Source organism: Promicromonospora citrea, assembly GCF_013004695.1.
Classification (GTDB): domain Bacteria; phylum Actinomycetota; class Actinomycetes; order Actinomycetales; family Cellulomonadaceae; genus Promicromonospora; species Promicromonospora citrea.
On the sequence record NZ_JABEMG010000016.1, the window covers coordinates 1 to 52,235 of the forward strand.

Consider the following 52,235-nt stretch of genomic DNA (forward strand, 5'->3'; position numbering starts at 1 on the left):
CCGCCACGGCGGCCCCGGCCCCGTGACGCTCGCCGTGCGGCACGACGCCGACGCCGTGCACGTCGAGGCGGCCAACCCCGTCGCCGGGCGGCGCGGGCGCCGCGCGTCGGGCGGGCGGGGGCTGGCCGGGATCCGCGAGCGCGCGGCCCTCTTCGGCGGCACCGTGAGCGCAGGACCTGACGACGGCCGCTGGGCGCTGCGGGTGACCCTGCCTGCCGTGCTCCCGAAGGAGGAACCCCGTGCCTGACGCCCCGGTCCGCGTGCTCGTCGCGGACGACGAGCCCCTGGTGCGCAGCGGTCTGCGCCTCGTCCTCGACGCCGAGCCGGACCTGGAGGTGGTCGGCGAGGCCGGCGACGGGGCCGAGGCGGTCGAGCTCGCGCGGGCGCTGCGGCCCGACGTCGTCTGCATGGACGTGCGGATGCCGGGCGTGGACGGGCTGCGGGCGACCGAGCTCGTGCTGCGGCTCCCGGACCCGCCGCGGGTGCTCGTGGTGACGACGTTCGAGCACGACGGCTACGTGCTCGACGCGCTCACGGCGGGCGCCTCCGGGTTCCTGCTCAAGCGGGCGCGCGCCGACGAGATGGTGCAGGCGGTCCGCACCGTCGCCGTCGGGCAGAGCCTCCTGTACCCGCAGGCGCTGCGGGACCTGGTGCGTACGCGACCGCGGGCCGCCCGAGGGGCGCCGTCGCTCACGCCGCGCGAGCGCGAGGTGCTGGGACTGGTGGCCGACGGGCTGACCAACGCCGAGATCGCCGCGGCGCTCGTGGTGGGCGTGGAGACGGTGCGCACGCACGTGGCGTCGGTGCTCGCGAAGCTGGGCGCCCGCGACCGGACGCAGGCCGTGGTGCTCGGGTACCGGGCGGGCCTGGTCGAGCTGTAGGGGTCGCTCAGCCCCGGGGCAGGACCATCTCGACCTCGTCGGGGAACGGCGGGTACTCGGCCTGCTGCGTGCGGCCCGTGCGGCGCCAGCCGAGGTGCTCGTAGAAGCCGATGGCCTGGTCGTTGTCCGCCAGGCACCACAGGCGGGGGTCGGTCATCTCCGCGACGGCCGCGTCCATGGCGGCGCGGGCGAGCCCGGTGCCCCAGCGGGAGGGGTGCACGGCCAGGTGCCGCAGCAGCCTGCGGTCGTGGGCCACGAAGCACGCGAGGCGGCCCTCGTGGGCCTCGTCGTCGAGCACGAGCACGCGGACGTCGGGCTCGGTCAGCGCCGACTCCCACTTCGCCAGCACCTCGTCGGACGGGAAGGGGTAGAGACCGGGCGGGAAGATGTGGCCGAGGGCCGCGATCCCGGCGGCACGCTCGATGTCGAGGAGCGCACGGGCGTCCTCCGCGGTGGCCTGCCGGAACCGGTCGGTCTCCATGCCCTCAGCGTACGGGCCGGCCGACGCCGGGGCACGGCCTCGTCGTGGTACGGCCCGACGTGTCCGCGGGCCCGCGGAAAAGTCGTCTGCAACATTCTCGCGAAGTGCTGTGACCTCCGGACGGTTCGCGCGTCTGGGGTGCATGACAAGTACAGCATTCAGCGCGGTGATGTCCCGCCTGTCGGCACTCGACACGCTCTCCCTCCGGGTGGGTCAGGACTGGCTCGCGTTCGGCCTCGACCGGGTCGACGTGCTGGTCATCGACGTCCTGACCCTCAGCGAGCACACGGCACGGTCGCTGGTGCACCGGCACCGGCTGGTCGAGCAGGATCCCGAGCCGGGTCGTGAGCTCGGCCTCACCCGGGTGTGGGTCGGCTGGGTGGGCGACGTCGCGGACGTGGCCCCGGTGTCGATCCGGCTCACGCTCGCGCCCATGGACGACGGGTGACGGGGCCCGGGTGCCGCCGCCCGGTCGGCGACGGCCAGGACCTCAGCGCGGCAGGTGCGCCTCGATCTCGCGGACGATCGCCGGGTCGTCCGGCAGGGTCTTGGGTGCGTACCGGCGCACGTCGCCGCCGGGCAGCACGAGGAACTTCTCGAAGTTCCAGCGGATCTTGCCCGAGTGGCCCGTGTCGTCGGCCGTCTTCTTCAGCTCGGCGTACAGCGGGTGGGTGTGCCGCCCGTTCAGCCGCACCCGGTCGAGCACCGGGAAGGTGACGCCGTAGGTCATGGAGCAGAACTCGGCGATCTTCTCGTTCGAGCCGTACTCCTGCAGGAACTGGTTGCTGGGGAAGCCGAGCACCGTGAAGCCGCGGTCCTGGTAGCGCTTCTGCAGCTCCTCGAGCGTCGCGTACTGCGGGGCGAGCCCGCAGCGCGAGGCCACGTTGACCACGAGCACGACGTCGCGCTCGTGCTCGGCCAGCGTCATCTCGGCGCCGTCCATGGTCGTGAAGGGGATGTCGTAGAGGGTCACCCGCTCATCCTGCACCCGGACACGCGGCCGGGGGAACGCGCCGCGTTACCGTGGCGGGGTGACCACCCGCCGCCGCACCGGCCCCGCGCCGCACCGCCCGCCGCTGCCGGTGCGCGAGGGCCTCAACCCCACCCGGCTGGTGCTCCCGCACGACCCTGCCACCGTCGCCCGCTTCCCGTTCGCGCTCGACTACCTGCTGCACCGCTTCGCCGCCGACGAGGAGCGCCTGCGCGAGAAGGTCGCGCTCGGTGAGGTCGTCACCGGGCACGGCGAGCCGGTGGGCCCCACCACGCCGTACGAGCCCCGCGGTTTCCTCTACCTCTACCGCGACCCGCCCGAGCACGAGGAGCACGTCCCCTTCGAGCCCGAGGTGCTGCACCGCGACGACGACCTGCTCGTGGTCGACAAGCCCCACTTCCTCGCCACCATGCCGCGCGGGCGCTGGGTCCGCGAGACCGTGCTGGTCCGCCTGCGCACGGCCCTCGACCTGCCCGAGCTGTCGCCCGCCCACCGGCTCGACCGCGGCACGGCGGGCGTCCTCGTGCTCACCGTGCGCCGCGAGGTCCGCGGCGCCTACCAGGAGGCGTTCGCCCGCCGCGAGGTCCGCAAGGTCTACGAGGCCGTCGCGCCCCTCGCGCCCCGGGGCGGCACGCTGCCCGACGGCGTCCCGCTCGCCCCGGGCGAGCCGCGCACCGTCCGCAGCCGCATCGTCAAGCGCCGCGGCGTGACCCGCGCCGAGGAGGTGCCCGGCGAGCCGAACGCCGAGTCCGTCGTCACGCTCGTGGCCGCCGACGACGCCTCCGGCCTCGGTCTCTACCGGCTCGAGCCGCACACCGGCAAGACCCACCAGCTCCGCCTGCACATGGCCTCGCTCGGCCTGCCGCTGCTGCACGACCCCTTCTGGCCCGAGCTGCGCGCCACCGACCCCGACGACCACGCCAGGCCCCTGCAGCTCCTCGCCCGGTCGCTCGAGCTCACCGACCCGTTGTCGGGCCGGCCGCGCCGTTTCGAGTCCCGCCGCACACTCTCCGCGTGGCCCGCGCAGGTGCGAGAATCGAACCGATGAGCACCACCCCCGTCTACCCCGCCCGCGCGATCGTCGACCTCGACGCGATCCGCGACAACGTGCGCGCCCTGCGGTCCACCGCCGGGTCCGCGCAGGTCATGGGTGTGGTCAAGGCCGACGCGTACGGGCACGGGCTCGCCCCCGCCGCCCGCGCCGCGCTCGCGGGCGGGGCGACCTGGCTCGGCGCGGCCCAGACCAGGGAGGCGCTCGCCGTGCGCGCGGCCGTCGGACCCGGGCCACGCGTGCTCACCTGGCTCTACTCGCCCGGCGCCCCGTTCGCCGACCTCGTGCGCGAGGACGTCGACGTGGCCGTCGCCGGCGCCTGGGCCCTCGACGAGCTCGCCGACGCCGCCCGCGCCGTCGGCCGGGCCGCCCGCGTGCACCTCAAGGTCGACACCGGGCTCGGGCGCAACGGGATCATGCCCGGCGACCTGCCCGCCGTCCTCGACCGCGCCACCGCGCTGCAGTCCGAGGGCGCGCTGACGGTGGTCGGGGTCATGTCGCACTACGCGCTCGCCGACGAGCCGGACGACCCGTCGGTCAAGATGCAGACGCATGCGTTCGACGAGGCGGTCCGCGCCGTCGAGGCGGCGGGTCTGCCGATCGAGGTGCGGCACATCGCCAACTCCGCCGCGACGCTGACGAACCCCGCCGCGCACTACGACCTCGTGCGCCCCGGCATCGCCGTCTACGGGCTCTCGCCGGTGCCGCAGCTCGCCGTGCCCGGCGACCACGGGCTCCGGCCCGCCATGACCCTCGAGGCCCGGCTCGCGACCGTGAAGCGCGTGCCGGCGGGGCACGGCGTCTCGTACGGCCACGCCTACACGACGACGCAGGACACGGTGCTCGGCGTGATCCCCCTCGGCTACGGCGACGGCATCCCGCGCCACGCCTCGGGCGGCTCGCTCGGCCCGGGCGGCCCCGTCCTCGTCGGCGGCGGCGTGGACGACGTCGCGGCCCCCGACGCCGGGCTCGGCACCGCCCGCGTGCTGCGCATCGCCGGGCGGGTCTGCATGGACCAGGTCGTCATCGACCTCGGCCCGTACGCCCCCGAGCAGGCGGGCGACGTCGTCACCCTGTTCGGCGCGTCGGACGGCCTCACCCGTGCCGGGGCGCCCAACGCCGAGGACTGGGCGCAGGCCGCAGGAACCATCAGCTACGAGATCGTGACCCGTCTCGGGGCCCGTGTGCCCCGTGTCTACGTGGGCACGGCAGGAAGGGAGACCGCCGGTGAGTGAACCGGGCACCACGACGTCGGAGGCCGTCACGCTCGAGCTGCCCGACGCCGACGCGACCCGCGCCCTCGGCACAGCGCTCGCCGGGCTGCTGCGTGCCGGGGACCTCGTGATCCTCACGGGCGACCTCGGCGCGGGCAAGACGACCCTGACCCAGGGGCTCGGGGCAGCGCTGAACGTGCGCGGCCAGGTGGCGTCCCCCACGTTCATCGTGGCGCGCGAGCACCCGCCCCTGCCCCGCGAGGACGGCACGCGCGGTCCGGGGCTCGTGCACGTCGACGCCTACCGTCTCGGCGGCCTGGGCGAGCTCGACGCGCTGGACCTCGACTCCTCGCTCGAGGACTCCGTGACGGTCGTGGAGTGGGGGCGCGGCCTCGCCGAGGCGCTCGCCGACGACCGCCTGGAGATCGACCTGGAGCGCCCGCGGGGCGCCGTCCCCGGGTCCGGTGCAGGGTCCGGTGCAGGGTCCGGCGCGGTGGACGGTCTCGAGGACGACCCCGAGGCAGGGACGCGGACGGCGACGGTACGCGCCGTCGGGCCGCGCTGGGCCGGCGTGGACCTCGGGGTGCTGCGGGGCTGAGCGCCTCCTCGGCGCCGTCGCGCCGCCGTAATACCCTGGTCGCGTGGCCGTTCTCGCTCTCGACACCTCCGCAGCCGTCGCCGTCTCCCTCGTCGGCGAGGACGGCACGCGCCTCGCGTCCCGCTCCTCCGACGAGCGCCGCAGGCACGCCGAGTCGCTCGCACCCCTGATCACCGAGGTCCTCGACGAGGCGGGGGTCGCGCGGACCGACCTGACGGCCGTCGTCGCGGGTACCGGCCCGGCCCCGTACACGGGCCTGCGCGTCGGGCTCGTCACGGCGCGCACGCTCGCGCTGTCGCTGGGTGTCCCGGTGCTGGGCGTGCCGAGCCTCGACGCCCTCGCGGTGCAGGCGGTCAGCGACCTCGGGCTGCGGCCGGACACCGAGATCCTCGCGACCTCGGACGCGCGCCGCAAGGAGGTCTACTGGGCGCGCTACCGCGTGGTCGCGCACGAGGGGTCGCACGGGCTGCCGGTCGTCGAGCGCCTCGACGGCCCCGGCGTCGACCGGGCGGGGTTCGTCGCGCAGGCGCAGCTCACCGGCGAGCCGGACGAGCAGCCCGTCGTGATCGGCGAGGGCGCCATGCTCTACCCCGAGTTCCTCCCCGTGGTCGACGACGCCCCCGCGGTCCCCGACGCCACCGTGCTCGGCCGGATCGCGCTCGTGCGCCGGGACGCCGGGGAGGACCAGCCGTCCGAGCCGCTCTACCTGCGCCGTCCGGACGTGCACGAGCCGAGCCGCACGGCTCCGGCCCTCGGGGGCAGCGTCCAGGGAGGTGCCGCGTGATCACGGAGGTGCGGCTGCGCCCGCTGCGCAGCGCCGACTTCGACCGCGTGCTCGAGCTCGAGCGCCAGCTCTTCGGTCGCGGCGCCTGGACCTACGGCATGCTCGCCGACGAGCTCGCCGCGCTCGGCCGGTGGTACGTCGTGGCCGAGCCGGAGCGGCTGGACCGGGCGGGCGACCAGCCCGTCGTCGGTTACGCGGGGCTGTGGTTCGACGGCGACGTCACCCAGGTCATGACCATCGGCGTCGACCCCGCGGCCCAGCGGCACGGCGTGGGCCGCCAGCTCATGACCGCGCTCATCGAGCGCTCGCGCAAGCTCAAGGCCGGCGCGGTGCTGCTCGAGGTGCGGGTCGACAACCAGCCCGCCATCGAGATGTACCGCTCCTTCGGGTTCGAGGTGCTGGGCGTCCGCAAGCGCTACTACCAGCCCGAGGACAAGGACGCGTACACGATGCGCCTCGACCTGTCGGCCGCCCCGGACGCGACGGCGGACGCCCCGGTGGACGGTCCGACAGGCGGTCCGGACGACCGGACGGGGGACGCCGCGTGAGGGAACGAGTGCTGGTCGACGTCGCCACGCTGGCGGCCGACCTCCAGGTCGGTGCGGGCGCCGGCCCGGCCATCGACCCGGCCGAGGGGAGGCCCGTCGTCCTCGACGTGCGCTGGGCCCTCGGCATGACCGACGGGCACGAGCAGTACCGGGCGGGCCATCTGCCGGGCGCCGTCTACGTGGACCTCGAGACCGAGCTCGCCGCGCACGCCTCACCCGCCCACGGGCGCCACCCGCTGCCGTCCGCGGCCGCGTTCCAGGAGGCCGCGCGCCGCTGGGGCGTCTCGGCCGGCTCGCGCGTGGTCGTCTACGACTCCGTCGGGGGCACCTCCGCGGCCCGCGCCTGGTGGCTGCTGCGCTACTTCGGCGTCGCCGACGTGCGCCTGCTCGACGGCGGGATCGCGGCGTGGACCGCGCAGGGGCTCGCCCTCGAGCCGGGCGAGGTCACGCCCGAGCCGGGCGACGTCGTCGTGCGGGCGGGCGGGATGCCCGTGCTGGACGCCGACGAGGCGGCCGCCCTGGCCGACGGCGCGGGCGTGCTGCTCGACGCGCGTGCGGGCGAGCGGTACCGCGGCGAGGTCGAGCCCGTCGACCCGCAGGCCGGGCACGTCCCGGGTGCGGTCAGCGCGCCGACCACCGAGAACCTGCGGCCCGACGGGCGGTTCCTGTCCACGGCCGACCTGCGGCGGCGGTTCGCCGACCTCGGCGTGCCCGCGGGCGGCGACCCCGCCGTCGGCGTGTACTGCGGCTCGGGGGTGACGGCGTCGCACGAGGTGGCGGCGCTCGCCGTGGCGGGGGTGCCCGCCGCGCTCTACCCGGGGTCGTGGTCGCAGTGGTCCAACGACCCGTCGCGCGAGGTGGCGACGGGCGCCTGACCTCAGGGGTCGACGCGCTCGTCGTTGAGCACGGAGATCTTCTGCCACACCTTGCGGGACATGCCCATGGTGAGCGTCTCGATGGTGGACACGGTGTTCAGCACGATGTCGTCCTGCGACTCCTCCGCGCACAGGGCCGCCGCCTTGCCGACGATGGACAGCAGCTCGGTGCAGTACTCCAGGTAGTACTCGACCTGCTCGGGCGTGAGGTCGACGTCGTGGTCGTCGAGGCTGCCCGCGAACGCGTCGCGGAGGCTCTCCGGCTCCTTGGTGAGCTGGTGCATGTCGATGATGTGCGCCAGCGAGCGCAGCCGGTGGAGCTTGGTCAGCAGGTCGGACCGCTGGACGCGCTGCGGCAGGGAGTGCAGCACCACGACGGCGACGGCGACGAACACGAGGTCGTTGACCGCGCTCTCGATGAGCGGGAGCCAGTCGAGCCCGTTGTCGGGTGCCTCGGTGAAGGCCGAGTCGACGGCGAACCCGAACGCGACCACCGCCACCAGCACGACGAGGGTGATGAGGCCGTGCGACCCGCCGCGGACCAGGCGGCTGCGCCGGCGGGAGTCCGCGGACGTGTCGGCCACCTGCTCGGTGAGGGCGGCGAGCTCCTGGGCCACCCGGTGGATGCCGCGGTCGGGGAAGCGCGCACCGATGCGGTCGCGCAGGCGGTGAGCCGTCTCGATGACGGGGACCGGCTCCAGCTTCTCGAGCGTTCTGTCGGGCACGGGTGGCAGCGTAGAGCGCGGAGCGCGCCGGGCGGGGGCCGCGCTCGCGGACGGTCGGGTGAAACCGGGTGCGGACGGGTCACCAGGTACATGCACATTGATAATGTTGGCGCCCGCCGGCGCACGGGCGCCGCGGACAGGAGCGAGAGATGGCACGTCGGGCGGACGCTGCGTCGGGGCTCCTCGCCGTCGTCGGGCTGGCACCCGAGCAGGAGCTCGCCTACCGCCACGTCCTCTCGGTGGGGGCGGCCTCGGCGACCGAGCTCGCGGCCGCGATGGAGGTCGGCGAGCCGGTCGCGGACGCGTGGCTCGACCACCTCGGGCACCTGGGGCTGGTGCTGCCTGTCGACGGCACGGCGCGGTTCGCGGCGGTGGACCCGCGCAGCGCGCTGCGCGCCCTCACGGACGACCAGGGCACCCGGCTCAACCTGCTGCGCGAGCACATCCCCGAGCTCGCGTCCGTGTTCGAGGACTCCCGCCGGGACGCGCACGCGCCGACCCTGACGCGGCTCCTCTCGGGGCACGCCGACATCGCGGACTGGTACGGCCGCCTCGGGCACGAGGTGGAGGAGGAGTTCCTCGGCTTCGACCGGCCGCCCTACGTGGTGACGCCGACGGACTCGCTCGAGGGGCTGGCCATCCGCCGGGGCGTCGTGTGGCGGTCGGTCTACGGCGCGGCGTCGTTCGACCTGCCGGGCCGGCTGGAGCGGGTGCGCCAGGACGTCGCGATGGGGGAGCGGGCCCGCGTGACCTCGACCGTGCCGGTGAAGCTCGCGATCATCGACCGGCGCCTGGCCCTGGTGTCGCTCAACCTGTCGGAGGAGACCCCCGAGGCGCTCGTCACGGCGTCGCCGCCGCTGGTGGAGGCGCTGTGCCTCATGTTCGAGAGCTACTGGGAGCGGGCGCAACCGCTGCGGCAGTGGCGTGCCGACGGTGCGCGGGAGGCCCGGCCCGCGCCCGGCCGGGCGGGCAGCGGCCGGGCCCCCACGCCCGAGGAGCGGGAGCTGCTGGCCCTGCTGGTGGCCGAGGTCAAGGACGACGTGATCGCCCGCGAGCTCGGCATCTCGGTGCGGACGCTCGGGCGCAGGCTGCGCGAGCTGATGGACACGCTCGGCGCGACGAGCCGGTTCCGGGCGGGCGCCGAGGCGGCCCGGCGCGGCTGGATCTGACGCGCGGCCGCGGTTACTCCCGCGTGACAGCGCTGTTTCGTGGCTGACCGATCTCTGCCAGCGTCGGGTTCCGGACAGCCGGCGGCATTGCGTCCCGGATGCGGTGGTCTGTACCAACGGAGGCGAGCGGCACCGAGTGCGGGGCCGCGCCCCCAGCTCTCCGAAGGACGTCCCGCGTGCGCGTACGACCACTGCCGACCCGGTCCGCCGGGCCCGGCGCCTCCCGACCGACCAGCCGCCTGACCGCGGCCCTGCTCCCCGCCGTCCTGGTCCTGTCCTCCGCCGTGCCCGGCGCCGCGGCACCGTCGGCCGGCCTCGACCCGGCCGACCTGCCTCCCGGTGCCGTCGCCCTCGCCGACGAGAAGGCGCCGGGCGCCGGCCGCCCCGGCGCCGGGCTCGAGGACGGCCGGTACGTCGTGGTGCTGCGCGACTCCGCCGTCGCCACCTACGACGGCGGGATCGGCGGCCTGCGCGCGACGGCCGTGCCCGACGGCGCCCGGCTGCGGGCGTCCGGCCCCGACGCCCGCGCCTACCGGAGCTACCTCGCCGGAAGGCAGCAGGACGTCGCGCAGGACGTCGACGTCGAACCCCTCGCCTCCTACACCGTGACGACCAACGGCTTCGCCGCCGACCTCACGGCCGAGCAGGCCTCGGCGCTGCTCACCGACCCGCGCGTGTCCGCCGTCGTGCCGAACGAGATCGTGCACGTCGCCGACGAGTCCGGAGCGGCGGGCACGCCCGGCATGGCCACCTCGACCGACTACCTCGGGCTGTCCGGGGACGACGGCGTCTGGGCGTCGGTCGGCGGCGTCGAGGAGGCCGGGGCCGGCGTGGTCGTCGGCGTGGTCGACACCGGCATCGCGCCCGAGAACCCGTCGTTCGCCGGCGAGCCCCTCGGGACCCCGCCCGGCGACGAGCCGTACCTCGACGGCGACACGATCACCTACGAGCGCTCCGACGGCGGCACGTTCCGGGGCCGGTGCGTCACCGGCGTCCAGTTCGACGCCGGCGACTGCACGACCAAGGTGATCGGCGCCCGCTACTACGTCGACGGGTTCGGCGCGGCGAACATCGGCTCCGAGCAGGTGGGCGAGTACCTCTCGCCCCGTGACGGCGGCGGCCACGGCTCGCACACCGCGAGCACGGCCGCAGGCAACACCGGGGTCGAGGTCACCTCGCCCGTGCCCGCCGTCGTCTCCGGCGTCGCCCCGGCCGCCCGCATCGCCGTCTACAAGGCCTGCTGGTCGGGCGCCGACCCGCAGACCGACCTCGACGACGGCTGCGCGACGGCGGACCTGCTCGCCGCGATCGACGACGCCGTGGCCGACGGTGTCGACGTCATCAACTACTCGATCGGCAGCTCGCCAGGGACCACCTACTCCGTCGTCGACCAGGCGTTCCTCGCGGCGGCCGCCGCGGGCGTGTTCGTCGCGGCGGCCGGCGGGAACTCCGGGCCGGACGAGTCGACCGTCGACAACCTCTCCCCGTGGATCACGACCGTCGCCGCGACGACCTACCCCTCGTCCGACGCCACCGTGCGCACGGGAGCGGGCGACGCGTTCGTCGGCGCCTCCGTCACCGTCCCGGAGGGCGGGCTCACCGGGCCGTTCGTCGACGCCGCCGCCGTCGGCGCCGCGGGGGCCGACGAGCCCGAGCTGTGCGGACCCTCCACCCTCGATCCCGAGCAGGTGGCCGGGACGATCGTGCTGTGCCGGCGCGGCACCGTCGACCGCGTGGCCAAGTCTGCCGAGGTCGCGCGGGCCGGCGGCATCGGCATGGTGCTGGTCAACCCCGAGACGAGCTCGCTCGACCTGGACGCGCACAGCGTGCCCACCGTGCACGTCGACAGCACCGCGCTCGCGGCGCTCACCGAGTATGCGGCGTCGGTCGACGCGACCGTGACGCTCGAGGACGGCAACACCACCGGCGAGGCGACGCGCCCGGTGCCGCAGGTGGCGGGCTTCTCGTCGCGCGGACCGGTCACCGTCGACGGTGGCGACCTCATCAAGCCCGACGTCGCCGCCCCCGGCGTCAACGTCCTCGCTGCGGGCGCCAACCCGGCCCCTGCCGCGGGCGTGCACGTGTTCATGTCCGGCACCTCGATGGCGTCCCCGCACGTCGCCGGCCTCGCGGCGCTCTACCTCGGCGAGCGGCCGTCCGCGTCCGTCGCCGAGGTGAAGTCGGCGCTGATGACCTCGGCGGCGGACACCGTGGACGGCGACGGCGCACCGGCGCCCGACCCCGCGGCGCAGGGCAACGGGCAGGTCGTCCCTGCGGCGTACCTGCGCCCCGGCCTGCTCTACCTCGCGGGGCTCGACGACTGGAAGGCCTACGTCGCGGGCGTGGGCGCGGACGACCTCGGCGTGCCGCCGGTGGACCCGTCCGACCTCAACCTGCCCTCGGTCGGCATCGGCGGTCTCGCGGGTTCCCAGACCGTCACGCGCACCGTCACGGCGGCGCAGGCGGGCACATGGACGGCCGCGGTGACCGGGATGCCCGGCGTCGACGTGACGGTCGAGCCCGCCACGCTGGTGTTCGGCGCGGCCGGCGAGGAGCAGGACGTCGCGATCACGTTCACCCGGCGGGACGCCGCCCTGGGCGACGTCACCTCCGGCTACCTCACGTGGTCCGGCGAGGACGTGCCGTCGGTGCGCAGCGCGCTGGCCGTGCGCTCGGTGGCCCTCGACGTGCCGGCGGCGGTGAGCGGCACCGGCACGACCGGCGACGTCCGGATCGCCGCCGGCGTGGGCGAGACCGCGACCCTGCCCCTGACGGCCGATGGCCTCGCCCGGGGTGAGGTCACCGGCGGGACGGGGACGGTCGGCGGGCCGACCCACCGCTACGCGGTCGACGTGCCCGAGGGCGCCGTGCACGCGCGGTTCGCCCTCGACGCGGGCGACGACACCGCCGACCTGGACCTGTTCCTGTTCCGGGAGAGCGAGTTCGGCGGGCTGGAGCGGGTCGACCAGTCGGCCACGGGGTCGGCCGACGAGCAGGTCGACGTGACCGCCCCGGCGCCGGGCACCTACGTCGTCGAGGTGGACTTCTACGCCGGCGGTACCCGGCAGCCCGAGGCCCTCGACTACACGCTCACGTCGTTCGTGCTCGACCCGGCGGCGGACGAGGGCGGGTTCACGACCGACCCGGCCACGCTCGAGGGGACGCTCGGCGAGCGGCCGGTCGTCACGGCCTCGTGGCGGGACTTGGCCCCCGGCGCCTACCTCGGCGCGGTCTCCTTCGGCGACACGGGCCTGCGCACGCTGGTCACCGTCGACGCCGGGACGGCGGAGCCGCAGGAGCCGGGCGAGCCCCGCCTGACGGTGGGGCCGGAGTGGGCCCGTGCGGGCGGCGACCTCCGCGTGACCGCGACCGGCCTGGCCGGCGACGTCGTGCACGAGGTCGTGGTGGACGGCTCGGCCACGCCGCTGCGTACCGGGGCCGCCGCGGCGTCCGGCCGCCTGGACTGGTACGTGACGCTGCCCGGTGACCTCGCCGAAGGTGACCACACGGTCACCCTGCGCGGGCCCGGCACGGAGGTGTCGGAGCGGTTCCGCGTCTCGCCCGTGACCCTGAGCTCGCTGTGGGGCTACGCGGTCGGGGCCTGGGACGGGCGGCCTCGGGTCGAGCTCGACGCGAGCTACTCCGGCGCGGGCACCGTGCGCGCGACGATCGTCAACGCGCGGACGGGGGAGACCTACCTCGACACGGTGGACGAGCTGCCGTCCAACCCGTGGCTCCCGACGCTGTCCTACCAGAGCGCCCGGGTGCCGGCGGCGGCAGAGCCGCTGGTCGGCACCCTCACGGTGCGGCTCGCGGACGGCTCGGACGGACCGAGCCTCACCACCGAGCTCACCCCCGACCCGATCGAGCCCAGCACGGTCGGGCTGACCCCGCGTGCCGACGACCCCGACCGCCTCGAGGTGACCGTCGACAACCGCTCCGGCACGGCCCTGTACCCGCTCGTGCGCTACACCCTCTGCGACGGCGGCCGGATCGAGGCGACGGGCTACGCGCCCGAGGGGAGCAACGCCGAGACGTACGACCTCACCGGGGTGACGCGCGTCGAGCTGTTCGCGGACGACGCGCTGGTCGGCACGTACGAGAACACCGACGGCCCGGCCCGGTGCGCCGACGCGGTGCCCGAGGTGACGCAGGATCTCTGGGCGCACCTGTCCGCGCCCGAGGACCCGGAGGACCCGGAGCGGCCCGTCGCGTACGAGGTGGGCTTCCGCCACGCGGCGTACTCGCCCGGCTTCTGGCTCGAGGTGGGCGAGGGGCCCGAGCGGTACGCCGAGGACCCGTTCCACAGCGAGGGCGTCCCGACGGAGGTCGTCACCGAGCAGGGCCCCGTGGTCACGCGGTCCTTCACGCTGCCGGAGGCCACGCCGGCCTGGGCGGTCGCCACGTACGAGGCGCAGACGCCGATCATCCACTACCAGGGCATGGCCTGGCTGGAGACCGGGGCGGTGACGGTCGACGAGCTCCGCCCGCAGGAGCCCGGCGGGCCGGACCCGACGCCCGACCCGACGCCGGACCCGACGCCCGAGCCGTCCGACGAGCCGACGCCCGAGCCGTCGACCAGCCCGTCGGCGGAGCCGACCGATCCCGGCGCCGAGCCGACGGCGGACCCGCAGCCGACCGAGATCCCGGGGCCGGGCAAGCCGGGGACGGGCGGCTCATCCGACGACCCGGCCGGCACCGCCGACGGACCCGGTGGTCTCGCGGCGACGGGTGCCGAGGTCGCCCTGCTGATCACCGTGGCGCTAGCGCTGCTGGTCCTGGGTACGGGGGCGATCCTGCTCGCCCGGTACCGGCGGCGGCGTCCGGCCGTCGACTGACGGCGAGGACCGGGGGCGCGCCGCGCGGCGCGCCCCCGGTGGCCGTTCAGACCGTGACGGTCGTCAGGGGCATGGACGAGTCGACGGGGATGTCGAGCGCGCTCGGCGCGACACCGGCGCGCACCACGGCCGAACCGAGGGCCGCGATCATCGCGCCGTTGTCGGTGCAGTAGCGGATGGGCGGGATGCGCAGGTCGATGCCTGCCTCGGCGCAGCGCTTGGCCGCCATCTCGCGGAGCTGGCTGTTGGCGGAGAACCCGCCGCCGATGACGAGGGTGTCGACGCCGTTGCGGTGGCAGGCCGCGATCGTCTTGGCGGTGAGCACGTCGGCGACGGCCTCGGCGAAGGACGCCGCGACGTCGTTGACGGGGATCTCCTCGCCGGCGTCGGTGCGGGCCTCGACCCAGCGGGCCACCGCCGTCTTGAGGCCGGAGAACGAGAAGTCGTAGGCGTGCTTGGCCTGGTCCTTGGCGGCCGTGAGGCCGCGGGGGAAGCGGATGGCGGTCGGGTCGCCCTCGCGAGCGAGGCGGTCGATGTGGGGGCCACCCGGGTAGGGCAGGCCGAGCAGGCGGCCGACCTTGTCGAAGGCCTCGCCCGCCGCGTCGTCGAGGGTCGAGCCGAGCTCGACGACGTCGGTCGCGATGTCCTGGACCAGCAGCAGCGAGCTGTGGCCGCCGCTCACGACGAGCGCCATCGCGCGCTCGGGCAGCGGGCCGTCGACGAGCTGGTCCACGCACGCGTGCCCGATCACATGGTTCACGCCGTACAGCGGCTTGTTCAGCCCGATCGACAGGGCCTTGGCGGCCGAGGCGCCGATGGTCAGCGGTCCCACGAGGCCGGGCCCGGCGGTCACGGCGATCGCGTCCACCTCGGACAGGTCGACGTCGGCCTCGCCGAGCGCCTTCTGGATCGTGGGGATCATGGCCTCGAGGTGGGCCCTGCTGGCGACCTCGGGGATGATGCCGCCGTAGCGGGCGTGCTCCTCCATCGAGCTGGCGACCGCGTCGACCAGCAGCTCGTCGCCGCGCACCAAGGCGACGCCGGTCTCGTCGCAGGAGGTCTCGATACCGAGGACCAGGGGATCTGCCATGGGCTCCAGCCTAGTTGGTCGCCCCCGGAGGGGCGGTCTGGTGCCGCTTTGTGGCGGACGTCATACTTCAAGCGTGAATTATTTGCGGTGCACCCGGTGTTCTCCCCGGCATGACCGAGACTCTGACCGAGGCCCCCGGCCTCGCCATCGACGACGCCACCGCTGACCGCCTGTTCCGCACGGCGCGGACCGTGACGACCTTCGCCGACGCCGAGGTGACGGACGAGCAGCTCGCCGCCGTCTACGACCTCGTCAAGTGGGGTCCGACCATGATGAACACGAGCCCGCTGCGCCTGCTGGTCGTCCGCGACCCCGAGGCACGGCAGCGCCTCGTGGAGCGCGTGCCGGAGAACAACCAGGAGCGCGTCGCCAAGGCGCCGGTGACCGTCGTGCTGGCCTACGACACCGACTTCCACGAGCGGCTCGACGTCCTCGTGCCGCACATGCCCGGCGCGCGCGACATGTTCGCGGGCGACGCCGCCGCGCGGGCGGAGGCCGCGCGCACGAGCGGCGAGATCCAGGCCGGCTACTTCATCGTCGGCCTGCGCGCCGCCGGCCTCGCGGCCGGCCCGATGCACGGCAACTACGACGAGATCGACGCCGAGTTCCTCGCCGGCACCGGCTGGAAGAGCTTCCTCGTCATCAACGTCAGCGTGGCCGAGGGCGCGGACACGACCCGCCCCCGCGCCCCCCGCCTGAGCTTCGAGGACGCGGCCCGGATCGTCTGACCCTCCTCACCCCGGCGGCAGCGGGCAGCCCTCCCGCATCTCCCGGAGCATGGCGCGCACGACGGCGGTCAGGTCGCCGTCGTGCGCCGCCGCGACCGCCTGCTGCCGCTGGTAGGACGCGCCCGTGCGCACGATGTCGCGCACGCCCGCCAGCTCGGCCGCGCAGCCGATGCGGTGCGCCACGGGCTCGAGCTCGACGAGCAGCTTGGCGATCGCGTCGGTGACCGGACCCTGGTTGCCCTCGGCGTCCAGCACGATCGTGGCGTCGAGCCCGTACCGCGCCGAGCGGAACTTGTTCTCCCGGACGAACCAGGGCGGCAGCACGGGCAGGTCCCTGCCCTGGTCGAGCAGCGTGGACAGGTGCTCCACCAGACAGTGCACCAGCGCGGAGAGCTGCAGCGCCTCCGTGAGGTTGGTCGGGCCGTCGCACACCCGGACCTCGAGCGTGCCCAGCGCGGGCGACGGGCGCACGTCCCAGTGCACCTCGTTGAACCCCTCGACCGCTCCGACGTGCTGCAGGTCGCCTGCGTACGCCTCGAGCTCCTGCCACGTCTCGAACGCGACGGGCAGCCCGGAGCTCGGCAGCTGCTGGAACAGCAGCGACCGGTTCGACGCGTACCCGGTGTGCTCGCCCGCCCAGTAGGGCGACCCGGCCGACAGGGCCTGCAGGTGCGGGAAGTACGTGAGCATCGCCTTCATGAGGGGCAGCGCCTTGTCCCGGCTCTCGATGCCGACGTGGACGTGCAGGCCCCAGATGATGAGCTGCGTGCCCCAGATCCCGGTGCGGTCGAGGATCCGCGCGTAGCGCTCCTTGTCGTCGACCTCCTGGTCCGCGCCGCGCGCGAACGGGTGCGTGCCGCCGCCCATGAGCTCGAGCCCCAGCGGGTCCGTGACCGCCCGCACGCGGTCCATGAGGTGGCGCAGGTCCGCACCCGCCTGGCCGACCGTCCGGCAGACCCCGCTGACCAGCTCGACCGTGTTCTTCATGAACTCGCCGGTCACCTGCGGGGCGTGGCCGGGGTCCCCCGCGGGGGCCACGGCGTCGTCCCGGGCGAGCGCCTGCAGCACGCGCGGCGCCGACTGGGCCAGGTCGGCGCTCGCCGGGTCGACGAGGCCGATCTCCCACTCGATCCCCACGGTCGACCGCGGGGACTCGCCGAACCCGAGCTTGACCGGCGAGCTCATGCGGCGCCCAGTGGTTCGACCACCAGCACCTGCTGATTCCCTGCTACGCGTGTGAGCACGATCGTCGCCTCCTCGGTCCCGGTGAGCACGAGCTGCTTGCGAAGTTGTTCAGGCACCACGGCGGTGCCCCGCTTCTTGATCGTGACGCGGCCGACGCCGCGCTCCCGCAGGTACGCCTTGAGCCGCTTCAGGCCGAACGGCATGGTGTCGAGCACGCGGTAGCCGGTGGCGATCGGCGCCTGTGCCCCGGCCGGCTCGGCCGGGCGGGCCGACGGCAGGTCGGCGGGGGAGTCGGTGGTGACGTACGCGATGGTCGGGTCGACCAGCCGCCCGCCGAGCTCCGCGGCCGCCTGGCCGACGAGGCCCGCCCGGATGACCGCGCCGTCGGGCTCGTAGAGGTACTGCCCGACGGCGCCGACCTCCGGCGCGTCGTCGTCGCCCCGGACGGTGCGGCTGAGCGTGTGCTCCTTGCCGTCCTCGTCGGTGAAGGTGCGCAGCACGAGCGCCGAGCGGCCGGGGCCCTCGGGCGCGAGCGGGCCGAACCACAGCCCCGCCTCGACGACGTCGCCGTCGACCGACACCCACTGGGTCTCCGCGTCGTCCGGGAGGCCCTCGTGCGCGATGCCGGGGCCGACCTTGATGCCGACGGCGGGCACGGTCTCGCGCAGCGCCCAGACCGCGTCGAGCGGCGGGGCGTAGGCACGCGGGTCGACGATGCGGCGGCTGCGTCCGCCGGCCCCGCCGCCGGTGCGCCGTGCCGGGTCGGCGTAGAGGCCGTCGATGCGCTCGGCGCGCAGGTCGAGGGCGAGCCCGTCGCCGTGCCGCACCTCCGCCTCGGGGAAGTGGCGCAGGTTCCAGCTCGCGATGGCGGCGGTGGCCTCGTCGAGGTCGGTCGCGACGACGCGCAGGCCCGTGCCGGCGAAGGCCAGGGAGTCGGCGCCGATGCCGCACGTGAGGTCGGCCAGCGCGGTGACGCCGGCGGAGAGGTAGCGTCGGGCGTGCAGGGCGGCCACGAGGAGCCGCGTCGCCTGCTCCAGGCCGTCGGCGGTGAACAGCATGCCGTCCGCGAAGTCGCCGAACTTCGCCCGCGCGCGGGCGCGCAGGCGCGACTGGGTGACGACCGCGGCCGCGAGGTCCGGTGCGACGCCGCGGTCCCGCAGCGACGTCACGGTCTTCATCGCCTGGCGCTCGTCGTAGGGCGGGAGCGAACCGAGCAGGGTCCAGCCTTCAGGCGTGAGGAGTTTGCTCAGAATCGCCGCATCCATGGGAAGATCTTTCCATGTTTGTGCTGGTCATGGCGAGTGACCGGAACCAACCTTTTCGTGAAGATGGCGAGATCGCGAGGTGGCGGCGGCGTCTTCCCAGGCCTCGGGCCGGCGCGCGGGGCGGCCCGGAGTGACCAGGCTCACGCCGTTGGCACTCGCCTTGACCGAGTGCTAGCGCCGACCTAGATTTGGGGTGTCCACCGCTGGTGGGCCCCGCTCGGGGGCCGCCGTGGAGGACGAAGACGTTCGTGCCCGCCGGCACCCGCGACGACGGCGGACCGTCGAACGTTCGAGCCCCTTTAAGTCCATCCCGAAGCAGATCTTTCGATCCGCTCACGAAAGAGGAGGTCCGACGTGTCGGTCCCCATCAAGCCGCTCGAGGACCGGATCGTCGTCAAGGCTCTCGAGGCCGAGACCACGACCGCTTCCGGCCTGGTCATCCCTGACACCGCGAAGGAGAAGCCCCAGGAGGGCGAGGTCCTGGCCGTGGGCCAGGGCCGCATCGACGACAACGGCAACCGTGTGCCGCTGGACGTCGCCGTCGGTGACAAGGTGATCTACTCCAAGTACGGCGGCACCGAGGTCAAGTACGCGGGCGAGGAGTACCTGGTGCTCTCGGCCCGCGACGTCCTCGCCGTGGTCGTGGGCTGAGCTCAGCCCCGCCCTGTGTGACGCAGAGGGCCCCGCACCGGTCGGTGCGGGGCCCTCTGCTCTGCGTCCGGACGGCCATTGGGGATGATTCGTCAGGACACGTTCAGGGCGGAGACCAGCGACGCGTGTCGGTCCGCGTCAGAGCTGGTGCAGGAAGTTGTCCAGATCCTGTGCGTCGGCGTCAGGCCGAGACGGACTTGCCGGCAAGGATCGCCGACCGCTCGTCCTCGCTGAGCCCGCCCCACACGCCGTACGGCTCACGCACGCGCAGCGACTGCTCGCGGCACTGCATCATCACGGGGCAGGAGCGGCAGATGGCCTTCGCCGCCTCGGCGCGCCGTCGGCGGGTCGAGCCCCGCTCACCCTCGGGGTGGAAGAACAGGGTGTCGTCCGCGTCGCGGCATGCGCCCTGGTACTGCCATTCCCACAGCTCCATCACCGGACCGGGAAGCCTCGAGATCTCCGTCATGGCGAACAACCTACAAGTTGTGCAGAAGTTGTTCAAGGGGCAATTCGATCCAGACGTGACGCAGACCGGTGCGCGCTCGAACCGCGCCACGGCTGACCGGTTTTGTTCGGATGTGAACCGAATTCGACGGAGATCGGCGGCACGCCGGATTTCGCAGTGGCGCGGAAGGGGCCGGGTCGGCAGAATCGAGTCCATGACTTCCTCGCGGCCCGCCCAGAACCCGGGCGGGTCTCGTACGTCCAGCCCCGGGTTGGCGGTCGCGGCTGTCGCCCGGCGCCTCGGGGTCGCTCCGGCGACCCTGCGTACCTGGGACCGCCGGTACGGGCTCGGCCCGTCGGGGCGGACCGCCGGCTCGCACCGCCGCTACACGCCGGACGACGTCGCCCGGCTGCTGGTCATGCGCCGTCTCACGCTCGAGGGCGTCGCGCCGGTCGACGCCGCCCGCGCCGCCGTCGAGGCGGACGACACGGAGCTCGCCTCCGCCGCCCGGACCGCCCCGGCGCTGCCCGCCGTGCACGTGGAGGGCGACGAGCACGCGGACGACGCCGACGGCGACCACGACGACGGGTTCACCGAGCAGTTCCTCGGCACGGTCGGGGCCCCGGGCGGGGACGGGGCGGACGACGACCAGGCCCCCGAGCCGGAGCAGGAGCCCCGCGGACGGGCGCGGCTGCGCGCGCTGCCGGGCGGCGCGACGTCGGCCGGGCCGGCCGCCGGGCCTCCCGCCGCGAGCGGACCGCGGTCCGTCAGCGCACCCGCCCCGTCGTCGGGCCGGGTGTCCGCGCTGGTCGACGCGGCCCTGGCCTACAGCCGCACCGCGTGCGACAACCTCCTCGTGCTGGGGCCCGACGGGGACCCGGCCTCGTGGTGGACCGACCTCGTCGAGCCGGCGTGGCTGCGCCTCTCGGAGCGCACGGTCCTCGCGGGCCCCGGCGAGATGCCGGAGGTCGTGCTCGCGACCGCCGCGCTGCGGGCGCTGCGCCACTACACCGAGGAGTTCGAGCGGGCCGTGGTGGAGGCGGGCGGTCCGCCGGCCAACCACCCGAGCCGCATGCGCAAGATCGTGCTGGTCTTCGCGGCCCCCGACGAGGTCGTTCCCCTCTCCGCGCACGCGCTCGCGGCGGCGCTGGCCGCACAGGGATCGATGGCCCGCATCGTCACGGGTCCCGCGAGCACGCACCGCTCGGTCGAGCTCGTCACGATGGTCCGGCCGACGGCGGTCGTGCTCGCCACGACGCAGAACAAGCCCGACCTCGACGTCGTGCACGCCGTGAACGAGAGCTATCCCGACCTGCCGATCTTCGTCGGGCTCCGGGCCGACGCGGCGGCGTCGGACCTCCCGTTCGGCCCGACGGTGCAGCGTGTGCGGTCGTTCACCGGGCTGCTGCACGAGGTGCTCGCCGTCCTCAGGTCGAGGTGACGCACGCCTCGGTGGCGTACCACGGGCCGGCCGGTGACGGGCGCCGGACCCGCCGTAGACTTGCTGCATGACGGACCAGACCTCGCCGGCCGACCCGTTCGGTTTCCTCGGACTCACCTACGACGACGTCCTGCTGCTGCCGGGTTACTCCGACCTGGCGCCGTCGGACATCGACACGACCTCGCGGCTGACGCGCGAGATCTCGCTCAAGATCCCGTTGCTGTCCGCGGCGATGGACACGGTCACCGAGTCGGCCATGGCGATCGCCATGGCGCGTCAGGGCGGCCTGGGCGTGCTGCACCGCAACCTCTCGATCGAGGACCAGGCCTACCAGGTCGACCTGGTCAAGCGGACGCAGACCGGCATCATCACGAACCCCGTCACGATCGGCCCGGACGCCACGCTCGAGGAGCTCGACACCCTCGCGGGCCAGTTCCGGATCTCCGGCTTCCCCGTCGTCGACGCCGACAACAAGCTCATCGGCATGGTCACCAACCGCGACCTGCGCTTCACGCCCGTCGCCGAGTGGGCCACCACGAAGGTCAACGAGGTGATGACCCCGCAGCCGCTGATCACGGGCCCTGCGGGCATCTCCCGCGACGACGCCACGCTGCTGCTGCGCAAGCACAAGCTGGAGCGTCTGCCGCTGGTCGACGGCGAGGGCCGCATCACCGGGCTCATCACCGTCAAGGACTTCGTCAAGTCCGAGCAGTTCCCCGACTCGTCGAAGGACTCCCAGGGCCGCCTCATGGTCGGCGCGGCCATCGGCTACTTCGGTGACGCGTGGCAGCGTGCCACCGCGCTGATCGACGCCGGCGTCGACGTGCTCGTGGCCGACACCGCGCACGGCAACGTGCGCATGCTCATCGACATGGTCAAGCGGCTCAAGACCGACCCAGCCACCCGGGACGTCCAGGTCATCGGCGGCAACGTCGCCACGCGCCAGGGCGCGCAGGCGTTCGTCGACGCGGGAGCCGACGCCGTGAAGGTCGGCGTGGGCCCCGGCTCGATCTGCACGACCCGTGTCGTGACCGGCGTCGGCGTGCCGCAGATCACCGCGGTCTACGAGGCGTCGCTCGCCTGCAAGCCGGCCGGTGTCCCCGTGATCGCCGACGGCGGCCTCAAGTACTCGGGCGAGATCGGCAAGGCCCTCGTCGCCGGTGCCGACACCGTGATGCTCGGCTCGCTGTTCGCGGGCTGCGAGGAGACGCCGGGCGACCTGGTGCTCGTCAACGGCAAGCAGTTCAAGACCTACCGCGGTATGGGTTCGATGGGCGCCATGTCCTCGCGCGGCAAGAAGTCCTACTCCAAGGACCGGTACTTCCAGGCCGAGGTCACGAGCGACGACAAGATCGTCCCCGAGGGCATCGAGGGCCAGGTCGCCTACAAGGGCCCGCTGGCCACCGTCGCGCACCAGCTCATCGGCGGCCTGCACCAGACGATGTTCTACACCGGCGCGCGGACGGTGCCCGAGCTGCAGGCCAACGGCCGGTTCGTGCGCATCACGTCGGCCTCGCTCAAGGAGAGCCACCCGCACGACGTGCAGATGACGGTCGAGGCCCCGAACTACAGCGGCTCCTGACCGTTCGACGGCGGCGCCCGCCCGCTCGTCCGCCTCGCGGCGGGGAGCAGGCGGGCGCCGCCGCGTCCGGGTCGTGGGTCAGCTCGCCATGACGCGCTGGTGCAGCGCCTGCACCGCGTACCGCGCCGACCACAGAGCGCCGTGCTGCCAGGCGGAGACCTCGGACATCCAGTCGCCCGCGAAGTACACGTTGCCCGCGCCCTGCTGCAGCAGCCGGAACCCGGCCGACGACGTGTCCGGGTAGGCCCATGCGCCCTCGATGTAGGGCACCTTGTGCCAGGCCACCGAGAACGAGCTCTCCAGCTCGGTGCGGTACTTCTCGCCGTGGATCTTCACGCCCTGCGCGACGGCCCGCGCCTCGCGCTCGCGCGGTGACAGGTCCGCGTAGGTGCGGGCGTTCGTCCCGGTGTTGTAGTAGCCGACGACCAGACCCTTGCGCTCGCCGTAGCCGGAGGACGGGTACCAGATGTGCGCGAGGTCCATGTCGGTCTCGGTGATGCCGCCGAAGATGCGGTGGTCGTCCTCCCAGAACCGTGACCGGTACTGGAGCCCGATCTTGCCGGCGGGGGAGCCGACGGCGAACTCGCCCAGCGCCGCGTCGACCTGCGGGCCCCACGTGGTGTCCCAGCCCCGCATGAGGCCGGCCGGCGCCGTGACGACGGCGAAGTCGGCCGTGAGCTGCCGCTGCTTCCGGTGCTGCGTGTAGGTGACGGTGACGCCGCGGTCCGTGGTCCGCACGCCGGTCACCGGTGAGTCGAGGTGCACGTTGTGCGCCCCGATGGCCCGCACCATGTACTGGTACGTCGTGTCCATGCCGCCCTTCGGCTGGAACATGAGCATCGACTGCTCCCAGTTGATCTCGAAGGGGAAGTACTGGCCCACGCGCGAGGCGAGCACCTCGGAGACCGACCCGGGGCCGGGCAGCGGGGTGCCGTGCTCGTTCCACGCCGACGGGTAGACCGCGTAGCCGCGGTTGCTGCCGCCCGCGTAGGTGCCGTCGGAGCGCAGCGACCCCCAGCTGCGCAGGAACGAGCGCAGGTTCTCCTTGTCGGCCTCGGTCAGCCGCTGGTCGAGCGCGCCCTGGTCGGTGGCCAGGTGCAGCAGCTCCGAGGTGTAGCCGAACACGTCCGCCTTGGCCGTGCGGTAGCGGACCGGGTTGCCTGGCGTGGCGCCCGTCCGCTCGTTGTAGAGGTAGGCGTCCGCGTTCGCGTTGGTGAACATCTCGTAGGGCACGCCGAGCTCGCGGAGGTAGTCCATGGTGACCATCCACTGCGCGATGCGGCCGGCGCCGGCGTTGAGGTAGACGCCGTCGGCGAAGCGCGCCTTCTGCGTCACGCCGTCGGTGTCCGTCTCGGTGTCCCCGCCGCGGATCGTCAGCGTGCGCCCGCCGACACGGTGGCGGGCCTCGAGCACGGTGACCCGGTAGCCCGCCTTCTGGAGCTCGTACGCGGTGGTGAGACCTGCCGGGCCACCGCCCACGACGACGACCTTCTTGGCGGAGCGGCCGGTGAGCGAGAAGTCGCTGCCGCGCGGCGGCACCCAGGACTCGGGGCGGGGCTGGGCCGCTGCGGTCGGTGCGAGCCCCAGGGCACCCATGGTGGCGAACATGACGCCTGCGCCGGAACCGGCGCCGACGGCCTGCAGGAAGGTACGACGAGTGACGGCGGATGTGCTCTGCTCGGTGGCCACGGCCTTCTCCCTCTCTGGTCGACAGGGCTGACGCGTCGCGGCTCGGCAGCATGCCGTCGGGCCGCCGTCAGCACCGTGCCGGACGCTAGAAGGCGCAGGTCACCGTGGAGATTCTGGACCGTTTCGCCCCAGTTGCTCCTTGATTGCTCCTGGTAACCATGCTGTTTCGCCGCCCGCGGCCGAACCTCACCGCGGCCACCCCGCGTGCCGCACCGGCCAGGTGCCCGACGCCTCGGGGCCGGTCAGCCCCTGGTCGCGGCGCCACGCGTTGACGGACACGGCCCACTGGCGGTGCGCGCCGATCTGCTGCTGGTGCAGGTCGGTGAGCGGCATGCGGGCGAGCTGCGGGAAGCGGCGGGCCATGGCCTCGAGCAGGTCGAGCGTCGCCAGCACGTCGACCTCTGCGGTGTGCAGGTCGCCCTCGGAGACCACGCCGTACCACTGCGCCAGGTCGCCCAGGCGCCGCTTGCCCGGTCGGTACCGGTCGAGCCAGCGGTCGATGACCAGCGGGTCGATCACCGGTTCGACGGGCCGCCCCAGGCGCTGGGGCAGGGTCTTCAGGCCGTGGCGCAGCAGCTCGGCGTCGAGCAGGGAGAGGTCGAAGGCGGCGTTGTAGGCGACGACGGGGACGCCGTCGGCGAGGTGGTACGCGAGCTGCGCGGCGATCTCCTCGAGCGCCTCGCGGGGTGCGACGCCGTGGGCGCGCGCGTGCTCGGTCGGGATCCCGTGGATGGCGGAGGCCTCCCGCGGGATCTCGACGCCCGGGTCCATGAGCCAGGTCCGGACGTCCGTGCCCACGCCGGGCGTGCGCAGCACGAGGGCGGCGGTGACGATGCGGTCGCCCGCGACGTCCACGCCCGTCGTCTCGGTGTCGAAGCCGAGCAGCGGCCTGTGGATCCAGGTCTCGTTCATGGTGTCCTCCCTGCTCATCCGGGTTGTGGGCCGCGCGGCCCACGCCGCCGTCCCCGGACCGTGCGGCCTCCCGGTGCGTCCAGGGAGAACCATGCCACCGGTCACTGACACCCGGTCTCGGACGCCGCCCGCGCACATCACGGACGGCGGCGCGCCGCCGCAGGTGCGATAGGTAGGCTTGGCGGGTGAGCAACGAGATCGAGATCGGACGCGGCAAGCGCGGTCGGCGCGCCTATTCCTTCGACGACATCGCGGTGGTGCCCTCGCGGCGCACGCGTGACCCGAAGGACGTCTCGGTCGGCTGGCAGATCGACGCGTACCACTTCGAGCTGCCGATCGTCGCGGCCCCGATGGACTCGGTGATGAGCCCGGACAGCGCCGTCGCGCTGGGCCGGTTCGGCGGCCTCGGCGTGCTCGACCTCGAGGGCCTGTGGACGCGCTACGAGTCGCCCGAGCCGCTGCTGGCGGAGATCGCCGCGCTGCCCGGGGGCGACGCGACGCGCCGCATGCAGGAGATCTACGCCGAGCCCATCAAGCCGGAGCTCATCACGCAGCGCCTCAAGGAGATCCGCGCGGCGGGCGTCACGGTCGCGGGCGCCCTCACACCGCAGCGGACCCAGGAGTTCTACCGCACGGTGGTCGACGCGGGGGTCGACCTGTTCGTCATCCGCGGCACCACGGTCTCGGCGGAGCACGTCTCGGGCAACGCCGAGCCGCTCAACCTCAAGCGGTTCATCTACGAGCTGGACGTGCCCGTCGTCGTGGGCGGTGCCTCGACCTACACGGCCGCGCTGCACCTCATGCGCACCGGTGCGGCCGGTGTGCTGGTCGGCTTCGGCGGCGGCGCCGCGCACACCACGCGCGTGAGCCTGGGCATCCACGCGCCGATGGCCACGGCGGTGGCCGACGTCGCGGCCGCGCGGCGCGACTACCTCGACGAGTCCGGCGGCCGGTACGTCCACGTCATCGCGGACGGCGGGGTCGGGCACTCCGGCGACATCGTCAAGGCCGTGGCCTGCGGCGCCGACGCCGTCATGCTCGGTGCCGCGCTGGCCCGCGCCGGCGAGGCGCCCGGCCGGGGGTTCCACTGGGGCCCGGAGGCGCACCACCCGCAGCTCCCGCGCGGTGAGCGCGTCGAGGTGGGCTCGGTCGGCTCGCTCGAGGAGATCCTCTTCGGCCCGGGCAAGCAGGCCGACGGCACGCTCAACCTGGTCGGCGCCCTGCGTCGGGCCATGGCCACGACCGGCTACTCCGACCTCAAGGAGTTCCAGCGGGTCGAGGTCGTCGTGTCCCCGTACCAGCCGCGGTGATCGCCGGTGGGTACTGAGGGGGAGCGGCTCGCCCCTGTCCTCGCGGCGGCGCCCGCTGCCGACGGCGAGTTCGAGGAGATCACGGACGCCGACGTCGAGCAGGTCGTCGCGCTGTGGCGGGAGTGCGGGCTGACGCGGCCGTGGAACGACCCGTACGCCGACGTCGCGGACGCCCGCGCGGGCGGCACCTCGACCGTGCTCGTCGCGCGGTCGGAGGGGCGTGTCGTGGCGACGGCGATGGCGGGGCACGACGGGCACAGGGGCTGGCTGTACTACGTCGCGGTGGCGCCGGACCTGCAGGGCACGGGCCTGGGCCGGTCGGCCGTCGTCGCGGCCGAGGCCTGGCTGGTGGCGCGCGGCGCGCGCAAGGTCCAGCTCATGGTGCGCACGACCAACACGGACGTGCTCGGCTTCTACGCGCGCCTGGGCTACACCGACCAGGAGTGCACCGTGCTGGGGCGCTGGGTCGACCAGTCCTGACACCTCGTCCGCGGCCCGTTCGCGCGGTATTTCACCACCTGGAGCACGGGGCCGCGAACCTGCGGGGCTCCGCGCCTGTGAAAGTCAGTTTCACACACCTATCAATACGTGAAGCAGGCTTTTGCGCGTAGGGTGACCGCCATGATCGACGACGCAGCAGCCGACGCAGCGGCGAGTGGTGCGGTCGGCGGCGTGCTCGACCCCGAGCACCCGCAGGGGACCTTCGTCCTCGAGCCCGAGGTGATGGCACCTCTCGTGGCTCGGATCGCCAGCTCCGAGGGGTCCGGCACGCACCGGTCCATGTGCCCGTTCACGGGGGCGCCGCTCGTGACCTTCCCGGTCTCCTCGGCCGAGGACGTCGCGGCCGCCGTCGTCCGGGCCCGTGTCGCGCAGCGGACCTGGGCGCGCCGTCCGGTCCGGGAGCGTGCCGGGGTGCTGCAGCGGCTCGGGCAGCTCGTGCTGGAGCGGCAGTCCGAGGCGCTCGACCTGATCCAGCTGGAGACGGGCAAGGCGCGCCGTGCCGCCTTCGAGGAGGTCGCCGACATCGCGCAGGTCGCGCGGCACTACGCCGTGCGCGGCGAGCGGTACCTGTCCTCGCGCCGGCACGCGGGGATGATCCCGCTGCTCACCGGGGTCCGGGTGCACCGGAGGCCGATCGGCGTCGTCGGCGCCGTCACGCCGTGGAACTACCCGCTCGTGCTGGCGCTCGCCGAGGCGCTGCCCGCGCTGCTCGCGGGGAACGCCGTGGTGCTCAAGCCGGACCCGCAGACCACGCTCACCGCCCTGTGGGCCGCGGAGGCCCTCGACGACGCGGGGCTGCCCGCCGGGCTGTTCCAGGTGGTCGCGGGCGGGCGCGAGGTCGGCGAGGAGCTCGTCGAGCACGTGGACCACATCGCCTTCACCGGCTCCACCGCGACGGGCCGGAAGGTCGCGGCGCGGGCGGGGGAGCGGCTCATCGGGGCCACGCTCGAGCTCGGCGGCAAGAACGCGCTCTACGTCGCGGACGACGTCGACGTCGACGCCGCGGTGCCCGGCATCGTGCGGGCCTGCTTCGCGAACGCCGGCCAGCTGTGCGTCTCCGTCGAACGGCTCGTGGTGCACGAGGCGATCGCCGACGAGTTCGTCGCCAAGTTCGTGCGCGCCGTGCGGTCGCTGCGGCTCGGCCCGGCCCTCGACTACACGGCCGACGTCGGGTCGCTGACCTCACAGGCGCAGCTCGACAAGGTCACGGCCCACGTGGACGACGCGCTGGCGCGCGGCGCACGCGTGCTGGCCGGCGGGGTGCACCGCGCCGACGTCGGCCCGTACTTCTACGCGCCCACCGTGCTCGACGACGTGCCCGCACAGGCGGAGGTCGCGCGCGAGGAGACGTTCGGGCCGGTCGTGACGATCACGCGCGTCGACTGCGACGAGGACGCGGTGACGGTCATGAACGACACCGAGTACGGCCTGCACGCCGCCGTCTGGTCGCGCGACACCGGCCGGGCGCGCCGGGTGGCCGAGCGCATCGAGTGCGGGTCGGTCGCGATCAACGACGGGTACACGCTGACCTGGGGTTCCGTCGCGGCACCGCTCGGCGGCTGGAAGGCGTCGGGGCTGGGCGCACGGCACGGCGCGGCGTCGATCGACGGGCTCACGCGCCAGCAGACGGTCGTCACCTCGCGCGGGTCGCGGTTCGGCGCGACGCTCGACACCCTGTACGGCCTGGGCGGCGAGACCCCGAGCCGCGTGCTGACGACGGCGCTGTCGGCGATGCGCCGGCTGCGGATGGGGTGAGTGAAGAGCCTTCACCGGTACGCTCGGCCGCATGACGACGCAGCTGTACGCCTTCTGGAAGACCGCGAACTCCCTGCCGGTGGTCGGCAAGCCGCTCGGGAAGCGGATCTTCACGTGGGCCTTCCGGTTCAAGGCCCCCTACTTCGGCTCGATCGCGCCGCGCGTGGTGGACATGCGACCGAACTACGGCGAGGTCGTCGTGCCGAACCGCCGGCGCAACCGGAACCACATCGGGACCGTGCACGCGATCGCCGTCTGCAACGGGCTCGAGATGGCGATGGGGTCGCTCGCCGAGGCATCGGTGCCGGCGGACAAGCGCTGGCTGCCCAAGGGCATGGAGGTGGCCTACCTCGCGAAGTCGACCGGTGATGTCACCTGCATCGCGGAGACCGACCAGGCCCAGTGGGACGGCGACGACAAGGACCTGCCCGTGCGCGTGCGCGGCGTGCTGGCCGACGGGAGCGTGGTGGTCGAGGGCACGATCCACCTCTGGGTCACGCCGAAGAAGAAGTAGGGTCAGCGGGGCCGGGGTCGCGCGAGGGAGCGGACGGCGGCCTTCCAGCTGGCCAGCAGCTCGCGCACCTGCCACCACGCGCGGCGTACCGGCCGGACGCTCGTGGAGCTCACGCCGAACCCCACCGCGTCCAGGCCCGCCTCGACGCACGAGAACAGCGTGCGGCGCAGGTGGTAGTCCTGCGTCACGACGACGGCGGTGCGCACCCCGTACAGGTCGTGGGCGCGGCGGCACGTGGCGGTGGTGTTGAAGCCCTCGCGGTCCAGGACGATGGCGTCGTCGGGGACGCCGAGGTCGTTGTCCAGGAGCCAGGCGCGCATCGAGCCGGGCTCGTCGTAGCGGGTGCCGTCGGGGCGGTCGTGCGCGTCGCCGCTCAGGATCATCGTGGGGGCGAGACCCGCGCGGAACAGCTCGGCGCCGCCCTCGACGCGTCGGCGCAGGTACATCGACGGCGTGCCGTCGCTGTTCAGACCGCAGCCGAGCACGATGACGGCGTCGGCCTTCTCGACCTCCTCCGCGCGGCGGCGGACCCGGGGGTGGCCGGTCGCCTGGACGGCGGCGACAGGGACGACGAACGCGGCGGCGAGCACGCCCGCGACGAGTGCGGCGGCCTTGAGCGGGGTCACGTGCGGAACGGTACCGCGTCCTGCCTGGTCACGCGGCGAGCGCGGTGAGCTCGCCGCGGAGGTTCGCCGCGGCGGCGTCCTGCCAGCGGGCCGCGCCCGGCGCGGTGCGGAACAGCGGGCCGCCGTCCAGCAGGCCGCGCAGCACCTCGGCGCGTCCCGCGCGGAACAGCGGGTCGGGGACGTCGCAGTACTCCGCGCGGACCTGGTGCGTGTACCGGGCGTACACCCTGGGGCTGCCGCCGAGGACGGCCAGGTCGGCGTCGCTGACCAGGCCGCCGACGACGTCGTCGGGCGCGGGGTCGTGGTCCGTGGTGACGAGGACGAGACGCGCGACCTCGTCGACGTCGGCCGTGGTCACACCGGTACCGGCCAGCGGGCCCAGGAGCTTCCCGACCAGCTCCGCCGACCGTTCCTCGTCCTGGCCGGCTGTGCCGTCGTGCACCGCGTCGTGGAACCAGAGGGCGAGGCGGGCACGCCAGAGCTCGCGGTCGGCGAGCGGCTGCGCGGCGGCGAGGTCGTCGAGCGCGGACAGCGCGACGGCCAGGTGCAGGGGCGAGTGGTAGACGCGGTGCGGCTCGCGCCAGCGGTCGAGCAGGTCCTCGCCCGCGGCGCTCGCGAGGGTCGGGTCCGCCCACAGCGCGTCCCACCGGGCTCGGAGTGCGGCGCGCTTGGCGCGCTTGCGCTCGGCGCCCGAGACCCGCAGGCCCGAGCCCGCGAGGCGCCGGGCGAGGTCGCCGCCCTCGACCGGGACAGCGCCCGCAGCGACGAGGTCGTCGTAGCGGGCGGCCGGGACGTCGTAGTGGTCCAGGTCCAGTGCCCTGTCGGGGACCTCGGCCGCCCGGGCGAAGAGCCGAAGCTCGCGCAGCGACCCGTCCGAGACCAGGTGGGAGAACACGGTCCCGTGGGCCGGCCAGGCGGGCGGGTCGATGTAGACGGTCACGGGGTGAGGCTAGCGCGGAGGGGCAGGGCACAGACCTCTAGTTGTGTCACGGGGGCACGAGACATGCGAGCAAGGACGGTCGAGGTGCGACACCGGGGGCGGTACTGATCGGCGACGCGCTTGCTGCGGCCCGTCATGGCGGAGACGGTTGCTGCGTTCGTTCGAGACACGGGGGGACGGAGCCGGCTGCGGCGGTGGCGGAGGCGCGGCCGGGGGACGGCCGCGCTCGAGCAGTCGGTAGCGAGGTCGGCTGTCGAATCGGCGTAGTGGGCGCCGAGGGTGTCGAGATGGCGTGAGTGGCGCTGTCGGCCGGGACAAGCCCGCGCCGGTCGCTGGGTGATGTTTGAGATATCACCCGCTGGTTGTATCGATGCGGTCGGGAAGCGACCTCGGCGTCCGCTAGGTTGCTAGGCGCTTTGCCGCGTTCCCTCCTGATAGGAAAGAAATGTCTGAAGACCTGGTCGGCCTGCTCTTTATCGTGGCCGGCGTCGCGCTGGCCGGTGCGTTCTCCCGATGGCTCTTTCGCCGTGCCGCTCGCGGACGCGTAGGGTCCGGTGTCGTCGAGGTCGTCCTCTGGGCGCCGTCCGGGCGGCTGCCCGGTCTGTCGCGCAAGAAGAAGTGGATCAAGGCGAAGGTGACCACCGACGAGGCCGGTCGCCTGGTGTGGGTCAAGCCCGCGGGAGAGCCTGTGAGCCTGACGCTGCGCAGCCGTGACCCGCGGCCCCGCAACAAGAGCGACCTCTTCTTCTTGGACCCGGGAACGCCGGTGTGGGAGGCGCTGACCGACGACGACCAGGAGCTGCGCCTGGTCATCCCGCAGGAGTCCGAGCACCGGTTCGTCGAGCAGTTTCCGGTGCACGGTCAGTTCACGACGCAGATGTGACCAGGCGGCGACGGCAGCCGACGGGTTGTCGCTCAGTGGGATCTCGGCGGCCGTTTCCTCCGCCAACGGGCCACATGACCTAGGTCAAGGCCGCGGCTCGGCCTGCCGTCCGGGGTTGCGTTTGCAGATCCGCCCGATCTCTTTACTGGTGAGGAGATGGAGGGCGGCGTGCTGGCAGCGACAACGGCCGATGGAACTTCATTCAGTGGGATCATGTCCGGAGGGTTTACTCCACTGACAAGCGAGCAGATGGTCACGCTCGAACGCTCCGCGCGCGGCGTCTATAGGTAGAGGCGCCGATGTTGGTGCTGCCGTTGGGGGGCATGGTCCGTGCCTTCAGCCCCCCGTCACCTCCACCGCCTGCCGTGCGATAGCCAGCTCCTCGTTGGTCGGCACCACCATCACCAGCGGCGCCTCGACCCCGCTCCGCACCGACACCACCCGAGCATCGTCGGACCGGGACTCGTTGGCCGCCGGGTCGATCGTCAGCCCGAGGTACTTCAGCCCGCGGACCACCCCGGAGCGGATCGGGTGCGCGTTCTCGCCCACGCCGGCGGTGAACGTCAGCACGTCGATCCCACCGAGCACCGCCGCGTAGGCGCCCACGTACTTGCGCAGCCGGTGCAGGTAGACCTCCAGTGCCAGCCGGGCGGCCCCGTCCCCGGAGTCGGCCAGGGCGCGCAGCTCACGCATGTCGCTCTCGCCCGAGAGGCCCAGCAGGCCAGACTTCTTGTTGAGCAGCGTGTCGACGTCCTCCCCGGACATCCCGCTGCGCATCAGGTGGAACACGATGCCGGGGTCGATGTCGCCCGAGCGGGTACCCATGACCAGGCCCTCGAGCGGCGTCAGCCCCATCGACGTGTCCATCGGCCGGCCACCCAGGATCGCCGACGCCGACGCCCCGTTGCCCAGGTGCAGCACCACCTGCCGCAGCGAGTCCGGCGTCCGCCCCTCGGCCGCGAGCTTCTCCTGGACCGCGGGGTGCGCCGCCGCCACGGACGAGACGTACTCGTGCGACGTGCCGTGGAACCCGTACCGCCGCACGCGGTGCTCGGCCGCGATCTTCCGGTCGATCGCGTACGTCGAGGCGACCTCCGGCAGGTCGGCGAAGAACGCCGTGTCGAACACGGCTACGTGCGGCACGTCGAGAAACTCGCGGCCCACCTCGATGCCGGTGAGGTTCGCCGGGTTGTGCAGCGGTGCGAGCGGGATCAGGTCGCGGATGGCGGCCACGACGTCGTCGTCCACGAGGGTGGGCTGCGTGAAGACGTCGCCGCCGTGCACCACCCGGTGGCCGACTGCGGTGATGCCCGCCTCCGCGATCGGCCGTCCGACCTCCTCGAACAGGCGCCCGAGGATGGCTAGCGCCTCGCGGTAGTCCGGCACGGCGACGTCGCGCTCGATCGTCTCGCCGTCGGCCTTCTGTGTGACCGACCCCTTGGCCTGGCCGATGCGCTCGACGATGCCGGTGATCTTCACGTCGCCGGACGCGGGGTCGAGGAGCTGGTACTTCAGCGACGACGAGCCGGAGTTGAGGACCAGGACGGTGCTCATGCGGCGGCCTCCTCGCCCTGCGCCTGGATGGCCGTGATCGCCACGGTGTTCACGATGTCCTCCACCAGTGCCCCGCGGGACAGGTCGTTGACCGGCTTGTTCAGGCCCTGCAGCACCGGGCCGACGGCGACCGCGCCCGCCGAGCGCTGCACCGCCTTGTACGTGTTGTTGCCCGTGTTGAGGTCCGGGAACACGAACACGGTCGCCCGCCCCGCGACGTCGGACCCGGGAAGCTTGGACGCGGCGACCGAGGCGTCCACGGCGGCGTCGTACTGGATGGGGCCCTCGACGTCGAGCTCGGGCGCCCGCTCGCGGACCAGGCCGGTCGCGGTGCGCACCTTGTCGACGTCGGCACCCGAGCCGGACTCGCCCGTCGAGTAGGAGAGCATCGCGATGCGCGGTTCGACGCCGAACTGCCGAGCGGTCGCCGCCGACGAGACAGCGATGTCGGCGAGCTCGTCCGACGTCGGGTCGGGGATGACGGCGCAGTCGCCGTACACGAGCACCCGGTCCTCGAGGCACATGAGGAAGACCGACGACACCGACGACGTGCCCGGCTTCGTCTTGATGATCTCGAACGACGGACGGATCGTGTGCGCCGTCGAGTGCGCGGCGCCCGAGACCATGCCGTCGGCGAGCCCGAGGTGCACCATCATCGTGCCGAAGTAGGAGACGTCGGTGACGATCTCCCGCGCGCGCTCGACCGTCATGCCCTTGTGGGCGCGCAGCCGGGCGTACTCGGCGGCGAACTTCTCGACGTGCTCGGGGTCGTGCGGCGACAGCACCCGCGCGCCCGCGATGTCGAGGCCGAGCTCGGCGGCCCGGGCGCGGACCGGCTCCTCGTCGCCCAGGATCGTGAGGTCCGCGATCTGCCGGGCCAGCACCGTCGAGGCGGCACGCAGGATGCGGTCGTCCGACCCCTCGGGCAGCACGATGTGCCGTCGGTCGGCGCGGGCCCGCTCGATGAGCTGGTAGGCGAACATGAGCGGCGTGACCACCTGCGGCCGCGGCAGGTCGAGCCGCGCGGCGAGCGCCCCGCCGTCGACGTGCTGCTCGAACAGGGCGCGCGCGACCTCGATCTTGCGCACGGAGTCCTTGTCCACCCGACCTCGCGTGGTCGCGGCGGCCCGCGCGGTGGGGTAGGTGCCGAGCGGGGTCGTGATGATCGGCAGCCGGGGCCGCATCGCCTCCAGCAGCTCGGCGGGCCGTCCCTGCGGGTAGAACCCGCCGTTGAGGATGATCCCCGACAGCGACGGGAACGACGGCGTGAGGTGCGTCGCGAGCAGCCCGATGAGCTGGTCGATGCGGTCGCCCGGCGTGATGACGACGGCGCCGTCGCTCAGCCGCTCCAGCAGGTGCTCGAAGCTCATCGCCCCCACCTGGAGGTCCAGCGCCTCGCGGCCCAGCAGCTCCGGGTCGCCGAGCACGAGCGTGCCCTCGACGGCCTCCAGGAGCTGGCCCACGGTCGGGGCGTGCAGGAACGGCTCCTCCGGGATCGTCCACACCGGCAGCTCCGGCCGGGCCTGGGTCAGCACGTCCCGGATCGTCGCCGCGTCGGCCGGCTCCGCGCGGTTGACCACGAGGCCCACCGCCTGCGCGTGGTGCGCGGCCAGCTCCGAGAGACTCACGTCCGCCAGGGTCCGCACGCCCTCCGGTGTGCGCTCGCGGCCCGAGACGACGAGCAGCACCGGGGCGCCGAGGTTCGCGGCGATGCGCGCGTTGAACGACAGCTCCGTGGGGCCCGCGACGTCGGTGTAGTCGGTGCCGAGCACCACCACGGCGTCGCAGCGCGTGGCCAGGTCGTGGAACCGGGACACGATGCGGGCGAGCGCGTCCTCCGGGTCGTCGTGCACGTCCTTGTACGTCACGCCCACCGCGTCGTCGTAGGCGATGTCGACGCCGTCGTGCTCCAGCAGGAGCTCCAGCACGTGGTCGCGCTCGGCCTCGTGCCCGGCGGCGGCACGCGAGACCGGGCGGAACACCCCGACCCGCCGGCCCTTGCGGACCAGCAGGTCGAGGACACCGAGCGCGACGGTCGACTTCCCGCTCTCGCCTTCCGGGCTTGCGATGACGATGCTGCGGGTCGTGTCGGTCACATGCGGCTCCGAGGTCGTTCCGTGCGGTCTTCGGGGGAGGCGCTACTCGTTGTCCCCACCCGTGCCGAGCGTAGCGCCCACCTGGCCGGAGTCGGCCTGGTCCTGGGCGTCGGGCCAGACCCAGTCGCGCACCTCGGGGATGTCGTCGCCGTGCTCGCGCGTCCAGGCGCGGGCACGGACCCGCGCGTCCTGCATGCGCTGGCGCAGGCCCGCCTGGGTCGTGCCCAGCGACGGTACGCGGTCGATGACGTCGATCACCAGGTGGTACCGGTCCAGGTCGTTGAGCATGACCATGTCGAACGGCGTCGTCGTCGTGCCCTCCTCCTTGTAGCCGCGCACGTGCCAGTGGTCGTGGCCGGTGCGGCGGTAGGTGAGGCGGTGGATGAGCCACGGGTAGCCGTGGTAGGCGAAGATCACGGGCCGGTCGGCCGTGAACAGGCCGTCGAACTCGCGGTCGGGCAGACCGTGCGGGTGCTCCTTCGCGTCCTGCAGCCGCATGAGGTCGACGACGTTGACCACGCGCACCTTGAGGTCCGGCAGCTCGCGGCGCAGGATGTCGGCCGCGGCGAGCACCTCCATCGTGGGCACGTCGCCCGCGCACCCGAGCACGACGTCGGGCGTGGTGCCGGGCTCCTCCGTGCCCGCCCACTCCCAGATGCCGAGGCCGCGCGTGCAGTGCTCGACGGCGCTGGGCATGTCGAGCCAGTTCGGCGACGGCTGCTTGCCGGAGACCACCACGTTGACGTACTGCCGGCTGCGCAGGCAGTGGTCGTACGTGGACAGGAGCGTGTTGGCGTCCGGCGGCAGGTAGACGCGGACGATCTCGGCCTTCTTGTTGACGACGTGGTCGATGAACCCGGGGTCCTGGTGGCTGAACCCGTTGTGGTCCTGCCGCCACACGTGGCTGGACAGGAGGTAGTTGAGCGACGCGATCGGGCGGCGCCACGGGATGTCGTTGGTGACCTTGAGCCACTTGGCGTGCTGGTTGAACATCGAGTCGATGATGTGGATGAACGCCTCGTAGCTGGTCAGCAGGCCGTGCCGACCGGTCAGGAGGTAGCCCTCCAGCCAGCCCTGCACCTGGTGCTCGCTGAGCATCTCCATGACGCGGCCCGCGCGGGCCATGTGCTCGTCGACGTCCGGGCCGAGGTACTCGGCGTTCCACTGCTTGTCGGTCGTCTCGTACACGGCCTGCAGGCGGTTGGACGCCACCTCGTCCGGGCCGAAGATCCGGAACGTGTGCGGGTTGAGGCGGATGACGTCGGTGAGCCACTGGCCCAGCACGCGCGGCGCCTCCGCCGTCGACCCGCCCGGCACCGGCACGTCGACGGCGTACTCGCGGAAGTCGGGCAGGCGCAGGTCCTTGAGCAGCAGTCCGCCGTTGGCGTGCGGGGTCGCGCTCATCCGCAGGTCGCCGTGCGGCGCGAGCGCGGTGATCTCCGGCAGCACGCGGCCCTCGTCGTCGAACAGCTCCTCGGGGCGGTAGGACCGCAGCCAGGTCTCGAGCACCTGGAGGTGCTCGGGCGTGTCCCGGGCGTTCGCGAGCGGCACCTGGTGGGCGCGCCACGAGCCGGTCGTCTTCTTGCCGTCGATCTCGGCCGGGCCGCTCCAGCCCTTGGGCGTCCGGAACACGATCATCGGCCAGGTGGGCCGCGTGAGGTCACCGTCGGCGGCGCGGGCCTTGATGGCCGCGATCTCGTCGAGCGCCTCGTCCAGGAGCGCGGCGAACCGGCGGTGCACCTCCAGCGGCGACTCGTCCTCGTCGAACCCGCCCTCGAAGAAGTACGGCTTGTAGCCGTAGCCGACCATGAGGTCGTGCAGCTCCTCCTGCGGGATGCGGGCCAGCACCGTCGGGTTGGCGATCTTGTAGCCGTTGAGGTGGAGGATCGGCAGCACCGCGCCGTCCTGGGCGGGGTTGAGGAACTTGTTCGAGTGCCAGGACGTCGCCAGCGGGCCGGTCTCGGCCTCGCCGTCGCCCACGACGGCCGCGACCAGGAGGTCAGGGTTGTCGAACGCGGCGCCGTAGGCGTGGCTCAGGGCGTAGCCGAGCTCGCCGCCCTCGTGGATCGAGCCCGGCGTCTCGGGCGCGACGTGGCTCGGGATGCCGCCCGGGAACGAGAACTGCCGGAACAGACGACGCACGCCCTCGGTGTCCTGCGTGATGTCGCTGTAGACCTCCGAGTAGGTGCCGTCCAGGTAGGCGGACGCGACGAGGCCGGGCCCGCCGTGTCCCGGCCCGGTGACGTACACGGTGGGCTGCTGCCGCTGGGCGATGGCCCGGTTGAGGTGCGCGTACAGGAAGTTCAGGCCCGGCGTCGTGCCCCAGTGGCCCAGCAGGCGGGGCTTGACGTGCTCGGGCGTCAGCTTCTCGCGCAGGAGCGGGTTGTCCAGGAGGTAGATCTGGCCGACCGACAGGTAGTTGGCCGCCCGCCACCACGCGTCGAGGCGCTCCAGCTCCTCCGGCTCCGGCGGCGCGACGCCGGTCGCGCGCCACCCGGCGGCCGGGGTCTCGGGAACGGTGCTCGTCGTCATCGCATCTCCTCCGTGTGGACGTGGACCCGGACGCGGGTCCCTGCTCGGCGGGCTGCTGCTCGTTCATTCGAACGCAGAACGCTCTTGCCCGCGAGGTGTGCGCAGGGTGACGTCCTGGACGGCTCCGCGGGCGGTTACCGTTGAGACATGCCTGTCAGCGCCCCCAGCGCCCCCACAGCAGCCGGGTCCGACGCTCCTGCGCCCGAGCGTCGCGGCTTCCTCGAGGTGGCCCGGCAACCCCGCATGGTCGGGCTGCTCCTCGTCTTCCTCCTGGCCGCGCTCGTCTGCGGCCGCCTGGGTGCCTGGCAGCTCGACCGCGCCTACGAGCGCGCGGAGCTCGCCGCGCAGCAGGAGGCGGCCGAGGCCGCGGCCGCCGGGCCGTCCTGGCTCGGCGAGGTGCTCGCCCCGCAGGAGGGCTTCCCCGGCGAGCTGGTGGGCCGCGAGGTGCGGGCGACGGGCCGGTTCGAGCCCGAGGGCTCGCTCCTCGTGCCCGGTCGCGCCCTCGAGGGGCGCACCGGCTACCTCGTGCTCACCCCGTTCCGCCTGTCCGACGACGGCACGGGCGGCGACACCTGGGCCGACCTGTCGGGCGCGCCGGTGCTCGCCGTCGTCCAGGGCTGGGTGGAGCAGCCAGCGGACGCCGACGCCCTGGTCCACCCGACAGACGAGGTGACGCTGACCGGCTGGCTGCAGGTGGGCGAGGCGACGTCCGGCGCGGCGACCGTCGTCGACGGGCAGACCCCCGAGATCGCACTCAGTGCCCTCGTCAACGAGTGGGGCGGGCCGATCTACACCGGCTACCTCGTGGCCACCGCCGGGCCGGGCTCACCCGCCGACGGCGGCGGCGCCGCGCTGCCCCGCCCCACCATCGACGGCGGCACGGACGCCAACCTGCAGAACATCTTCTACGCGCTGCAGTGGTGGGTGTTCGGCGGGTTCGCCGTGCTGCTCTGGGTGCGACTGGTGCGCGACGAGATGGCCGGCGGGCGCCGGGGCGGACGGCCGACCGACGCCGACACCGGCATCGCGGGGCTGCCGGCGGCGTGAGCGGGGGTCAGCGCGGCAGGCTCTCCAGCATCTGGCCGACCGCCTGCTCCAGGAGCGGGCGCGGCATGCCCAGGTTGAAGCGCACGAACCCGCGGCCCGCGTCGCCGCAGGCCGCACCGTCGACGACCACGACGCCCGCGTGCTCCCGGAAGTACGCGGCGGGGCTCTCGCCCGGCAGGTCGAGATCGCGGCAGTCGAGCCACGCGAGGTAGGTGCCCTCGGGCGGCCGGTAGCCGATGCCCGAGCCGTCGAGCAGCTCGGCCAGCCGGGTGGCGTTGCCGTGCACGTAGCCGATGACGTCGTCCAGCCAGTCGCGGCCCTCCGTGTACGCGGCGGCGGCCGCGACGACGCCGAGGGTCGAGGCGCCGATCTCCGTGCGCTCGCCCACCTCGTCCCAGAGCTTCACGTCGGCGTCGTTCGAGAGCACGATCTGCGCGCACTTGAGGCCGGGCAGGTTCCACGCCTTCGACGCCGAGGTCGCGGTCACGGTGTGCCCCGCCGTCGTGGCACTGAGCGACGCGTACGGCACGTGGCGGCGGCCGGGGTGGACCAGCGGGGCGTGGATCTCGTCCGAGAAGACGCGCCCTCCGTGCCGGTCGACGACCTCGGCGACCGCGAGCATCTCGGCGGGCTCGAGCACCCGGCCGATGGGGTTGTGCGGGTTGCAGACGATCAGGACGTGCCCGCCCGCCGCGAAGGCGGCGTCGAGCGCGTCGAGGTCGTAGGTGTAGCGGCCGGACGCGTCGCGCACCATCGGCACCTGCAAGACCTCGCGGCCCAGCTCGCCGGGCAGCGTCTGGAACGGCATGTACGACGGCGTGGGCACGATGACGGGCGACCCGGGCCGCGAGAAGTGCCGGATGGTGTGCTCGAGCACCGTGAGCACGTCGGAGGCGGGCCGTACGCGCGCCGGGTCGACGGCCCAGCCGTACCGGTCGGCGGCGAACGACGCGTACGCCTCGCTCGTGGTCCGGACCAGCGCGGGCGGGAGGTAGCCGAGCAGGCCGCGGTCGACGGCGGCGTGCAGCGCGGCGGCGACCGGCGGCGCCACGGGGAAGTCGGCCTCGGCGACCCAGGCGCCGAGCGCGTCCGGGTAGGCCGTCCACTTGAGGCTGCCCGCCGCGCGGAGGTCGGCGGCGGTGATGGCGTCGAAGGGGTGTGCGTTCACCGGGGCGTCGGAGTTCACCCTCGCATTGAAACAGGCCGTCCGACGTGGTTGCGCGCGGCGACCGGTCCGTGGGCCCCCGGCCGCCGGGGTCAGGAGAGGTAGCGCGCCTCGAGGGCGGCGAGCTTGGCCTCGGCCTCGCCGTGGATCTTCTTCTCGAGCACGAACGACATGACGGGGACGACGCCGGCGATCACCATCGTGACCAGGCGGCCGAAGCCCCAGCGCATCTTCGACCACAGGTCCGCGACCGTGACGAGGTAGACGACGTAGATCCACCCGTGCGCGAACGGCACCCACGCGATGAACGGCAGGATGCCGTCGACGTCCGTGACGGCACCCAGGCCGTACTTGATGCCGAGCTCGACGCAGAGGACGAGCAGCATGACGCCGGTGACGAGCGCCATGAAGCGGTAGCGGGACATCGCGCCGCGCGCCTTGCGGATCGCGGTGGCCGCCGCCTCGGCGGAGATCTCGGGTGCGGTCTGCGGGGTGCTCACCCCTCGAGGATAGGCCGTCCCCGACGCTCCCCGGACCGGCCGTCGCCGGCCTGGGGATAAAGCGTGGATCAGTGTCAGTGGTCGTCCGTACCGTGGTGGTCGTGCGCTCCCTCCCCTTCGCCGATCCCGGCACGCCGCCGCTGCGCGGCCCCGTCACGCTCCTGCTGTGGCTGGCCCGCAAGCAGGCCCGCGTGCTGGCCGGCGCCATGTTCTTCGGGGTGCTCGGGTTCACGTGCAGCTCGTTCCAGCCCTACCTGGTGGGCCACATCATCGACAGCGCGACGGAGTCCGGTCTGAGCCGGACCACGTGGACCTGGGCGGCCGTCATGGCGGGCGTCGGGATCGTGTGGATCGCCTCGAACGCGATCGGCCACCGCTGGGACATCACGGCGTGGATGCACGCCGCCTTCCGCACCTCCCAGCTCGTGACCCGAACCGTCGCGCGGTCGGGACACAACATCACCAAGGAGCTGCCGACCGGCGAGGTCGTCTCGTCCGTCGCCAACGACACGATGCGGATCGGCGAGGTCTTCGCCGTCCTCGGGCAGACGATCGGCAGCGTCGCGACGTACACGATCGTCGTGGTGCTCATGCTGCGGCAGTCGCTCACGCTCGGCCTCGTCATCGCGCTCGGCCTGCCTGTCGTCGCCGCGATCCTCGCCCTGCTGGTCAAGCCGCTGCAGAAGCACCAGAAGAAGCAGCGCGACGCGCAGGGCCGGCTGACCACGCTCGGCGCCGACACCGTCTCCGGCCTGCGCATCCTGCGCGGCATCGGCGGCGAGAAGGTCTTCACGGGCCGCTACCGCGACCAGTCGCAGAGGGTGCGGCAGGCGGGGGTCGACGTCGCCGGGACGCAGTCGGTGCTCGACGCCCTGCAGGTGCTGCTGCCCGGCCTCTTCATCGCGCTGGTCGTCTACCTCGGCGCGGCCGAGGCCCTCGCCGGGCGCATCAGCACGGGCCAGCTCGTCGCGTTCTACGGCTATGCGTCGTTCCTGTCCTGGCCGGTGCACCTGCTCGTGCAGTCGGTCAACGTCGTGACCAAGGCGCACGTGGCCGCGGGCAAGGTGGTCAAGGTGCTGCAGGTGGTCCCGGCGACGGGGGCGACCGGCTCGTCGGCCGCGATGCCGCCCGCCCACGTCCCGCTGGTCGACGAGACGACGGGTGTCACCCTCGAGCCCGGCCGCGTCCTGGCGCTCGTCAGTGCCGACCCGGACGAGTCGGCACGCGTCGCCGTCCGGATGGGCCGGTTCGACGACGAGGCCGAGACGGACACCCCGGTCACGCTCGGCGGCGTCCGGCTGGCCGACCTGGACAAGCAGGAGCTGCGGGAGCGGGTCGTCGTGGCCGACGCGACGCCTGCCCTGTTCTCCGGCCGGCTCGCCGGCGAGCTCGACGTGCGCGACGCCGCCGACCGCGCGGCCCTGCTGCGCGCGATGCACGTCGCCGACGCGCACGACGTGCTGGAGTCGCTGCCGGACGGCATCGAGGGCGAGATCCCGGAGAAGGGGCGCTCGCTGTCGGGCGGTCAGCGGCAGCGCGTCGCGCTCGCGCGGGCGCTCGTCACCGACCCGGAGATCCTCGTGCTCGTGGAGCCGACGTCCGCGGTGGACGCGCACACCGAGGCGCGCATCGCGCAGCGGCTGACCGAGTGGCGCCGCGGGCGCACGACGCTGATCGTCACGGCCAGCCCGCTCGTGCTCGACCACGTGGACGAGGTGCTCTTCCTCGACGACGGCACGGTCGCGGCGCGCGGCACGCACCGCGAGCTGCTCGACCTCCCGCCGGACGCGCCGGGCGGGCAGGAGGCCGCGCGCTACCGGCGCGTGGTCGGCCGCTCGCTGGCCGAGGACGACGACACCGAGCTGGACCAGGAGCTCGACGCCCTGCTGGGCGCGAACGCACAGGAAGGAGGCACGGCATGAGCTCGGGGAAGATCCTGCCGATCGCCGACGCCGCCGAGACCTGGGCGTACACGCGCCGGCTGCTGGGGCGGCACCGCACGCCGCTGGTCGTCATCACCGTGGCCAACACGGTGGCCGCCGTGGCGGGCCTCGTGGGGCCGTTCGTGCTGGGCCGCCTCGTGGACGGGGTGACGCGGGGCACGACGCTCGAGGCCGCGCGCAACCTCGTGCTGCTCGCGGTCGGCGCCATCGTGCTGCAGTCGCTCATCACGCGCTTCGCGCAGCGCCGGGCCATGGTGTTCGGCGAGACCGTGTTCGCCGACATGCGCGAGGAGTTCGTCGAGACGGTGACGTCGCTGCCGCTGTCGACGGTGGAGACGGCCGGGACGGGTGACCTCATCGCCCGCACGACGCGCGACGTCAGCCGCATCCAGAACGCCGTGCGGTTCGGCGTGCCGCGCCTCGTGATCGCCGTCGTGAGCCTGGTGCTCACCATCGCCGTGAGCTTCGTGGTGGCGCCTCTCGTGGCCGTCGGGATGCTCGTCGGCGTGCCCGTGCTCGTCGTCACGGCGCGCTGGTACCTCAAGCGCGCGACGCCCGCCTACCAGCGGGAGTCGGCGGCGTACGCGCGGCTCGACGGCACCGTCACCGAGTCCGTCGAGGGCGCCCGCACGGTGGACGCGCTGAAGATCGGACGCCGGCGCACGGCCCGCGGCGACGAGGATCTTCAGGAGGCGTTCCAGGCCGAGCGGGGCACGCTGTTCCTGCGCACCGTGCTGTTCCCCGGCGTGGACTTCGCGTTCATGATCGCGCCGATCTCCGTGCTCGTGTGGGGCTGCTTCCTCGCGTCGGAGGGCATGGTCACGTTCGGCATGGTGGCGAGCATCGTCATGTACACCTACCAGCTCCAGGGGCCGGTCTGGGAGCTGATCTTCTGGCTCGACGAGATCCAGGTCGCCGCCACGTCCCTGTCGCGCATCATCGGTGTCCGGCTCGTGCCGACCGACCGCACCGCGAGCGGCGCCGTGCCGACCGACGAGCAGGTGCGCGGCGAGCAGGTGCGCTACGCCTACCGCGAGGGCACCGACGTGCTGCACGGCATCGACCTCGACCTGCGGGTGGGGGAGCGGCTGGCGGTCGTCGGCCCGTCGGGATCGGGCAAGTCGACGCTCGGCCGCATGCTCGCGGGCATCCACCCGCCCACGGGCGGCAGCGTGCGGGTCGGAGGCGTACCGCTCGTCGACCTGCCGCTCGAGGACCTGCGCAGGCACGTCGCGCTCGTGACCCAGGAGCACCACGTGTTCGTGGGCACCCTCGCCGACAACCTGCGCCTGGCCAAGATCGACGCGGACGACGACGAGCTCATGGACGCCCTGCGCGCCGTCGACGCGCACGGGTGGGTCGAGGCGCTCGACGAGGGGCTCGCCACCGAGGTGGGCTCCGGCGGGCACAAGCTCACGCCCGCACAGGCCCAGCAGATCGCCCTCGCGCGGCTCGTGCTGCTCGACCCGCACACGCTCGTGCTCGACGAGGCCACGTCGCTGCTCGACCCGCGCGCCGCCCGGCATCTCGAGCGCTCGCTCAACGCGGTGCTCGAGGGGCGCACGGTCGTGGCGATCGCCCACCGGCTGCACACGGCCCACGACGCCGACCGCGTCGCGGTGCTCGACGCCGGCCGCATCACGGAGATCGGCCCGCACGAGGAGCTGGTCGCCGCGGGCGGCGAGTACGCGCGCCTGTGGCACAGCTGGCAGCACGAGTAGAGGCTGCTGCCCGACCCGGGGCGAGCCGCTGAGATCTGGTGTCGGCGTCGAGATCTGGTCGCGCACAGCCAGATCTCGACGCGAACACCAGATCTCGCCGGTCGGCACCAGCTACCAGCCGAGCCGAGCAGCCGGCCCGCCGGGCGCCTACGTGCCCGCCGGCGCGCCCAGGCCCGCCGACACCCGGCCCGCCGCCTCACGGACCACCGGGACCAGCGCCTCGAGCCGCTCGGGCGGCATGAACGGGCGCGTCGCGGTGATGCTCACGGCCGCGACGATGCCGCCCGACGCGTCCCGGACCGGCGCCGCGACGCAGAGGATCCCCGGCTCGTTCTCCTCGAGGTCGAACGCCACCCCACGAGCCGCCGAGGCCCGCATGACCTCGACGAACGCGTCGGCGGTGAGAACGTCGCGGTCCAGCCCGTCGTCCGCGGCGGCCGGCCGCTCGGCGCGGAACTGATCGCGCCAGCGGTCCGGGCTGTCCAGCAGCAGGGCCTTGCCGATGCCCGTGCGGGTCAGCGGCATGCGGTGCCCGATCTGCGAGCGCATCACGGCGCCGCGCGTCCCGGGGATCTTCTCGAGGTAGAGCACCTGCCCCCTGTCCTCGATCGCGAGGTGCACGGTGTCGCGCACGCGCTCGGCGAGCGCCCGCAGGACCGGCGCGGCGACCGCCGTCACCGGGTTCTCCTGCAGCGCCTGGTAGCCGAGCTGGATCAGTGCGGGGCCGAGGGCGTACGCGCCGTCGTCGAGCAGGCGGAGGTAGCCGGTGGCGCGCAGGAGCTGGAGCAGCCGGTGCGTGGTGCTGCGGCCGACGCCCGTCTCCTCCGCGATCTCCCGGAGCCGGGTGCGGCCGCGGGCCACGGCGTCGACGACGGCGATCCCGCGCGCGAGCGTCTGGGTGCCGGGCGGCGGCGTCGGTGCGGTGGTCACCGTCGCACCGTACCGTCCCGATTATGGGGACGCGGTTCCCGCGATCGGGACGCCCGGCCTACCGTCCCGGACATGCCCGACGCCGCGCTCGTCGCCCTCGACTGGGGCACCACCACGTTCCGCGCCTGGCTGCTGGACGGCACCGGCGCGGTGCTCGACGCGGTCCGGTCCGATGACGGGGTGCTCGCGGTCTCGGCGGGCGCGGCCGCAGCTCGCTCGCCGGACGACGGCGGTGACACCACCGCCGCTCCGAGCGGCACCGCCCCCGCCGCGGCGCGCGCCCGGGCGTTCGAGGCAGTGTTCACGGCGCGGTGCGGACCCTGGCTCGCCGCACACCCTGGCCTGCCGGTGCTCTGCGCCGGCATGGCCGGGTCGAACCACGGGTGGGCCGAGGCCGGCTATCTCGACGTCCCGGCGACGCTCGACGGGCTCGCCGGCCGGCTCACGGCCGTGTCCGCCGACGGCGTCACGGTGCACCTCGTACCGGGGCTGCGGGTCACGGGCGCCGACCCCGACGTCCTGCGGGGCGAGGAGGTGCAGCTCGCCGGGGTGCTCGCGACGTCGGACGACCCGCCGTCGACCGTGGTGCTGCCCGGCACGCACTCGAAGTGGGTGCGGCTGGACGACGGCCGCGTCACCGGGTTCACCACCGCCATGACCGGCGAGCTGTACGGACTGCTGCTGCGGGGGAGCATCCTCGCGCGGCTCGCGGAGGGCGACCCGGGGCCGGAGGTCGGCGCCGCCTTCGTGCGCGGGCTGGACACCGAGCGCGACCACGGCGACGACCGTGGCCTGCCCGCGCTGCTGTTCACCGCGCGCACGCTCGTGCTCGCGGGCCGGCTCGACCCCGCGGACGTCGCGGACTACGTGTCCGGCCTGCTCGTGGGCGCCGAGGTGCGGCACGGGCTCCGCGGCGTGACCGGCGTCGTCGCGCTGTGCGGGCCCGGGTCCACCGCCGACCGGTACCGCCACGCGCTCGAGCGGCACGGTGCGAGCGTGCGCGTCGTCGGCCCGGAGGCCGCCGTCGCCGGGCTGTGGCGCGTCGCCCGTGACGCGGGCCTCGTGCCCGTCCCCGACCCCGAGGAGACCGCATGACCTACCCCGACACCGGGCTCGTCGCCATCCTCCGCGGCGTGACCCCGGACGAGGCCGTCGAGATCGCCGCGGCGGTGCTCGACGTGGGCTTTGACGCCGTCGAGGTGCCGTACAACTCGCCCGACCCGCTGGAGTCGATCCGCCGCATCCGCTCCGCGGCCCCCGCTGGCAGCCGGGTCGGGGCCGGCACCGTGCTCACGCCCGACGACGTCCGCCGGGCCGCCGACGCCGGGGCGTCGCTCATCGTGTCGCCGAACACGCGGGCCGACGTCGTCGCCGAGACCGTACGTCTCGGCCTCGAGAGCTACCCCGGGGCCGCGACGCCGACCGAGGCGTTCGTCGCGCTCGACGCCGGGGCGCGCGCGGTCAAGCTGTTCCCGAGCGCGGCGGTCGGCGTCGACGGCATGCGGGCGTGGGCGAGCGTGCTCCCCGCGGGCACGGGCCTCGTGCCGGTCGGTGGCGTCGACGCCGACAATCTCGCGGACTGGGCCCGCGCGGGCGCGGCCGGCGCCGGGATCGGCACGTCGTTGTACCGCCCGGGCGACGGGGCGTCGGTGGTCGCCGACCGTGCGGCAGCGCTGGTCACCGCCTGGCACACGGCCCGCGCGTCCCCGTGAGCCGCGTCCACCGCCCACTCCTCGCCGCTGAGATCTGGTGCCCGGCCCCGCACCGCCGCCGAGATCTGGTGTTCGCGGCGAGATCTGGCCGTGCACGACCAGATCTCGCCGCCAACACCAGATCTCAGCGAGCGGCGATCCCACCCCCACCCCGGAAGGACCCCCGTGAAGATCACCTCCGTGACGACGTTCGCCGTGCCGCCCCGGTGGCTGTTCGTGCGGATCGAGACCGACACCGGCGTCGTCGGCTGGGGCGAGGCCACGCTCGAGGGCCGGGCGGCCACCGTCGCGGCGCTCGTCGAGGAGCTCAGCGACTACCTCGTCGGCCGGGACCCGCGCCGCATCGAGGAGCACTGGACCGTGCTCTACCGCTCGGGGTTCTACCGGGGCGGCGGCCTGCACATGAGCGCGCTGGCCGGCATCGACCAGGCGCTCTGGGACATCACCGGCAAGGCGCTCGGCGCGCCCGTGCACGAGCTGCTCGGCGGCCGGGTGCGCGACCGGATCACGGTCTACTCGTGGATCGGCGGCGACCGGCCCGCCGAGACCGCCGCCCAGGCACGGGCCGCCGTCGAGCGCGGGTTCTCCGCGGTCAAGATGAACGGCCCCGAGGAGCTGCAGTACCTCGACACGCGCGCCAAGGTCGAGAAGGTGGTCGCCAACGTGTCGGCGGTGCGCGAGGCCGTCGGCCCGGACGTCGGCATCGGCGTCGACTTCCACGGCCGCGTGCACCGCCCCATGGCCCGCGTGCTGCTCGACGCGCTGGCGCCGTTCCACCTCCTGTTCGTCGAGGAGCCCGTGCTCTCGGAGCACGTCGACGGCATCGCGGACGTGCTGCGCGGCTCGGCGACGCCGGTCGCGCTCGGCGAGCGGCTGTTCTCCCGGTGGGACTTCAAGAGCGTCATCACGTCCGGCGTCGTCGACGTGGTGCAGCCCGACCTGTCCCACGCGGGCGGCATCACCGAGGTGCGCAAGATCGCCGCGATGGCCGAGGCCTACGACATCGCCGTCGCGCCGCACTGCCCGCTCGGCCCGATCGCGCTCGCCGCGTGCCTCCAGCTCGACGCCGTCGCCCACAACGCGGTGATCCAGGAGCAGAGCCTCGGCATCCACTACAACACCTCGAACGACCTGCTCGACTACCTCGTCGACCCGTCGGTCTTCGACTACGTCGACGGGTCGGTCACCATCCCGCGCGGACCCGGCCTCGGCATCGAGGTCGACGAGGACTACGTGCGCGAGCGCGCCGCCGAGGGGCACAGGTGGCGCAACCCCGTGTGGCGGCACGCCGACGGGTCGTTCGCCGAGTGGTGACCGCGAGCCGGGTGCCAGACGTAACACCCTCGCGGGGCGCCCGGCCGCCGTCGGGCACATAGACTGGGGCGGTGACGTCTCCCGCCACCGCCGGCCCCGGTCAGCCGGACAGCCCGCCCACACCCCGCCCGGTCCTCGTCGTCGACTTCGGCGCGCAGTACGCCCAGCTCATCGCCCGCCGCGTGCGTGAGGCGAAGGTGTACTCGGAGATCGTGCCCCACACGTTCACGGTCGAGCAGATGCTCGCCAAGGACCCGGCCGCGATCATCCTGTCGGGCGGCCCGTCGTCCGTGTACGCCACGGGTGCGCCGTTCGTCGACCCCAAGCTGTTCGAGGCCGGTGTGCCGGTCATGGGCATCTGCTACGGCTTCCAGGCGATGGCGCAGGCGCTCGGCGGCGAGGTCGCGCAGACCGGCCTGAGCGAGTTCGGCGGCACCGAGGTCGAGGTGTGCGCCGCCGGCGTGCTGCTCGCCGACACCCCCGAGCACCAGACCGCGTGGATGAGCCACGGCGACGCCGTGCACAAGGCGCCCGTCGGGTTCGAGGTGCTGGCGACGTCGGAGGGTTCGCCCGTCGCCGCGTTCGAGGACACGCGCCGCCGCCTCTACGGCGTGCAGTGGCACCCCGAGGTGCGGCACTCCGCCCACGGCCAGACCGTGCTCGAGCACTTCCTCTACGAGGGCGCGGGGCTGAAGCCCGACTGGACCGCCGGCAACGTCATCGCCGACCAGGTCGCCGCCATCAAGGCGCAGATCGGCGACGCGCGCGTCATCTGCGCGCTGTCCGGCGGCGTCGACTCCGCCGTCGCGGCGGCCCTGGTCCAGCGCGCCGTGGGCGACCAGCTCACCTGCGTGCACGTCGACCACGGCCTCATGCGGGCGGGCGAGGTCGAGCAGATCAAGAACGACTTCGTCGCCTCCACCGGCGTCAACCTCGTCGTCCGCGACGAGAAGGAGCGGTTCCTCACGGCGCTCGCGGGCGTGCGCGACCCCGAGGCCAAGCGCAAGATCATCGGCCGCGAGTTCATCCGCGTCTTCGAGGACGCGCAGCGGGACATCATCGAAGAAGCAGGCGAGGCGGGGGAAGAAGTCAAGTTCCTCGTGCAGGGCACGCTGTACCCGGACGTCGTCGAGTCCGGCGGCGGCGAGGGTGCCGCGAACATCAAGAGCCACCACAACGTGGGCGGCCTGCCCGACGACCTGAACTTCGAGCTCGTCGAGCCGCTGCGGACGCTGTTCAAGGACGAGGTCCGCGCCGTGGGCCGCGAGCTCGGTGTGCCGGAGGAGATCGTCTCCCGCCAGCCGTTCCCGGGTCCGGGCCTCGGCATCCGCATCGTCGGCGAGATCACGGCCGAGCGCCTCGAGATCCTGCGCCGCGCCGACGCGATCGCCCGCGAGGAGCTGACCAAGGCCGGCCTCGACCACGACATCTGGCAGTGCCCCGTGGTGCTGCTCGCCGACGTCCGCTCGGTGGGCGTGCAGGGCGACGGCCGCACCTACGGCCACCCGATCGTGCTGCGCCCCGTCTCGTCCGAGGACGCGATGACGGCCGACTGGACCCGCCTGCCCTACGACGTGCTGTCGACGATCTCGACCCGCATCACCAACGAGGTCCGCGAGGTCAACCGCGTGGTGCTCGACGTGACGAGCAAGCCGCCGGGGACCATCGAGTGGGAGTGACGTCCTGCCGCCCCGTCCCCTCGTGGGGCGGGGCCGCGGCCGTCTCCGGTCAGAACCCGACCAGCCGCGCCCACGTGAGCCCGACGACGGTACCGAGCAGCATGTACGGGCCGAACGCGATGCCGGTCTTCCACCCCGCGCGCCGCCCGAGCAGCAGCGCGATCGCGACGACGCCCGCCAGCAGGTGCGCTGCGAACACGCCGCCCAGCAGCGTGCCCCACGAGTGCCACGCCAGCACCGCGCCCAGGCTCAGGGTCAGCTTCACGTCGCCGTAGCCGATGCCGCCGCGCGGGGCCACGAGGTAGAGCACCTGGTAGAGCGCGAAGAACGCCAGCGCACCCAGCGCCGCCCTGCCGAGCGAGCCCCACTGCCCGGTGCCGAGCGCCGCGAGCGCGAGCAGGAGCGCCGTGGCCCACGTCAGCGGGAAGACCAGCGCGTTGGGCAGCCGGTGCGTACGCCCGTCGATGACGCCGAGCGCGGTGCCGAGCGCCGCGAGCACCACGTAGGCGGGGGTCAGCCACCCCGGTCCGCTCGCCCAGACGGCCCAGGCGACGACGGGCACCGCGACGACGCCGATGACCAGCGCGAACGGAGCCACCTCGTCCCGGGCACGGCGGTACTGCCGGACGACGAGGGGGCCGGCGGGCTGCGTCGACGCCGGTTCGCTGGGGCTCACCCGGGGAGGCTATCGGCGGCGCGGTGCCGGCGCAGCCGTTCGGCGGGGCCTGTGGACGACTGTCGGGCGCGGGGGCTCGGCGGGCGGCGTCCGCGGCCGCTCGTCCTCGAACCCGACGTTTCTCGGCTTTGCGGGGCATGAAAGCCGAGCGACGTCGGGTTCGAAGACGAGGGGCCGCCGGCCTCCGCCGCGTCACGCCCTGGCGAGCGCCGCCGCCTCGGCGTAGGTGCGCTCGGTGGTCGCCAGCACCTCGGGCCACGCCATGGCCGACGCCGGGTCCGTGGCCGCCGCCAGCAGCGCGTCGAGCAGCGCGGGCTCGGTCGCGAGGCGTACCAGGGCCGTGGCCAGCGCGACGTCGTCGGGCACGACGAGGCCGGTCGCGCCGTCCTGCACGCGCTCGGCGACGCCCGAACCGGCCCGGGTGACCACGGTGAGCCCGGCAGCCTGCGCCTCGAGGGCGGCCAGCCCGAACGCCTCGGCCACGGCGGGCGCGGCGAAGACGTCGGCGCGCGCATAGAGCCGCTTGAGCTCGGTCGCGGTGAGCCGGCCGGGCAGCGCCACGACGCGCTCGAGGCCCTGCTCGGCGACGAACCGCAGTGCGGCGGGGCGCTCGGGACCGTCCCCGGCGAGGGTGACGACGAGGGCGTCGGACGGGAGCTGGGCTGCGGCGTCGGCGACAGCCTTCAGCAGCGGCAGCATCCGCTTGCGCGGGGCGAACCGTGCGGCGGACACGACGTGCACGGCGGGACCTTCCGGCCGCTCGGCGCGCTCGGTGCGCGGCACGCGCCAGGTGTCGAGGTCGAGGCCGTTGGGCAGGATGGCGACGTCGGCGCCGCGGCGGGCGACGATCCGGCGCAGGGGAGCCGCGGTGAGCTCGCTGACGGCGGTCCACCGCACCGGCCAACCTGACCAGCCGGTCATTCTGTCGAGCGCGGCGAGCGCCGGGGTGGCCGCGCCCCACACGCTGTGCACGGTGAGCACGGCCGGCAGGCCCAGCCGGGTGACGGGGCGCAGCGCCGCCTGCACGGTCGGGGCGAGCACGCCCATGTGCAGGTGCACGACGTCGGGTCGCTCGCCCCGCGCGACGACCTCGCGCAGGCGGCGGGTCACGTGGGCGGTGGAGCGCGGGTGGATCGGCCAGCCGCCGGGGATCCGGGCGGCGATGCGGTGCACGGTGACGCCGCCCTCGACGGACGTGGTCACGCCGTGCGCCCCGCGGGCGGCGGGCGTGGTGGTGAGGACCTCGACGGCGTGGCCGGCGGCCGCCTGCTGCTCGGCCAGGCGGCTCACCTGGGCCTCGATGCCGCCGAGCAGGGGGAGGTAGGTGTCCGACACGTGGGTGATCCGCACGGCGCCATCCTCGCACCGGGAGCCCGCCCGGTCAGGGCGGGCGGTGCGGCGGGGCCGGTGGGCCCCGCCGCGGCTAGCGCCGGCGGACGCTGGAGATCACCGAGCCGACGACGAGCAGCACGCCGGCCACACCCAGGACGCCGATGAGCGCGGCGCCCGGGTCGAAGATCACGCCCATCGACACGGCGAGCACGCCCAGCCCGACGGCGATCACGATCAGCCCCCAGACCGCGGTGCCGACGCGCGTGCCCTTGCGCGGCTCCGGCGCTGTGGCCGGTGCCGTGGTCGGTGCGGGTGCCGTCGCCGGGCCAGCGCCCGCGGCAGCCGACGAGGCGGCAGGC

46 protein-coding genes and 1 pseudogene are annotated in these 52,235 nt (G+C 73.8%); 27 read left to right on the forward strand and 20 right to left on the reverse strand.

Annotation, left to right across the window (positions count from 1 at the left end; genetic code table 11):
- Window positions 1-247: pseudogene (locus HLB15_RS05160) on the forward strand (sensor histidine kinase); the annotation flags it as partial.
- Window positions 240-881 (forward strand): response regulator, encoded by a 642-nt coding sequence (locus tag HLB15_RS05165; protein ID WP_171104237.1) that lies wholly within the window; start codon window positions 240-242, stop codon window positions 879-881. The pseudogene HLB15_RS05160 and the gene HLB15_RS05165, both read left to right, overlap by 8 nt.
- 7 nt (window positions 882-888) lie before the next feature.
- On the opposite strand, the gene HLB15_RS05170 is transcribed toward HLB15_RS05165, so the two are convergent.
- Window positions 889-1,362, reverse strand: coding sequence for a GNAT family N-acetyltransferase (locus HLB15_RS05170; protein WP_171104238.1), 474 nt, complete (start codon window positions 1,360-1,362; stop codon window positions 889-891).
- A 142-nt stretch (window positions 1,363-1,504) separates the two neighbouring features.
- On the opposite strand from HLB15_RS05170, the gene HLB15_RS05175 reads away from it, so the two are divergent.
- A complete protein-coding gene (locus HLB15_RS05175; protein WP_171104239.1) occupies window positions 1,505-1,810 on the forward strand; it encodes a hypothetical protein in 306 nt (101 codons plus the stop codon).
- Window positions 1,811-1,852: 42 nt separating this feature from the next.
- On the opposite strand, the gene HLB15_RS05180 is transcribed toward HLB15_RS05175, so the two are convergent.
- Window positions 1,853-2,335: a glutathione peroxidase gene (locus HLB15_RS05180; protein WP_171104240.1), complete on the reverse strand. Its 483-nt coding sequence runs from the start codon at window positions 2,333-2,335 to the stop codon at window positions 1,853-1,855.
- A 58-nt stretch (window positions 2,336-2,393) separates the two neighbouring features.
- Here HLB15_RS05180 and HLB15_RS05185 point away from each other — a divergent pair, with 58 nt between their 5' ends.
- Genes HLB15_RS05185 through HLB15_RS05210 form a run of 6 tightly spaced genes read left to right on the forward strand, consistent with a single transcriptional unit; the run spans window position 2,394 to window position 7,423 of the window.
- Window positions 2,394-3,401, forward strand: coding sequence for a pseudouridine synthase (locus tag HLB15_RS05185; protein ID WP_229784944.1), 1,008 nt, complete (start codon window positions 2,394-2,396; stop codon window positions 3,399-3,401).
- On the forward strand, window positions 3,398-4,639 hold the full coding sequence (gene alr, locus HLB15_RS05190) for an alanine racemase (protein ID WP_171104241.1): 1,242 nt from the start codon (window positions 3,398-3,400) through the stop codon (window positions 4,637-4,639). Before HLB15_RS05185 ends, alr begins: the two co-directional genes overlap by 4 nt.
- A complete protein-coding gene (tsaE, locus tag HLB15_RS05195; protein WP_171104242.1) occupies window positions 4,632-5,216 on the forward strand; it encodes a tRNA (adenosine(37)-N6)-threonylcarbamoyltransferase complex ATPase subunit type 1 TsaE in 585 nt (194 codons plus the stop codon). The genes alr and tsaE overlap by 8 nt, the downstream gene beginning before the upstream one ends.
- A gap of 43 nt (window positions 5,217-5,259) precedes the next feature.
- Window positions 5,260-6,000, forward strand: coding sequence for a tRNA (adenosine(37)-N6)-threonylcarbamoyltransferase complex dimerization subunit type 1 TsaB (tsaB, locus tag HLB15_RS05200; RefSeq protein WP_171104243.1), 741 nt, complete (start codon window positions 5,260-5,262; stop codon window positions 5,998-6,000).
- On the forward strand, window positions 5,997-6,548 hold the full coding sequence (gene rimI / locus HLB15_RS05205) for a ribosomal protein S18-alanine N-acetyltransferase (RefSeq protein ID WP_171104244.1): 552 nt from the start codon (window positions 5,997-5,999) through the stop codon (window positions 6,546-6,548). The genes tsaB and rimI overlap by 4 nt, the downstream gene beginning before the upstream one ends.
- On the forward strand, window positions 6,545-7,423 hold the full coding sequence (locus tag HLB15_RS05210) for a sulfurtransferase (protein ID WP_171104245.1): 879 nt from the start codon (window positions 6,545-6,547) through the stop codon (window positions 7,421-7,423). Before rimI ends, HLB15_RS05210 begins: the two co-directional genes overlap by 4 nt.
- Window positions 7,424-7,425: 2 nt before the next feature.
- Here the strand turns inward: HLB15_RS05210 and HLB15_RS05215 are convergent, their stop codons facing one another.
- Entirely contained in the window at window positions 7,426-8,148 is a 723-nt protein-coding gene (locus HLB15_RS05215) for a hypothetical protein (protein WP_171104246.1), read from the reverse strand.
- A 149-nt stretch (window positions 8,149-8,297) separates the two neighbouring features.
- Between HLB15_RS05215 and HLB15_RS05220 the strand changes: the two genes are divergently transcribed.
- Window positions 8,298-9,317 (forward strand): helix-turn-helix domain-containing protein, encoded by a 1,020-nt coding sequence (locus tag HLB15_RS05220; protein WP_171104247.1) that lies wholly within the window; start codon window positions 8,298-8,300, stop codon window positions 9,315-9,317.
- A 176-nt stretch (window positions 9,318-9,493) separates the two neighbouring features.
- Window positions 9,494-14,155, forward strand: coding sequence for a S8 family serine peptidase (locus HLB15_RS05225; protein WP_171104248.1), 4,662 nt, complete (start codon window positions 9,494-9,496; stop codon window positions 14,153-14,155).
- Between the two features lie 46 nt (window positions 14,156-14,201).
- Here HLB15_RS05225 and tsaD read toward each other — a convergent pair whose 3' ends face one another.
- Window positions 14,202-15,245, reverse strand: coding sequence for a tRNA (adenosine(37)-N6)-threonylcarbamoyltransferase complex transferase subunit TsaD (gene tsaD / locus HLB15_RS05230; RefSeq protein WP_171104249.1), 1,044 nt, complete (start codon window positions 15,243-15,245; stop codon window positions 14,202-14,204).
- A 110-nt stretch (window positions 15,246-15,355) separates the two neighbouring features.
- Between tsaD and HLB15_RS05235 the strand changes: the two genes are divergently transcribed.
- On the forward strand, window positions 15,356-15,973 hold the full coding sequence (locus HLB15_RS05235) for a malonic semialdehyde reductase (RefSeq protein ID WP_171104250.1): 618 nt from the start codon (window positions 15,356-15,358) through the stop codon (window positions 15,971-15,973).
- 6 nt (window positions 15,974-15,979) lie between these two features.
- Here HLB15_RS05235 and HLB15_RS05240 read toward each other — a convergent pair whose 3' ends face one another.
- Together HLB15_RS05240 and HLB15_RS05245 are read right to left on the reverse strand one after the other, a co-directional pair.
- On the reverse strand, window positions 15,980-17,158 hold the full coding sequence (locus tag HLB15_RS05240) for a glutamate--cysteine ligase (protein ID WP_171104251.1): 1,179 nt from the start codon (window positions 17,156-17,158) through the stop codon (window positions 15,980-15,982).
- Window positions 17,155-18,423, reverse strand: coding sequence for a class I SAM-dependent methyltransferase (locus HLB15_RS05245; protein WP_171104252.1), 1,269 nt, complete (start codon window positions 18,421-18,423; stop codon window positions 17,155-17,157). The genes HLB15_RS05240 and HLB15_RS05245 overlap by 4 nt, the downstream gene beginning before the upstream one ends.
- Before the next feature lie 354 nt (window positions 18,424-18,777).
- Here HLB15_RS05245 and groES point away from each other — a divergent pair, with 354 nt between their 5' ends.
- Window positions 18,778-19,074 (forward strand): co-chaperone GroES, encoded by a 297-nt coding sequence (gene groES / locus HLB15_RS05250; protein ID WP_171104253.1) that lies wholly within the window; start codon window positions 18,778-18,780, stop codon window positions 19,072-19,074.
- Between the two features lie 181 nt (window positions 19,075-19,255).
- Here groES and HLB15_RS05255 read toward each other — a convergent pair whose 3' ends face one another.
- Window positions 19,256-19,543, reverse strand: a complete 288-nt coding sequence (locus tag HLB15_RS05255) for a WhiB family transcriptional regulator (RefSeq protein WP_020016179.1) — start codon at window positions 19,541-19,543, stop codon at window positions 19,256-19,258.
- 193 nt (window positions 19,544-19,736) lie between these two features.
- On the opposite strand from HLB15_RS05255, the gene HLB15_RS05260 reads away from it, so the two are divergent.
- On the forward strand, window positions 19,737-20,963 hold the full coding sequence (locus tag HLB15_RS05260; protein WP_171104254.1) for a MerR family transcriptional regulator: 1,227 nt from the start codon (window positions 19,737-19,739) through the stop codon (window positions 20,961-20,963).
- Between the two features lie 67 nt (window positions 20,964-21,030).
- A complete protein-coding gene (guaB, locus tag HLB15_RS05265) occupies window positions 21,031-22,545 on the forward strand; it encodes an IMP dehydrogenase (protein WP_171104255.1) in 1,515 nt (504 codons plus the stop codon).
- A gap of 78 nt (window positions 22,546-22,623) precedes the next feature.
- On the opposite strand, the gene HLB15_RS05270 is transcribed toward guaB, so the two are convergent.
- Together HLB15_RS05270 and HLB15_RS05275 are read right to left on the reverse strand one after the other, a co-directional pair.
- Window positions 22,624-24,234 (reverse strand): flavin monoamine oxidase family protein, encoded by a 1,611-nt coding sequence (locus HLB15_RS05270; protein ID WP_171104256.1) that lies wholly within the window; start codon window positions 24,232-24,234, stop codon window positions 22,624-22,626.
- A 186-nt stretch (window positions 24,235-24,420) separates the two neighbouring features.
- Complete coding sequence (locus HLB15_RS05275; RefSeq protein ID WP_171104257.1) at window positions 24,421-25,146, reverse strand: exonuclease domain-containing protein; 726 nt, start codon at window positions 25,144-25,146, stop codon at window positions 24,421-24,423.
- 185 nt (window positions 25,147-25,331) lie between these two features.
- Between HLB15_RS05275 and HLB15_RS05280 the strand changes: the two genes are divergently transcribed.
- The 4 genes from HLB15_RS05280 (at window position 25,332) to HLB15_RS05295 (ending at window position 29,226) form a co-directional block, all read left to right on the forward strand.
- Window positions 25,332-26,456, forward strand: a complete 1,125-nt coding sequence (locus HLB15_RS05280; RefSeq protein ID WP_171104258.1) for a GuaB3 family IMP dehydrogenase-related protein — start codon at window positions 25,332-25,334, stop codon at window positions 26,454-26,456.
- A gap of 6 nt (window positions 26,457-26,462) precedes the next feature.
- Window positions 26,463-26,936 carry a GNAT family acetyltransferase gene (locus tag HLB15_RS05285; RefSeq protein ID WP_171104259.1) on the forward strand — a complete coding sequence of 158 codons (474 nt, stop codon included), beginning with the start codon at window positions 26,463-26,465 and terminating at the stop codon, window positions 26,934-26,936.
- Window positions 26,937-27,077: 141 nt separating this feature from the next.
- Window positions 27,078-28,712, forward strand: coding sequence for a succinic semialdehyde dehydrogenase (locus tag HLB15_RS05290; protein ID WP_171104260.1), 1,635 nt, complete (start codon window positions 27,078-27,080; stop codon window positions 28,710-28,712).
- A 31-nt stretch (window positions 28,713-28,743) separates the two neighbouring features.
- Complete coding sequence (locus HLB15_RS05295) at window positions 28,744-29,226, forward strand: hotdog fold domain-containing protein (RefSeq protein ID WP_171104261.1); 483 nt, start codon at window positions 28,744-28,746, stop codon at window positions 29,224-29,226.
- Between the two features lie 2 nt (window positions 29,227-29,228).
- Here the strand turns inward: HLB15_RS05295 and HLB15_RS05300 are convergent, their stop codons facing one another.
- Window positions 29,229-29,852: a SanA/YdcF family protein gene (locus tag HLB15_RS05300; protein WP_171104262.1), complete on the reverse strand. Its 624-nt coding sequence runs from the start codon at window positions 29,850-29,852 to the stop codon at window positions 29,229-29,231.
- A gap of 28 nt (window positions 29,853-29,880) precedes the next feature.
- On the reverse strand, window positions 29,881-30,792 hold the full coding sequence (locus HLB15_RS05305) for a DUF4031 domain-containing protein (RefSeq protein ID WP_171104263.1): 912 nt from the start codon (window positions 30,790-30,792) through the stop codon (window positions 29,881-29,883).
- Between the two features lie 445 nt (window positions 30,793-31,237).
- Here HLB15_RS05305 and HLB15_RS05310 point away from each other — a divergent pair, with 445 nt between their 5' ends.
- Window positions 31,238-31,675: a hypothetical protein gene (locus HLB15_RS05310; protein ID WP_171104264.1), complete on the forward strand. Its 438-nt coding sequence runs from the start codon at window positions 31,238-31,240 to the stop codon at window positions 31,673-31,675.
- Window positions 31,676-32,011: 336 nt separating this feature from the next.
- On the opposite strand, the gene HLB15_RS05315 is transcribed toward HLB15_RS05310, so the two are convergent.
- Genes HLB15_RS05315 through HLB15_RS05325 form a run of 3 tightly spaced genes read right to left on the reverse strand, consistent with a single transcriptional unit; the run spans window position 32,012 to window position 37,857 of the window.
- Window positions 32,012-33,229: an acetate/propionate family kinase gene (locus HLB15_RS05315; RefSeq protein WP_171104265.1), complete on the reverse strand. Its 1,218-nt coding sequence runs from the start codon at window positions 33,227-33,229 to the stop codon at window positions 32,012-32,014.
- Entirely contained in the window at window positions 33,226-35,325 is a 2,100-nt protein-coding gene (pta, locus tag HLB15_RS05320) for a phosphate acetyltransferase (protein ID WP_171104266.1), read from the reverse strand. Before pta ends, HLB15_RS05315 begins: the two co-directional genes overlap by 4 nt.
- A gap of 42 nt (window positions 35,326-35,367) precedes the next feature.
- Entirely contained in the window at window positions 35,368-37,857 is a 2,490-nt protein-coding gene (locus tag HLB15_RS05325) for a phosphoketolase family protein (protein WP_171104267.1), read from the reverse strand.
- 147 nt (window positions 37,858-38,004) lie between these two features.
- Between HLB15_RS05325 and HLB15_RS05330 the strand changes: the two genes are divergently transcribed.
- On the forward strand, window positions 38,005-38,904 hold the full coding sequence (locus HLB15_RS05330; RefSeq protein WP_171104268.1) for an SURF1 family protein: 900 nt from the start codon (window positions 38,005-38,007) through the stop codon (window positions 38,902-38,904).
- A gap of 7 nt (window positions 38,905-38,911) precedes the next feature.
- On the opposite strand, the gene HLB15_RS05335 is transcribed toward HLB15_RS05330, so the two are convergent.
- Together HLB15_RS05335 and HLB15_RS05340 are read right to left on the reverse strand one after the other, a co-directional pair.
- Window positions 38,912-40,090: a MalY/PatB family protein gene (locus HLB15_RS05335; protein WP_229784945.1), complete on the reverse strand. Its 1,179-nt coding sequence runs from the start codon at window positions 40,088-40,090 to the stop codon at window positions 38,912-38,914.
- Between the two features lie 71 nt (window positions 40,091-40,161).
- A complete protein-coding gene (locus tag HLB15_RS05340) occupies window positions 40,162-40,569 on the reverse strand; it encodes a DUF3817 domain-containing protein (protein ID WP_171104270.1) in 408 nt (135 codons plus the stop codon).
- Between the two features lie 101 nt (window positions 40,570-40,670).
- Between HLB15_RS05340 and HLB15_RS05345 the strand changes: the two genes are divergently transcribed.
- Both HLB15_RS05345 and HLB15_RS05350 read left to right on the forward strand, forming a co-directional pair.
- Window positions 40,671-42,491: an ABC transporter ATP-binding protein gene (locus HLB15_RS05345; RefSeq protein ID WP_171104271.1), complete on the forward strand. Its 1,821-nt coding sequence runs from the start codon at window positions 40,671-40,673 to the stop codon at window positions 42,489-42,491.
- On the forward strand, window positions 42,488-44,233 hold the full coding sequence (locus HLB15_RS05350; protein WP_171104272.1) for an ABC transporter ATP-binding protein: 1,746 nt from the start codon (window positions 42,488-42,490) through the stop codon (window positions 44,231-44,233). The genes HLB15_RS05345 and HLB15_RS05350 overlap by 4 nt, the downstream gene beginning before the upstream one ends.
- Window positions 44,234-44,380: 147 nt before the next feature.
- On the opposite strand, the gene HLB15_RS24705 is transcribed toward HLB15_RS05350, so the two are convergent.
- Window positions 44,381-45,163 (reverse strand): IclR family transcriptional regulator, encoded by a 783-nt coding sequence (locus tag HLB15_RS24705; protein WP_171104273.1) that lies wholly within the window; start codon window positions 45,161-45,163, stop codon window positions 44,381-44,383.
- 72 nt (window positions 45,164-45,235) lie between these two features.
- On the opposite strand from HLB15_RS24705, the gene HLB15_RS05360 reads away from it, so the two are divergent.
- The 4 genes from HLB15_RS05360 to guaA all read left to right on the forward strand — a co-directional run bounded on the left by HLB15_RS05360 (window position 45,236) and on the right by guaA (window position 49,868).
- A complete protein-coding gene (locus tag HLB15_RS05360; RefSeq protein WP_171104274.1) occupies window positions 45,236-46,258 on the forward strand; it encodes a 2-dehydro-3-deoxygalactonokinase in 1,023 nt (340 codons plus the stop codon).
- Window positions 46,255-46,875 (forward strand): 2-dehydro-3-deoxy-6-phosphogalactonate aldolase, encoded by a 621-nt coding sequence (locus tag HLB15_RS05365; protein WP_171104275.1) that lies wholly within the window; start codon window positions 46,255-46,257, stop codon window positions 46,873-46,875. Before HLB15_RS05360 ends, HLB15_RS05365 begins: the two co-directional genes overlap by 4 nt.
- A 90-nt stretch (window positions 46,876-46,965) precedes the next feature.
- Window positions 46,966-48,189, forward strand: coding sequence for a galactonate dehydratase (dgoD, locus tag HLB15_RS05370; RefSeq protein WP_268240987.1), 1,224 nt, complete (start codon window positions 46,966-46,968; stop codon window positions 48,187-48,189).
- A 71-nt stretch (window positions 48,190-48,260) separates the two neighbouring features.
- The gene (gene guaA / locus HLB15_RS05375; protein ID WP_171104277.1) at window positions 48,261-49,868 is read left to right on the forward strand and encodes a glutamine-hydrolyzing GMP synthase; all 1,608 of its coding nucleotides are present in this window, start codon (window positions 48,261-48,263) and stop codon (window positions 49,866-49,868) included.
- A gap of 49 nt (window positions 49,869-49,917) precedes the next feature.
- Here guaA and HLB15_RS24000 read toward each other — a convergent pair whose 3' ends face one another.
- The 3 genes from HLB15_RS24000 to HLB15_RS05390 all read right to left on the reverse strand — a co-directional run.
- A complete protein-coding gene (locus tag HLB15_RS24000; RefSeq protein ID WP_171104278.1) occupies window positions 49,918-50,544 on the reverse strand; it encodes a prepilin peptidase in 627 nt (208 codons plus the stop codon).
- A gap of 192 nt (window positions 50,545-50,736) precedes the next feature.
- Window positions 50,737-51,894 carry a glycosyltransferase family 4 protein gene (locus tag HLB15_RS05385; RefSeq protein ID WP_171104279.1) on the reverse strand — a complete coding sequence of 386 codons (1,158 nt, stop codon included), beginning with the start codon at window positions 51,892-51,894 and terminating at the stop codon, window positions 50,737-50,739.
- A 73-nt stretch (window positions 51,895-51,967) separates the two neighbouring features.
- On the reverse strand, window positions 51,968-52,235 hold a 268-nt coding region (locus HLB15_RS05390; protein ID WP_171104236.1), incomplete at its 5' end, for a hypothetical protein.

Coding starts and splice junctions, on each gene's coding strand:
- HLB15_RS05170 (WP_171104238.1), bottom strand. CDS start 1,362: ATGGAGACCGACCGGTTCCGGCAGGCCACCGCGGAGGACGCCCGTGCG.
- HLB15_RS05175 (WP_171104239.1), top strand. CDS start 1,505: ATGACAAGTACAGCATTCAGCGCGGTGATGTCCCGCCTGTCGGCACTC.
- alr (WP_171104241.1), top strand. CDS start 3,398: ATGAGCACCACCCCCGTCTACCCCGCCCGCGCGATCGTCGACCTCGAC.
- HLB15_RS05220 (WP_171104247.1), top strand. CDS start 8,298: ATGGCACGTCGGGCGGACGCTGCGTCGGGGCTCCTCGCCGTCGTCGGG.
- tsaD (WP_171104249.1), bottom strand. CDS start 15,245: ATGGCAGATCCCCTGGTCCTCGGTATCGAGACCTCCTGCGACGAGACC.
- HLB15_RS05235 (WP_171104250.1), top strand. CDS start 15,356: ATGACCGAGACTCTGACCGAGGCCCCCGGCCTCGCCATCGACGACGCC.
- HLB15_RS05240 (WP_171104251.1), bottom strand. CDS start 17,158: ATGAGCTCGCCGGTCAAGCTCGGGTTCGGCGAGTCCCCGCGGTCGACC.
- HLB15_RS05245 (WP_171104252.1), bottom strand. CDS start 18,423: ATGGATGCGGCGATTCTGAGCAAACTCCTCACGCCTGAAGGCTGGACC.
- HLB15_RS05255 (WP_020016179.1), bottom strand. CDS start 19,543: ATGACGGAGATCTCGAGGCTTCCCGGTCCGGTGATGGAGCTGTGGGAA.
- HLB15_RS05260 (WP_171104254.1), top strand. CDS start 19,737: ATGACTTCCTCGCGGCCCGCCCAGAACCCGGGCGGGTCTCGTACGTCC.
- guaB (WP_171104255.1), top strand. CDS start 21,031: ATGACGGACCAGACCTCGCCGGCCGACCCGTTCGGTTTCCTCGGACTC.
- HLB15_RS05275 (WP_171104257.1), bottom strand. CDS start 25,146: ATGAACGAGACCTGGATCCACAGGCCGCTGCTCGGCTTCGACACCGAG.
- HLB15_RS05290 (WP_171104260.1), top strand. CDS start 27,078: ATGATCGACGACGCAGCAGCCGACGCAGCGGCGAGTGGTGCGGTCGGC.
- HLB15_RS05295 (WP_171104261.1), top strand. CDS start 28,744: ATGACGACGCAGCTGTACGCCTTCTGGAAGACCGCGAACTCCCTGCCG.
- HLB15_RS05310 (WP_171104264.1), top strand. CDS start 31,238: ATGTCTGAAGACCTGGTCGGCCTGCTCTTTATCGTGGCCGGCGTCGCG.
- HLB15_RS05315 (WP_171104265.1), bottom strand. CDS start 33,229: ATGAGCACCGTCCTGGTCCTCAACTCCGGCTCGTCGTCGCTGAAGTAC.
- HLB15_RS05325 (WP_171104267.1), bottom strand. CDS start 37,857: ATGACGACGAGCACCGTTCCCGAGACCCCGGCCGCCGGGTGGCGCGCG.
- HLB15_RS05330 (WP_171104268.1), top strand. CDS start 38,005: ATGCCTGTCAGCGCCCCCAGCGCCCCCACAGCAGCCGGGTCCGACGCT.
- HLB15_RS05350 (WP_171104272.1), top strand. CDS start 42,488: ATGAGCTCGGGGAAGATCCTGCCGATCGCCGACGCCGCCGAGACCTGG.
- HLB15_RS05360 (WP_171104274.1), top strand. CDS start 45,236: ATGCCCGACGCCGCGCTCGTCGCCCTCGACTGGGGCACCACCACGTTC.
- HLB15_RS05365 (WP_171104275.1), top strand. CDS start 46,255: ATGACCTACCCCGACACCGGGCTCGTCGCCATCCTCCGCGGCGTGACC.